This window comes from Microvirga pakistanensis (genome assembly GCF_004458765.1).
Taxonomy (GTDB): Bacteria; Pseudomonadota; Alphaproteobacteria; order Rhizobiales; family Beijerinckiaceae; genus Microvirga; species Microvirga pakistanensis.
In genome coordinates, this window is sequence record NZ_SPJX01000187.1 from 285,156 (window position 1) to 340,663 (window position 55,508).

56 protein-coding genes and 1 tRNA gene (2 of these 57 cut by a window edge) are annotated in these 55,508 nt (G+C 66.7%); 42 read left to right on the plus strand and 15 right to left on the minus strand.

Annotation, left to right across the window (positions count from 1 at the left end; all coding sequences use genetic code 11):
• Nucleotides 1-346, minus strand: partial view of a S1 family peptidase gene (locus tag E4K09_RS13075; RefSeq protein WP_134497639.1) — the start only. The gene continues 452 nt to the left of window position 1, outside the view; 346 of the gene's 798 nt are visible here — the first part of the coding sequence; its start codon is at nucleotides 344-346; its stop codon lies beyond the left edge, outside the window.
• 328 nt (nucleotides 347-674) lie between these two features.
• Entirely contained in the window at nucleotides 675-1,418 is a 744-nt protein-coding gene (locus E4K09_RS13080; RefSeq protein WP_425293842.1) for a S1 family peptidase, read from the minus strand.
• A gap of 18 nt (nucleotides 1,419-1,436) precedes the next feature.
• Here E4K09_RS13080 and E4K09_RS13085 point away from each other — a divergent pair, with 18 nt between their 5' ends.
• The 7 genes from E4K09_RS13085 (at nucleotide 1,437) to E4K09_RS13115 (ending at nucleotide 5,234) form a co-directional block, all read left to right on the plus strand.
• Nucleotides 1,437-1,997, plus strand: coding sequence for a head-tail connector protein (locus E4K09_RS13085; protein ID WP_134497641.1), 561 nt, complete (start codon nucleotides 1,437-1,439; stop codon nucleotides 1,995-1,997).
• 78 nt (nucleotides 1,998-2,075) lie between these two features.
• The gene (locus E4K09_RS13090; RefSeq protein WP_134497643.1) at nucleotides 2,076-2,411 is read left to right on the plus strand and encodes a phage head closure protein; all 336 of its coding nucleotides are present in this window, start codon (nucleotides 2,076-2,078) and stop codon (nucleotides 2,409-2,411) included.
• A complete protein-coding gene (locus tag E4K09_RS13095) occupies nucleotides 2,408-2,818 on the plus strand; it encodes a DUF3168 domain-containing protein (RefSeq protein WP_134497645.1) in 411 nt (136 codons plus the stop codon). The genes E4K09_RS13090 and E4K09_RS13095 overlap by 4 nt, the downstream gene beginning before the upstream one ends.
• Nucleotides 2,819-2,907: 89 nt before the next feature.
• Nucleotides 2,908-3,318: a phage major tail protein, TP901-1 family gene (locus E4K09_RS13100; protein ID WP_134497647.1), complete on the plus strand. Its 411-nt coding sequence runs from the start codon at nucleotides 2,908-2,910 to the stop codon at nucleotides 3,316-3,318.
• A 141-nt stretch (nucleotides 3,319-3,459) separates the two neighbouring features.
• Nucleotides 3,460-3,792, plus strand: coding sequence for a gene transfer agent family protein (locus E4K09_RS13105; RefSeq protein WP_134497649.1), 333 nt, complete (start codon nucleotides 3,460-3,462; stop codon nucleotides 3,790-3,792).
• Between the two features lie 104 nt (nucleotides 3,793-3,896).
• Complete coding sequence (locus E4K09_RS13110) at nucleotides 3,897-4,106, plus strand: phage tail assembly chaperone (protein ID WP_134497651.1); 210 nt, start codon at nucleotides 3,897-3,899, stop codon at nucleotides 4,104-4,106.
• Nucleotides 4,107-4,544: 438 nt separating this feature from the next.
• Nucleotides 4,545-5,234, plus strand: coding sequence for a phage tail tape measure protein (locus E4K09_RS13115; protein WP_134497653.1), 690 nt, complete (start codon nucleotides 4,545-4,547; stop codon nucleotides 5,232-5,234).
• Nucleotides 5,235-5,245: 11 nt separating this feature from the next.
• Here the strand turns inward: E4K09_RS13115 and E4K09_RS13120 are convergent, their stop codons facing one another.
• Nucleotides 5,246-5,491 (minus strand): HP1242/YdcH family protein, encoded by a 246-nt coding sequence (locus tag E4K09_RS13120; RefSeq protein WP_134497655.1) that lies wholly within the window; start codon nucleotides 5,489-5,491, stop codon nucleotides 5,246-5,248.
• 86 nt (nucleotides 5,492-5,577) lie between these two features.
• Between E4K09_RS13120 and E4K09_RS13125 the strand changes: the two genes are divergently transcribed.
• The 17 genes from E4K09_RS13125 to E4K09_RS13205 all read left to right on the plus strand — a co-directional run bounded on the left by E4K09_RS13125 (nucleotide 5,578) and on the right by E4K09_RS13205 (nucleotide 27,356).
• On the plus strand, nucleotides 5,578-6,216 hold the full coding sequence (locus tag E4K09_RS13125; RefSeq protein WP_134497657.1) for a DUF2460 domain-containing protein: 639 nt from the start codon (nucleotides 5,578-5,580) through the stop codon (nucleotides 6,214-6,216).
• 184 nt (nucleotides 6,217-6,400) lie between these two features.
• Complete coding sequence (locus E4K09_RS13130; RefSeq protein ID WP_134497660.1) at nucleotides 6,401-7,291, plus strand: DUF2163 domain-containing protein; 891 nt, start codon at nucleotides 6,401-6,403, stop codon at nucleotides 7,289-7,291.
• Entirely contained in the window at nucleotides 7,288-7,719 is a 432-nt protein-coding gene (locus tag E4K09_RS13135) for an NlpC/P60 family protein (protein ID WP_134497662.1), read from the plus strand. The genes E4K09_RS13130 and E4K09_RS13135 overlap by 4 nt, the downstream gene beginning before the upstream one ends.
• 2 nt (nucleotides 7,720-7,721) lie before the next feature.
• On the plus strand, nucleotides 7,722-11,582 hold the full coding sequence (locus E4K09_RS13140) for a baseplate multidomain protein megatron (protein WP_134497664.1): 3,861 nt from the start codon (nucleotides 7,722-7,724) through the stop codon (nucleotides 11,580-11,582).
• A 207-nt stretch (nucleotides 11,583-11,789) separates the two neighbouring features.
• Nucleotides 11,790-13,328 carry a DUF2793 domain-containing protein gene (locus E4K09_RS13145; protein ID WP_134497666.1) on the plus strand — a complete coding sequence of 513 codons (1,539 nt, stop codon included), beginning with the start codon at nucleotides 11,790-11,792 and terminating at the stop codon, nucleotides 13,326-13,328.
• A 3-nt stretch (nucleotides 13,329-13,331) separates the two neighbouring features.
• Nucleotides 13,332-14,096, plus strand: coding sequence for a glycoside hydrolase family 108 protein (locus E4K09_RS13150; RefSeq protein WP_134497668.1), 765 nt, complete (start codon nucleotides 13,332-13,334; stop codon nucleotides 14,094-14,096).
• A gap of 139 nt (nucleotides 14,097-14,235) precedes the next feature.
• Nucleotides 14,236-14,550 carry a PepSY domain-containing protein gene (locus E4K09_RS13155; RefSeq protein ID WP_134497670.1) on the plus strand — a complete coding sequence of 105 codons (315 nt, stop codon included), beginning with the start codon at nucleotides 14,236-14,238 and terminating at the stop codon, nucleotides 14,548-14,550.
• Nucleotides 14,551-14,566: 16 nt separating this feature from the next.
• Nucleotides 14,567-15,244, plus strand: a complete 678-nt coding sequence (locus tag E4K09_RS13160) for a response regulator transcription factor (protein WP_134497672.1) — start codon at nucleotides 14,567-14,569, stop codon at nucleotides 15,242-15,244.
• Complete coding sequence (locus E4K09_RS13165) at nucleotides 15,241-16,638, plus strand: ATP-binding protein (protein ID WP_244610480.1); 1,398 nt, start codon at nucleotides 15,241-15,243, stop codon at nucleotides 16,636-16,638. Before E4K09_RS13160 ends, E4K09_RS13165 begins: the two co-directional genes overlap by 4 nt.
• 71 nt (nucleotides 16,639-16,709) lie before the next feature.
• Nucleotides 16,710-17,813, plus strand: coding sequence for a c-type cytochrome biogenesis protein CcmI (gene ccmI, locus E4K09_RS13170; RefSeq protein ID WP_134497674.1), 1,104 nt, complete (start codon nucleotides 16,710-16,712; stop codon nucleotides 17,811-17,813).
• Nucleotides 17,810-18,268, plus strand: a complete 459-nt coding sequence (ccmE, locus tag E4K09_RS13175; protein ID WP_134497676.1) for a cytochrome c maturation protein CcmE — start codon at nucleotides 17,810-17,812, stop codon at nucleotides 18,266-18,268. Before ccmI ends, ccmE begins: the two co-directional genes overlap by 4 nt.
• 14 nt (nucleotides 18,269-18,282) lie before the next feature.
• Nucleotides 18,283-20,265: a heme lyase CcmF/NrfE family subunit gene (locus E4K09_RS13180; protein ID WP_134497678.1), complete on the plus strand. Its 1,983-nt coding sequence runs from the start codon at nucleotides 18,283-18,285 to the stop codon at nucleotides 20,263-20,265.
• Nucleotides 20,266-20,268: 3 nt separating this feature from the next.
• Nucleotides 20,269-20,730: a cytochrome c-type biogenesis protein gene (locus E4K09_RS13185; protein WP_134497680.1), complete on the plus strand. Its 462-nt coding sequence runs from the start codon at nucleotides 20,269-20,271 to the stop codon at nucleotides 20,728-20,730.
• A 104-nt stretch (nucleotides 20,731-20,834) separates the two neighbouring features.
• The gene (locus E4K09_RS13190; RefSeq protein WP_134497682.1) at nucleotides 20,835-22,037 is read left to right on the plus strand and encodes a S1C family serine protease; all 1,203 of its coding nucleotides are present in this window, start codon (nucleotides 20,835-20,837) and stop codon (nucleotides 22,035-22,037) included.
• 138 nt (nucleotides 22,038-22,175) lie between these two features.
• Nucleotides 22,176-22,874, plus strand: a complete 699-nt coding sequence (locus E4K09_RS13195; protein ID WP_134497684.1) for a winged helix-turn-helix domain-containing protein — start codon at nucleotides 22,176-22,178, stop codon at nucleotides 22,872-22,874.
• Nucleotides 22,875-22,884: 10 nt separating this feature from the next.
• The gene (locus tag E4K09_RS13200; RefSeq protein WP_193557280.1) at nucleotides 22,885-24,315 is read left to right on the plus strand and encodes a HAMP domain-containing sensor histidine kinase; all 1,431 of its coding nucleotides are present in this window, start codon (nucleotides 22,885-22,887) and stop codon (nucleotides 24,313-24,315) included.
• An 89-nt stretch (nucleotides 24,316-24,404) separates the two neighbouring features.
• Nucleotides 24,405-27,356: a bifunctional [glutamine synthetase] adenylyltransferase/[glutamine synthetase]-adenylyl-L-tyrosine phosphorylase gene (locus E4K09_RS13205; protein ID WP_134497688.1), complete on the plus strand. Its 2,952-nt coding sequence runs from the start codon at nucleotides 24,405-24,407 to the stop codon at nucleotides 27,354-27,356.
• A gap of 123 nt (nucleotides 27,357-27,479) precedes the next feature.
• On the opposite strand, the gene E4K09_RS13210 is transcribed toward E4K09_RS13205, so the two are convergent.
• Together E4K09_RS13210 and pepN are read right to left on the minus strand one after the other, a co-directional pair.
• Nucleotides 27,480-29,807 (minus strand): PAS domain-containing sensor histidine kinase, encoded by a 2,328-nt coding sequence (locus E4K09_RS13210; RefSeq protein WP_134497690.1) that lies wholly within the window; start codon nucleotides 29,805-29,807, stop codon nucleotides 27,480-27,482.
• A 197-nt stretch (nucleotides 29,808-30,004) separates the two neighbouring features.
• Nucleotides 30,005-32,656: an aminopeptidase N gene (gene pepN, locus E4K09_RS13215; RefSeq protein ID WP_134497692.1), complete on the minus strand. Its 2,652-nt coding sequence runs from the start codon at nucleotides 32,654-32,656 to the stop codon at nucleotides 30,005-30,007.
• 202 nt (nucleotides 32,657-32,858) lie between these two features.
• Between pepN and E4K09_RS13220 the strand changes: the two genes are divergently transcribed.
• From E4K09_RS13220 to ybaK, 7 genes are all read left to right on the plus strand, one after another.
• On the plus strand, nucleotides 32,859-33,299 hold the full coding sequence (locus E4K09_RS13220) for a VOC family protein (RefSeq protein ID WP_134497694.1): 441 nt from the start codon (nucleotides 32,859-32,861) through the stop codon (nucleotides 33,297-33,299).
• A gap of 109 nt (nucleotides 33,300-33,408) precedes the next feature.
• Entirely contained in the window at nucleotides 33,409-34,887 is a 1,479-nt protein-coding gene (gene xdhA / locus E4K09_RS13225) for a xanthine dehydrogenase small subunit (protein WP_134497696.1), read from the plus strand.
• 4 nt (nucleotides 34,888-34,891) lie between these two features.
• A complete protein-coding gene (gene xdhB, locus E4K09_RS13230; RefSeq protein WP_134497698.1) occupies nucleotides 34,892-37,219 on the plus strand; it encodes a xanthine dehydrogenase molybdopterin binding subunit in 2,328 nt (775 codons plus the stop codon).
• Complete coding sequence (gene xdhC / locus E4K09_RS13235; protein WP_134497700.1) at nucleotides 37,216-38,187, plus strand: xanthine dehydrogenase accessory protein XdhC; 972 nt, start codon at nucleotides 37,216-37,218, stop codon at nucleotides 38,185-38,187. Before xdhB ends, xdhC begins: the two co-directional genes overlap by 4 nt.
• Nucleotides 38,184-38,669, plus strand: coding sequence for a nucleoside deaminase (locus tag E4K09_RS13240; RefSeq protein WP_342211348.1), 486 nt, complete (start codon nucleotides 38,184-38,186; stop codon nucleotides 38,667-38,669). Before xdhC ends, E4K09_RS13240 begins: the two co-directional genes overlap by 4 nt.
• 60 nt (nucleotides 38,670-38,729) lie before the next feature.
• Entirely contained in the window at nucleotides 38,730-39,353 is a 624-nt protein-coding gene (locus tag E4K09_RS13245; protein ID WP_134497702.1) for an urease accessory protein UreE, read from the plus strand.
• Between the two features lie 25 nt (nucleotides 39,354-39,378).
• Entirely contained in the window at nucleotides 39,379-39,849 is a 471-nt protein-coding gene (gene ybaK, locus E4K09_RS13250; protein WP_134497704.1) for a Cys-tRNA(Pro) deacylase, read from the plus strand.
• Nucleotides 39,850-39,899: 50 nt separating this feature from the next.
• Here the strand turns inward: ybaK and E4K09_RS13255 are convergent, their stop codons facing one another.
• Nucleotides 39,900-40,202 (minus strand): hypothetical protein, encoded by a 303-nt coding sequence (locus tag E4K09_RS13255; protein WP_134497706.1) that lies wholly within the window; start codon nucleotides 40,200-40,202, stop codon nucleotides 39,900-39,902.
• Nucleotides 40,203-40,442: 240 nt separating this feature from the next.
• Here E4K09_RS13255 and dusA point away from each other — a divergent pair, with 240 nt between their 5' ends.
• Nucleotides 40,443-41,435 carry a tRNA dihydrouridine(20/20a) synthase DusA gene (gene dusA, locus E4K09_RS13260; protein WP_134497708.1) on the plus strand — a complete coding sequence of 331 codons (993 nt, stop codon included), beginning with the start codon at nucleotides 40,443-40,445 and terminating at the stop codon, nucleotides 41,433-41,435.
• A 137-nt stretch (nucleotides 41,436-41,572) separates the two neighbouring features.
• Nucleotides 41,573-41,905 carry an ADYC domain-containing protein gene (locus tag E4K09_RS13265; RefSeq protein WP_134497710.1) on the plus strand — a complete coding sequence of 111 codons (333 nt, stop codon included), beginning with the start codon at nucleotides 41,573-41,575 and terminating at the stop codon, nucleotides 41,903-41,905.
• 3 nt (nucleotides 41,906-41,908) lie between these two features.
• On the opposite strand, the gene E4K09_RS13270 is transcribed toward E4K09_RS13265, so the two are convergent.
• Genes E4K09_RS13270 through E4K09_RS13280 form a run of 3 tightly spaced genes read right to left on the minus strand, consistent with a single transcriptional unit; the run spans nucleotide 41,909 to nucleotide 43,672 of the window.
• Nucleotides 41,909-42,622 (minus strand): retropepsin-like aspartic protease family protein, encoded by a 714-nt coding sequence (locus E4K09_RS13270; RefSeq protein WP_134497712.1) that lies wholly within the window; start codon nucleotides 42,620-42,622, stop codon nucleotides 41,909-41,911.
• Nucleotides 42,622-42,819, minus strand: a complete 198-nt coding sequence (locus E4K09_RS13275; protein ID WP_134497714.1) for a DUF1289 domain-containing protein — start codon at nucleotides 42,817-42,819, stop codon at nucleotides 42,622-42,624. The genes E4K09_RS13270 and E4K09_RS13275 overlap by 1 nt, the downstream gene beginning before the upstream one ends.
• Nucleotides 42,820-42,835: 16 nt before the next feature.
• On the minus strand, nucleotides 42,836-43,672 hold the full coding sequence (locus E4K09_RS13280) for an adenosylcobinamide-GDP ribazoletransferase (RefSeq protein WP_134497716.1): 837 nt from the start codon (nucleotides 43,670-43,672) through the stop codon (nucleotides 42,836-42,838).
• Between the two features lie 134 nt (nucleotides 43,673-43,806).
• Between E4K09_RS13280 and cobT the strand changes: the two genes are divergently transcribed.
• Nucleotides 43,807-44,832 (plus strand): nicotinate-nucleotide--dimethylbenzimidazole phosphoribosyltransferase, encoded by a 1,026-nt coding sequence (cobT, locus tag E4K09_RS13285; RefSeq protein ID WP_134497718.1) that lies wholly within the window; start codon nucleotides 43,807-43,809, stop codon nucleotides 44,830-44,832.
• On the plus strand, nucleotides 44,829-45,338 hold the full coding sequence (locus E4K09_RS13290; RefSeq protein ID WP_134497720.1) for a thermonuclease family protein: 510 nt from the start codon (nucleotides 44,829-44,831) through the stop codon (nucleotides 45,336-45,338). Before cobT ends, E4K09_RS13290 begins: the two co-directional genes overlap by 4 nt.
• Here E4K09_RS13290 and E4K09_RS29045 read toward each other — a convergent pair.
• A complete protein-coding gene (locus E4K09_RS29045) occupies nucleotides 45,335-45,502 on the minus strand; it encodes a hypothetical protein (RefSeq protein WP_166802297.1) in 168 nt (55 codons plus the stop codon). The two genes, E4K09_RS13290 and E4K09_RS29045, sit on opposite strands and share 4 nt — an antisense overlap.
• Before the next feature lie 170 nt (nucleotides 45,503-45,672).
• Between E4K09_RS29045 and E4K09_RS13295 the strand changes: the two genes are divergently transcribed.
• The 4 genes from E4K09_RS13295 (at nucleotide 45,673) to E4K09_RS13310 (ending at nucleotide 49,927) form a co-directional block, all read left to right on the plus strand.
• Entirely contained in the window at nucleotides 45,673-46,317 is a 645-nt protein-coding gene (locus E4K09_RS13295; protein WP_134497722.1) for a uracil-DNA glycosylase family protein, read from the plus strand.
• 5 nt (nucleotides 46,318-46,322) lie between these two features.
• Nucleotides 46,323-47,114, plus strand: coding sequence for an enoyl-CoA hydratase-related protein (locus tag E4K09_RS13300; RefSeq protein WP_134497724.1), 792 nt, complete (start codon nucleotides 46,323-46,325; stop codon nucleotides 47,112-47,114).
• An 11-nt stretch (nucleotides 47,115-47,125) separates the two neighbouring features.
• Nucleotides 47,126-47,332: a hypothetical protein gene (locus E4K09_RS13305; protein ID WP_134497726.1), complete on the plus strand. Its 207-nt coding sequence runs from the start codon at nucleotides 47,126-47,128 to the stop codon at nucleotides 47,330-47,332.
• 99 nt (nucleotides 47,333-47,431) lie between these two features.
• On the plus strand, nucleotides 47,432-49,927 hold the full coding sequence (locus tag E4K09_RS13310; protein WP_134497728.1) for a caspase family protein: 2,496 nt from the start codon (nucleotides 47,432-47,434) through the stop codon (nucleotides 49,925-49,927).
• Nucleotides 49,928-50,052: 125 nt separating this feature from the next.
• Here E4K09_RS13310 and E4K09_RS13315 read toward each other — a convergent pair whose 3' ends face one another.
• From E4K09_RS13315 to moaA, 3 genes are all read right to left on the minus strand, one after another.
• Nucleotides 50,053-50,934 (minus strand): NAD(P)-dependent oxidoreductase, encoded by an 882-nt coding sequence (locus E4K09_RS13315; RefSeq protein ID WP_280177458.1) that lies wholly within the window; start codon nucleotides 50,932-50,934, stop codon nucleotides 50,053-50,055.
• Nucleotides 50,935-50,980: 46 nt separating this feature from the next.
• Nucleotides 50,981-51,784: an ABC transporter substrate-binding protein gene (locus E4K09_RS13320; protein ID WP_166802298.1), complete on the minus strand. Its 804-nt coding sequence runs from the start codon at nucleotides 51,782-51,784 to the stop codon at nucleotides 50,981-50,983.
• A gap of 100 nt (nucleotides 51,785-51,884) precedes the next feature.
• Nucleotides 51,885-52,922, minus strand: a complete 1,038-nt coding sequence (gene moaA, locus E4K09_RS13325) for a GTP 3',8-cyclase MoaA (protein WP_134497734.1) — start codon at nucleotides 52,920-52,922, stop codon at nucleotides 51,885-51,887.
• Nucleotides 52,923-53,021: 99 nt separating this feature from the next.
• On the opposite strand from moaA, the gene E4K09_RS13330 reads away from it, so the two are divergent.
• Entirely contained in the window at nucleotides 53,022-53,390 is a 369-nt protein-coding gene (locus E4K09_RS13330) for a gamma-butyrobetaine hydroxylase family protein (RefSeq protein ID WP_193557281.1), read from the plus strand.
• Between the two features lie 98 nt (nucleotides 53,391-53,488).
• On the opposite strand, the gene E4K09_RS13335 is transcribed toward E4K09_RS13330, so the two are convergent.
• Complete coding sequence (locus E4K09_RS13335; protein ID WP_134497736.1) at nucleotides 53,489-54,076, minus strand: L,D-transpeptidase; 588 nt, start codon at nucleotides 54,074-54,076, stop codon at nucleotides 53,489-53,491.
• A 245-nt stretch (nucleotides 54,077-54,321) separates the two neighbouring features.
• Between E4K09_RS13335 and E4K09_RS13340 the strand changes: the two genes are divergently transcribed.
• Nucleotides 54,322-54,396: transfer RNA gene (locus E4K09_RS13340), tRNA-Val, on the plus strand.
• Nucleotides 54,397-54,467: 71 nt separating this feature from the next.
• Here the strand turns inward: E4K09_RS13340 and E4K09_RS13345 are convergent.
• Nucleotides 54,468-55,169: an HAD family hydrolase gene (locus E4K09_RS13345; RefSeq protein ID WP_134497738.1), complete on the minus strand. Its 702-nt coding sequence runs from the start codon at nucleotides 55,167-55,169 to the stop codon at nucleotides 54,468-54,470.
• Between the two features lie 93 nt (nucleotides 55,170-55,262).
• On the opposite strand from E4K09_RS13345, the gene E4K09_RS13350 reads away from it, so the two are divergent.
• Nucleotides 55,263-55,508 carry the 5' portion of a hypothetical protein gene (locus E4K09_RS13350; RefSeq protein ID WP_134497740.1) on the plus strand. Its footprint extends 210 nt past the window's final position, so only the first 246 of its 456 coding nucleotides appear in the window; its start codon is at nucleotides 55,263-55,265; its stop codon lies off the right edge, out of view.

Genomic DNA, 55,508 nt, shown 5'->3' on the forward strand with positions numbered 1-55,508 from the left:
GGCGCAGCATCGCCAGGTCCACGCCGGGCTGGGTGCGCGGGGTCGTTCCGAGCACGAAGCTGGGATGCATGATCAGGGCCACGACCCTGATGCGCTGCGGCTTGAACGCCCGATTGACGGCGACGACGCGGTACGAGGCCGCATCCGTGACGCAATGGGCGGCCGTGAGGACGAGATCGGGCCCGACAAGCGCGCCGGAGCAGAGTTCGCCTACGGAGTTCTCGATGAAAACCACCGAGCGCCGCAGGCCGTTCGGATCCCGCGATGCCGAGCCGAGCAGGACGGCCTGCGCGGAACTCGTGAGGAACGTGAAGGCGATCAGAAACAGGAATGAGAGCGCGCGCATCGGGAACAGGGGAGGGAGGAATCGACAGGAAGGGAAGGCCCGTTCAGGTAAGATAGTTCCGCCCCGCTTGAAATTTCCACTCCTCTTCCGGGTCATGGCGGGGAGCAGGTTATGGCCCCGCCGTCATGCCCGGACTTGTGCCGGCCAAGACGGTGCCGTGTCGTCCTCAGGCCACGTGCAGTCGCCAAGTGCAGTCACCAAGTGCAGTCACTTGTCATCCCCGGCGAGCGAAGCGAGGGAAGGGGATTCATTCTTTAGGCACTGAGCTGTGGATTCCCTTCCCCTACGAGGGCTTCGCCCTCTCCGGCCGGGAATGACAAGTGATCCGCTAGTCCTCGGTCCACGATGCGGCGCGGTTCCAGCCCTGCAGGGTGCGGTCGATCCAGTCCTTCTGCGGGCCCAGGAGAATCCCTTGGGTGATACCGCCACAGCTCGTTTTGCCCGCGGGAGACGACCACGACGTGATCGCCGCGACCGTTGCGCCCGAGGCCATCGGACCGCCGGAATCGCCCTGGCAGGCGCCCATGGCGCCGGTTCCCTTCGACCAGAGCAGGATCCGGCTGGGCCCGTAGGGCTCCGTCACTGTCAGGGGCGCCGTGCGGAAGGTCCCCGTCGTCCTGGCGTCGCCTTCCCGCGCGAGCCCGTAACCGCCGACGGTGACCGTCTCGTCCTTGGCGGGCTTGGCGGCCGTCAGCGTCGCCGGCTCGAACCGCTCGGGCAGGGGTTCAGGAATGCGCACGAGCGCCAGGTCGATGGAGCGCTGCCGGGTCTCGACGGCCTTCGCGTTGTAGCCCGGATGCACGGCCTTGGCGGCGGGGGTGATCAGCACCGGCTCGCCCGCCCCGTCGCGAAAATGAACCCGGTGCTCGTCCGCGCCCGTCACGCAATGGGCGGCGGTGAGCACCACGTCCGGAGCCACCACGACGGCGCTGCAGACGCCCCCGTTCGAACTCAACACCATCACGCTCCGGCGCGCGAGGGGGCCCTGGTCCTCCGCGCCGCCGACGATGGCTTTCGCCCCGGTCGCCGCGAGCGGCAGGGCGATGGCGAGCGTGATCAGACATTTCATCATGGAAGGATTCCCGTTGCGATGATTCCGATATTCGTTGACGGCCCCGCCGTCGAGCCCGTCACCCTGCCCGAGATGAAGGCGTATCTGCGCCTCGACGACGAGGGGCAGGACGATCTCGTCGCGGGCCTGATCAGGGCCGCAAGGCTCATGGTGGAATCCGTCTCCCGGCGTCTCCTGATCGAGCAGGGCTGGCACATCGTCATGGACCGCTGGCCGCTCGGCGGCAAGGTCCTGCTGCCGCTTTCGCCGGTGCTGGCGGTGGACAGCGTCAAGGTGTTCGATGCGGCGGGCGCGGCGACGGAGGTCGCGCTCGATTCCGTTGAGCTGGATGCCGCGAGCGATCCGCCCCGCCTGGTGGTGTCCGGTGCGCCGGAGCCCGGCAAGGCCAGGCACGGAATCCGGATCGCGCTGCGCGCGGGCTTCGGCGCTTCCCCCGACACGGTTCCCGAGAGCCTGAAGCTCGCGATCAAGATTCTCGTCGCCCATTGGTTCGAGAACCGCGGCGACGTGGTGGGCTCTCAGGTTCTGCCGCCCGACGCCATGGCGCTCGTGGCGCCGTTCCAGCGACCGCGTCTCTGACGTCCACTGCCGTCATGCCCGGCCATGACGGGAAGCGACGGTCATGACGCGCAATCGATTTTCTCGAAGTCATCTCCCATGAAAACCAAATCCTTATCCATCGGCGCGCGTGCGCGCCGGTTCGTTCTCGAAGTGCCGCTGGAGAGCCCCGACGGGTTCGGGGGCGTCATCCGGTCCTACAGGCCGGGACCGCAGGTCTGGGGCGCGATGGAAATGCTCTCCGGCTCGGAGCGTGTTCGCGCCGACCGGCCGGAGCAGAGCCTGACCCACCGGATCACCCTGCGCTACCGCGAGGGCGTGACCGGCGCCATGCGCCTGAGCGCGGGCCTTCGCCGCTTCGCCATTCGGGTGGCCACCGATCCGGACGGCTCGCGGCGCGATCTCGTCTGCCTCGTCGAGGAGATCAAGGCATGACGAGTCCGATCCTGGCGCTGCGCCGCGCCATTCTGGAGACGGCTTCAACGGATGCGGAGCTGATCTCCCTCATGGGCGGAATGGTGCGCTTTCACGACGAACCGCCCCGGAATGCGGAGCCCGTCTATGCCCTGTTCGGCGACGTCACGGCCCGGGACTGGTCCACCGACACCGATCGCGGCCACGAGCAGGATCTCGCCATCGTGGTCTGGTCGGAGCGCGGCGGTGCCCGCACCGGACTTGCCGTGGCGGAGCGTCTGTCCGCCATCCTCGACGATGCGCCGCTCGACCTCGACGGCCACAGGCTCGTCGGCGTGCGGGTGACGGAGATCGCCTCCGTCCGGGACAAGGACACCCGGCTCGCCCGCGTCACCCTCCATCTTCGCGCCGTCACCGAACGGGCGTGAGACGAACTCTCCGCAGTCATTCCCGCCCTCGCGGGGAAGACAAGCAATTGTCCCACCTCAACCTCTTCATCTTTTGAAAGGATGTTTTCATGCCTGCTCAGAAGGGCAAGGATCTGCTCATCAAGATCAGCGATGGGGGAACCGGGTTCGTGACCGTGGCGGGGCTGCGCACCCGCCAGATGTCGTTCAACGCGGAGACCGTCGATGTCACCCATGCGGAATCCGCCGGGCGCTGGCGCGAGCTGCTCGCCGGGGTCGGCGTGCGCCGCGCCGGCATCACCGGTTCCGGCGTGTTCAAGGACGAGGCGTCGGACGCCCGCATGCGGCAGGTGTTCTTCGACGGCGACATCCTCGCCTATCAGATCATCGTTCCCGATTTCGGGCGCATCGAGGGCCCGTTCCAGATCACCAGCCTCGAGTATCGCGGCGACCACGCGGGCGAGGTCACGTTCGAGATGGCCCTCGAATCCGCCGGCGCATTGACCTTCGTGGCACTGTGACGGTGTCGTCATCGACGCATTCCCTTGTCATCCCCGGCAAGCCGAAGGCGAGGGAAGAGGGTCCACTCCCGTTTACGGGACTATGGATTCCCCTCCGCTGACGCTCCGGCCGGGAGCGGCAAAACAATCGGAGACATCATCATGGCGAACAAGAGACGCGGCGAAGTCGCGCTGCATTTGGGCGACAGGCGCTACACCCTGTGCCTCACCCTCGGCGCGCTCGCCGAGCTGGAGGACGTCTTCGGCGTCGCGGATCTCATGGCGCTCGCCGAGCGCTTCGGCACGGGGCGTCTGTCGAGCCGGGACCTCCTCACGCTGCTCGCCGTCGCCCTGCGCGGCGGCGGCCACGACCTGAGCGATCAGGACGTGGCGAACCTGCCGCTCCTCGACGGCATCGAGCCGGTAGCCTCGGCCATCGCCGATCTTCTCGTCGCCACGTTCGGCGCGGAGACATCGTCGTCAAACCCTCCGTAGCGCATCGTGCGGACCTCGACGATGCGCTGATCAAACAAGAGAGCGTCGGCTTCAATCCAAAAGCGGAATCCACGTTCGGAGCCGATGCCGGCGCCGCAGGGCGCATGAGCGGGAAGCAGGCCTTCCCGTGGGAGGACGCGATGATGCTGGCTTTCAGCGTTCTGCGATGGAGCCCCGACCAGTTCTGGCGCGCGACTCCGCGCGAATTGCTCGCGGCCTGGGAGGGTTTGAGCGGCGGGCGGCACACCGAGCCTGCGGTCAGCGAAGATCTGAGGCGGATGATGGAGGCGTTTCCGGATCGAGGCGGACTATGACAGAGCGGCTTGGTGATGTTCAGGAATAACCCTCAAGGGTAAAGGGATTGGCGAAATACGGCCCCGTGCCGCTTCGCGCACTCAATCTCCAGATCTTCCTTCCGTTCGTCTCTTGCGCGAGAGGCCGGTTGTCCTGCGACAGTCCTGGCAGCTTCTTCCTTGCAGATTGCGTTAATCTGATCCCACTGCTCATCTGGCATTGTGACTCGACCGACGAAGGTCGCTCCCTTCAACTGCGCACACATGTTGAAGAGCTGCCGCTGTGTGTATTCGACTGCGGTCCTTGGATTGGCAGCGGCCGTAGCCTTTTCCGCTTCATACCAGCACTCGTCCCGAATGCGACTCCACTGCGCGCTGCTTATTCCGGGAGTCTTGAAGATACTTCTCGTCGGAGGAGTGCTTACACATGCGACAAGAACAAAAACCGGAAGAATCGATATGGCAAATTTGGTTGGAGATAAGCCTTTGGAGGACTCAAAATCTAACGACGACAGGAAGCGCCAGCTTGATACTCTCATCGGCCTCTCCGACAAATTCGGGGACTCTTTGTCCAATGCTTTCGCGAAGAACATCGCCGAGGGCAAGAAATTTGATAACGTTCTTAAGAAAGTTGGCGAGTCTCTTGTGGAAACAGGGTTGCGCCTTGCCCTGGCACCCCTTCAGTTGGCCCTGAGCCAGAGCGTCAAGTCGCTCACGACCGGCGCCATGGGAGGCTCGCTTCCGCTCGGCGGCGGCGACCTGCTGGGCGGCTTCCTCAAGGGGATCGGCTCGATCTTCGGCTCCCTGTTCGGAGCGGGAGGCGGCGCTGCCGCCGCGCCCTTCGCCAGGGGCGGCGTGGTCTCGCGCGGCATGGTGATGCCGTTCGCGCAAGGCGGCGTTGTCGGCGCGCCCACCTATTTTCCGCTCGGGCGCGGTCTCGGGCTCATGGGAGAGCGGGGCGCGGAGGCCGTGATGCCGCTGGCGCGCGGGCCCGACGGCCGGCTCGGCGTGCGCTCCGGAGGAGCGGGGCGCTCCACCTCGATCACCGTCAATATCGCGACGCCCGATGCCGAGAGCTTCCGCCGCTCGGAGGCTCAGGTGTCAGCCGCGCTGGCGCGGGCCGTCGCCCGGGGCCAGCGCGGGATGTAGCCACCGGCGGCTCAGGCGTTCCCGTTGTCGAGCATCGCCATGATCTCGTCCTTGATGTGCAGGCGGCGACGCTTGAGCTCCTCCTCGACCTCCTCGGGCTTCGGCTCCACCCGGGTCTCGATGCGATGGATGGTGCGGTTCAGCTCGTTGTACTCGTCGTAGAGCCGCGCGAAGTGATTGTTGCTCGTCTTCAGCTGGTGAATCCGATCGACCTTGTCCGGGAAATCGTCCGCGAGGTCGTTGGGGGCATTGCTCATCGCCTGGCGTCTCCTTGGCTGGCTGTCGTGGTCCGACGACAACGCCACCCGCTCTTTTTTCGTTTCACGCTCACGAAGGATGGATCATGGCGTCCGATTTCCATGAGGTGCGCTTCCCCCTCGACGTCGGTCTGGGAAGCCGGGGAGGGCCCGTGCGCCGGACCGACGTGGTCACGCTCGCCTCCGGCCGCGAGCACCGCAACAGCCGCTGGGCCTCGTCGCGACGCCGCTACGATGCGGGACTCGGCGTGAGAACCGTCGATGCCCTCCATGCGGTGATCGCCTTCTTCGAGGAGCGGCGCGGCAGGCTCCACGGCTTCCGCTTCCGCGACCGGGTCGATTGGCGCTCCGGTCCTCCCTCGGCGGAGCCGACGCCCCTCGACCAGCGGATCGGCACGGGCGACGGAACGGCGACAGCCTTTCAGCTCGTCAAAACCTACGGCGCGTCCTTCGCGCCTTATGCGAGAACCATCGCCAAGCCGGTCGGCGGGTCGGTGCGGGTCGCCCTCGACGGCGTCGAGCAGGACGTGGGCTCCGCCTTCACCTGCGATCCGGCAACCGGGCTCGTGACGTTCACCACGCCGCCTGCGGCCGGAGCCGTCGTCACTGCGGGCTACAGCTTCGACGTGCCGGTCCGCTTCGACACGGACGAGCTCGACATCGATCTCTCCGCTTTCGAAGCGGGAGCCATTCCGCAGATCCCGCTGATCGAGATCGTTCCTTAGATCGCCACTCAGTGTCATCCCGCCCTGCCGGGAGTGACGACCATTCCTCCGGCATGGCCGCACGTGGTGCGGCTATCCACGCCTTTGAAACCGCGGCGCCATGAAGGCGTGCATGGCCGGGTCAAGCCCGGCCATGACGATGCTTCCTCATGAGCAGGCCCGGAATGACACAAGAGAACCAACCATGCGCACCATTCCCTCCGGCCTCGCCGCCCATCTGGCGGAGGGGGCGACGAGCCTTTGCCATTGCTGGAAGCTGATCCGCCGCGACGGCAGGAGCTTCGGCTTCACCGATCACGACCGCGATCTCGCCTTCGGCGGAACCGTCTTCGCCGCGCGGTCCGGCCTGGAGGCGGCGGAGGCCGCCGCCGAGCTCGGCTTCGCGGTCGGCGGGGGCGAGGTCGCGGGCGCGCTCATGTCCGCGGGGATCACGGAAGACGACATCTCCTCGGGCCTTTACGACGACGCGAGCGTGGAAACCTGGCTCGTGAACTGGAGCGATGTCGAGGAGCGCCTGCTCCTCGACATCGGCTCCATCGGCGAAATCCGCCGCGCCGACGGCAGCTTCGTCGCCGAGGTGCGGGGGCTCATGCACCGTTACGACGAGGAGCGCGGACGGCTGTTCCGCGCCACCTGCTCGGCGGATCTGGGCGATGCCCGGTGCGGCGTGAACCTCGCGTCGTCGTCCTATTCCGATACGGGCACCGTTACGCGCACCGACGGTTTCCTCGGCATCGTCGCGTCCGGCATCGGCTTTGCGGACGGGTGGTGCACGGGAGGCAAGCTCACTTGGACGGGCGGCGACAATGCGGGCATCTCCGTCGAGATCAAGGTCCATCGCGCCATCAACGGAACCGACGAGTTCGATCTCTGGCAGCGCGCGCCGCAGGCCATCCAGGCGGGCGACACGTTCCGCGTCACGGCGGGCTGCGACAAGACCCAGGCCATGTGCCGCCGGAGGTTCGACAACGTGGTGAACTTCCGCGGCTTTCCGCACATGCCCGGCAACGATTTCATCATCCGCATGCCGCAGCAGGGCGAACCCGGCCTCGACGGCGGGAGCCTGTTCAAGTGAGCGCCCAACTCTCGTCGCGCGTCGTTGCCGAAGCGCGCTCGTGGATCGGCACGCCCTACCGTCACCAAGCATCCCTCAAGGGCGTCGGCTGCGATTGCCTCGGCCTCCTGCGCGGCGTCTGGCGCAACGTGATGGGCGCCGAGCCGGAGCTGCCGCCGCCTTACTCGCCCGATTGGGCGGAAGCGGGCGCCGACACGCTCCTCGCGGCGGCGCGACGGCACCTCGTCGAAATACCGCTTGCGACGTTCGTGCCGGGCGACGTGCTTCTCTTTCGCTGGCGCGACGGGCTGCCGGCCAAGCACTGCGCCGTCGCGACCTCGGCCGACACCATGATTCATGCCCATGACGGGGCATCGGTGGCGGAGGTTGCCTTCGCGCCGTGGTGGCGGCGTCATCTCGCCCATGCCTTTCGCTTTCCGGAATCCTGATCATGGCGACACTCGTTCTACAAACCGTCGGCTCGGTCGTCGGCGGCATGGTGGCCGGACCGCTCGGCGCGATGGCGGGCCGCGCGCTCGGCGGCCTTGCGGGCGCCGCCATCGACAACGCGCTCTTCGGCGGCGACAACACCAAGTATGTCGAAGGGCCGCGTCTGAAGGAGATCGACGGCCTCACCTCGACGGAGGGCGCGGCCATCCCGCGGATCTACGGCCGGGCGCGGATCGGCGGCCAGCTCATCTGGGCGACGCGCCTCGAGGAGGTGGTCAACACCACGACCGAGCGGTCCGGCGCCCAGGGCGGCAAGGGCATGAGCGGCCCGAAGACGGTGACCACGACCTATTCGTATTACGCCAATCTCGCGGTCGGACTCTGCGAGGGACCCATCGCGTTCGTGCGTCGCGTGTGGGCGGACGGGCGCGAGATCGACCTCACCGGGATCACCGTGCGGGTGCATCGCGGATCGGAGACGCAAAACCCCGATCCGCTGATCGTCGCGAAGGAAGGCGCGAGCGTCGCGCCGGCCTATCGGGGCCTCGCCTATGTGGTCTTCGAGCGCCTGCCGCTGGAGGATTTCGGAAACCGCGTGCCGCAATTCTCCTTCGAGGTGGTGCGGCCGGTCGACGGCCTCAACAGGATGATCCGCGCCGTCTGCCTGATCCCGGGCGCGAGCGAGTTCGGCTACGACACGCTCCCCGTCACGCAGGTGCTCGACCTCGGCAGGACGCGCCCTGAGAACCGCCACCAGATGCGGCGCGGGACCGATGTTCTCGCATCCCTCGATGCCCTGGAGGCGCTGTGTCCGAATCTCAGGCGCGTCTCCCTGGTGGTCAGCTGGTTCGGCACGGATCTCAGGGCGGGCTCCTGCCGGATCGAGCCGCGCGTGGACGTCAGAACCAAGACGACCGCCGGCGCTGCCTGGTCGGTCGGGAACGTGACGCGCGAGACGGCCCGGGCCGTCTCGCAGGTCGACGGCGCGCCGGCCTATGGCGGAACGCCGGCGGATGCTTCCGTCATGCGGCTGATCCAAAACTTGAAGGACCGGGGCCTGGAGGTGGTGCTCTATCCGTTCATCATGATGGACATCGCCGGGGGGAATACGCTGCCCGACCCCTATGGCGGCACGGGCCAGCCCGCCCATCCCTGGAGAGGGCGCATCACGTGCAACCCCGCGCCAGGGCGGCCCGGCTCCGTCGACGGCACGAGCGCGGCCGCGACGCAAGTCACCCAATGGTTCACCGGCGCGGACGGGTATGACGCGTTCATCCTGCACCATGCGCGATTGGCCCGGGACGCCGGAGGGGTCGACGGCTTCATCCTCGGCAGCGAGTTCGTGGGGCTCACGCGGGTGCGCTCGGCGCCGGGACGCTACCCGGCGGTCGATCGCTTCAGGTCCCTCGCCGGGCAGGTCCGCGCCATCGTCGGATCCGGCACGAAGCTCGTCTACGCGGCGGATTGGACGGAATACGGGACCCATGTCCTCGACGGCGGATCGGAGGTGCGCTTTCCCCTCGATCCGCTCTTCGCCGATCCGGACATCGACGCGGTCGGGATCGACTATTATCCGCCCATCTCCGATTGGCGCGACAGCCCCGATCATGCGGACCTCGCCGAGGCCCGCAGCATCCACGATGTCGATTATCTGCGCAGGCGTCTCGGCAGCGGCGAGGCCTTCGATTGGTACTATGCCGATGCATCCGACCGGGCGGCGCAGAGACGCACGCCGATCACCGACGGTGCCTACGACAAGCCCTGGATGTTTAGGCCCAAGGATCTCGTGTCCTGGTGGTCGAACCCGCATGTGGAAAGAGCCAACGGGCGTGAGGTCTCGCAGACCGAATGGGTGCCTAGGTCGAAACCGATCTGGCTGACGGAGATCGGGATTCCCGCCGTCGACAAGGGACCGAACGGGCCCAACGTCTTCCCCGATCCGAAATCGTCCGAATCCGCCTATCCTCCGTTTTCGTGTCGTGTGCGCGACGATCTCGTCCAGGCGCGCGCCCTGGAGGCGATCCTCTCGCGTTTCGATCCGGCCCAGCGCGGCTTCTCGTCGGCCTACAATCCGGTCTCTCCCGTTTACGGCGGGCGCATGGTCGATCAGGCGAACATCTTCGTCTGGGCGTGGGACGCGCGGCCTTTCCCGGCCTTTCCCGATTACGACAGAGTCTGGAGCGACGGCCGAAACTGGGAGACCGGCCACTGGATCACCGGGCGGATCGAAGGCGCGCCGCTCGACCGCCTGATCGCGTCCGTTCTCAAGGATTTCGGATTCGCCGATCCCGGCGCGAACCCGGTCGACGGCTTCGTCGACGGCTATGTGGTCGATCGTCCCATGTCGGTCAGGGGAGCGCTCGAGCCGCTCATGCACCTGTTCGGAATCGACGCCGTCGCCAGCGGCGGCAGGATCGCCTGGAGAGGGCGCGGCGGGCGCTCCGTCGTCGCGCTGACGAAGGACGAACTCGTGATGCGGGAGGGCGAGCCCTCCCTCAAGCTCACGCGCTCCCAGGAAACGGAGCTGCCGCAGCAGGTGGAGATCGGGTACACGGAAAGCGATCTGGATTATCGCCGCGCGGCGGTGGCCTCGCGCCGCCTCTCCGGATCGAGCCGACGTGAGACGCGCACCGATTGCGCCGCCGTCACGAGGCGCGCGGAAGCGCAGCGCCTCGCCGATGCCTGGCTGCAGGATTTGTGGGCGGGCCTGGAGGGAGCGGAGTTCGATCTCTCGCCGCGCCGCGTCGATCTCGAGCCCGGCGACGTGATCTCGCTTCCGACGGACGCAGGCCCGAAGCTGCATCGGGTCGTGCGGATCTCCGATGGAGAGACGCGCAAGGTGACCACGCGGGCCGTGGAGCCCGCCGTGTTCGAGCGGCCGGGCTCCGCGATCGAGCGGCCGCCGCGCCGTCCCCCGCCCATTCCCGGCAAGCCGCAGGTCGTCGTTCTCGATTTGCCGGCCGCTCTCGGCGATCCTGCGCCGCTGCAATACGTGGCGGTCGCCGCCGATCCCTGGCCCGGCGCGGTGACGATCTGGCGCTCGGGCAACGGCGCGAGTTTCGCTCCGCATCGGATCGTCACCCTTCCGGCCGTGATCGGGCGGACGAGGACTGCGCTGCCCGCGGGGCCGCTGTGGCGATGGGACCCGAGGGCCGTTCTCGAGGTCGAGATATCGTCCGGGGCGATCAGCTCCCTCGACGACGAGGCGGCGCTTGCCGGCGGCAACCTGTTCGCCGTCACGGGAACGGACGGGCGGTGGGAGTTGGTCTCGGCGGCCCGCGCGGAGATGATCGGCGAACGGACTTTTCGTCTCTCGCGCTTCCTGCGCGGGCTTGCGGGAACCGAGCCGGAGGCGGGCCGTGCCGTGCCGGAGGGGGCCCTTATCGTGCGTCTCGACGAAGCGATCGCCCCGCTGGCCACCGATCTGTCCGAGCTGGGGCAAAGCTGGCGCTACAGGATCGGCCCGTCCGGACGCGATCATGCCGATCCGGCGATGGTCGAGGTTACGGCGATTGTCGGGCGCGAAGCCCTGAAGCCTCGCAGCCCGGTCCATGTGTCCGTGCATCGCGAAGCGGATGGATTGCGCATCGCCTGGATCCGCCGCACCCGGCGCGACGGGGACGGATGGGAGGCGCTCGACGTTCCGCTCTCCGAGGATGTCGAGCGTTACGAAATCGACATCCTGAACGCGGGACATGTCGTCCGCACGCTCACGAGCCCGCAACCCTCCGTGCTCTATCCGACCGCGCAGGAGAGGGCCGATTTCGGCGCGGCTCAAACGACGCTCAGCCTTCGCATCGCGCAGCTCAGCGCGGTGGCGGGCCGAGGCTTCGACAGAAGCGTCACGCTGCCGGTTCTCTAGGGATCCCGAAAACCATTCTGGGCCCGGTTCCGTCATGCCCGGCGCTTCAAGCAGGGCATCCACGTCCTTGGCCGGTGCGATCCTCAAGACGTGGATGGCCGCAGCAAGTGCGACCATGACGATATGGGGCTGTTCTCGCGCTCTCGATGAGCCGGCCTCGCAGACATCCCAAGACGAATTTCACCCGTTCATTTCACGGCAAAATCGATGACCTCAACGCCCCATCTGGCCCTGCCGCTGCTCGCCGCGGCGCAGGCGCAAAAACACGTCACGCACAACGAAGCCCTGGCGTGCCTGGACGCCCTCGTCCACCTGGCTCTCAAGGAACGCGGGCGCACGGCTCCGCCCGCGGCGCCTGCCGAGGGAGACCGCTATCTCGTCGGGCCCGCCGCAACCGGCGCTTTCGCCGGGCATGAGGGCGAGATCGCTCTCTTCGACCTCGGAGCATGGCGCTTCCTCTCCCCGCGTCCCGGCTGGCGGGCCTACGTGGAGGCGGAGGATGCCGTCGTCGTGTTCGGCGGCGGAGAGTGGCACGACCTCGGCCGCTACTGCCGGATCCTCGACCAACTGGACCGCCTCGGCGTGGGAACGACGCCCGACGGCCTGAACCGCTTCGCGGCGAAGCTCAACGCGGCCCTGTTCGCCGCCCTGGGCACAGAGGAGGGCGGAACAGGTGATCTGCGCTTCGTGCTCAACAAGGCCGGGACGTCCAACGTGCTCTCGCAGCTCTATCAGCGCGGCTTCAGCGGGCGGGCGGAGACGGGCCTCATCGGCAGCGACGATTTCGGCATCCGCGTCTCGCCCGACGGGACGGACTGGATCGACGCGCTGCTCCTTGACCGCGCGACGGGCGTCGGCACGTTTCCGCAGGGGCTGTCGAACCTGCCGCGGGCGAACCTGCTCATCAATGGCTTCTTCCGCGTGAACCAGCGGGGATTCTCCGGTGGATCTCTGGCGGAAGGAGCCTATGGCTACGACCGCTGGAAGGCCGGCCCGGGCGGCTGCACGCTCGCGCGCACGGCGGACGGAACGATCACGTTGACGGGAGCCCTCGATCAGGTCGTCGACGTGGCGCATGCCTCCGCACTCGCGGGAGCCGCCCACCTCGCCGGTGCGGACCTGACTCTTTCGGTGGAGGATCCATCCGGTCCGCTCCCGGTGCTGATCGGCTCGAAGGCGGCGACGATCCCGGGCGGATCCGGCCGTCGCGCCGTGTCTGTCACCCTCGACGGGAGCGAGACGGGACACGTCACCGTGAGGCTCAATCCCCCGACCGCGTGCTCCTTCAGGAACGTGAAGCTGGAGATCGGATCCTACGCGACGCCCTGGGCGGGAGAGCCGCTCGACAGGGAGGAGTTTCACTGCCGGCGCTATTACCAGCCTCTGCCTGTCAGCGGGACGTCCTACATGCTCGTGGGGGCGCTCGGACAAAGGGTTTCGGCCAACTTCATCGACATTCCGGTGACCCTGCCGACGCGCATGCGCGCCAATCCGGTTCTGGTCACGAGCGGCGGCGCCTGGGCCGGCGGAGTTCCGGTCGCGAACCAGATGGCTTTCTTCAGCAACAACAATGCGGCCTGGGTCACGACATCGGGAACGGTGAACGTGACCACGGTCGTGCCGGCCAGCCCCTCCGCCGTGACGCTGAGGCTGCAATCCACGGCGTCGTTTTCCGGGACGGCCGGCTCCGTCGGCCATCTGCATCTCGGCAATGCCGCCGTTCTGGCCTTGCAGGCGGAGCTCTGAGCCGTGCCTGCGGCGAACGCTCCCGCGTCCTTCGCAAAAGCCCTCGCGTTCGTCCTGCGGCACGAGGGCGGCTTTTCCGATCACCCGCGGGATCCGGGCGGAGCCACCAATTACGGGATCACCCGGGAGACGCTGTCCCGCGCCAGGGGCCAGCCCGTGTCCGTCGACGATGTCCGCCACCTCGACATCGACGAGGCGTCCGCGATCTATCGCCGGTTCTACTGGGACGCCGTTCGCGCCGACGAGCTCCCGCCGGGGCTCGACCTCGCGCTCTTCGATCTCGCGGTCAATTCGGGTCCTGGCCGCGCGGTCAGGCTGCTCCAGCAGGTTCTCGGCATCGAGGCGGACGGGCTGATCGGCCCGATCACGCTCGAAGCTGTCCGCAACACGGATCCCGTCGAGGCCATCCGTCGCCTGACGCGCGCGCGCCTCGACTTTCTCTCCCGCCTCGTCACCTGGCCCGTCTTCGGGCGCGGGTGGCGCAGGCGGGTTCTCGACGCCGAGCAGGAAGCCCTCCGGCTGGCGTCCTCATGTCTCTCTCCACAAGGAATGTCCGATATGCTCGATACCAAAACCATTCTCGCGAGCCGCACGATCTGGGCCAATCTGATCGGCCTTGCGGCGTTGATCCTCGGCCTGTTCGGGTTCGATGCGTCCGAACTCAACGGCAATCCCTTTCAGGAAGCCTTCGTGCAGTTCGTCGCGTCGGCGAGCTTCGTCGCCTCGACGGTCTTCCGGATTCTGGCCACCAGGAGGATTGCGGGTTAGGGCAATTTTTCGGCGAAGTGGACACGGTTCGCCGTCAAAATGCGGCACGACAAAGAAGAGAGCTGTTTCCATGCAGGTGGAAACGGCTCTAGATTGGGCATTCAGGCTTCGTTCAGTGCTTCAAAGGCATAAGCCGCCCATGCGTCTGGTTTGGCTCGTCGTCGCGATGTGGGGAATGGTGGGGGCTGCGTCCGCGCAGAGCGCGACCGCGGCCCTCAAGAACTGCCTCCCGCCCCGGGAAATGCAGGAGGCCGTGGCCTCCAAAGGCGTCGTCGCGCCAGCCTCCGCCGTCATGACGGCCCGCCGCCAGGTCCCCAACGCGGACGTGGTGCGGGCCAGCCTTTGCCGCAGCAGCGATACCCTGGTTTACGTGATCATGGCCTTGCAAAAGGACGGCCGCATCGTTCAAGTGACGATCGACGGCCCGTCCGGGCGGGTCAAATCGGTCCATTGAAAAGAAAGCTCGAAACGTGCGCCTTCTCGTTGTCGAGGACGACAATACCCTCAATAAGCAGATCGTGACCGCCCTGGAGCAGGCAGGCTATGCCGTCGATACGGCTTTCGACGGCGAGGAGGGCCAGTTCCTGGGGGACACCGAGCCCTACGACGCCATCATCCTCGATCTCGGCCTGCCGAAGGTGGACGGCGTTTCGGTCCTGACCGCCTGGCGGCGGGAGGGCCGGAAGACCCCCGTCATTATCCTGACCGCCCGCGACCGCTGGAGCGACAAGGTTCAGGGTTTCGATGCCGGGGCCGACGACTACGTGACCAAGCCCTTCCACATGGAGGAGCTGCTGGCGCGGGTGCGCGCCCTCCTGCGCCGCGCCACCGGGCATGCGACGAGCGAGATCGCCTGCGGGCCGGTGAAGCTCGACACCCGCTCGGGCCGGGTGGCGGTGGACGGCAATCCGGTGAAGCTGACCTCGCACGAGTACCGGCTCCTGTCCTATCTCATGCACCATACCGGCCGCATCGTCTCGCGCGGAGAGCTGACGGAGCATCTCTACGATCAGGATTTCGACCGCGACTCGAACACCATCGAGGTCTTCATCGGCCGCCTGCGCAAGAAGCTCGGCGTGGACATCATCCAGACCGTTCGCGGCCTGGGCTATCTCCTCGACGCGAGCCAGGCCCAGACGAAGTCGTGAGCGGCTTTCGCCCGGTCCTGGCGCGCCTCTCGGGCCGGCCCATCGCCGTCAGGCTTGCGGTCTCGTCCGTCTTCTGGAGCTTCGCGATCCTGCTCGTCGCGGGGCTCATCCTGCAGACGCTCTACCGCGACAACACGGAGCGGGCCTTCGACCAGCGCCTTCTGGTCTACGCCAACACCCTGGCGTCCAATCTGGTGGCGCCGGGCGATCCGGACCGGGACCTCGGTCCCATCGGGGATCCGCGCTTCGAGCTCCCCCTGTCAGGCTGGTACTGGCAGGTGGCCCGGCCCAATGCGAAGCCGGGCGAGGTCCGCTCCTCGAAGTCGCTCTTCGGTGGACAGATCCCGAGCCTCACCGTGGGCGCCGACAACCGGTTCGGCCAGATCCGCCGCGGCTACGGCAAGGCGCCCGACGAGCGCAACCTTCGCCTCATCGAGCGCGACATCGATCTGGGCGAGGACGGCCGTTACATCATCCGGGTCGCGGGCCCGGCGGATGAAATCGACCTGGCCGTCCGCGACTTTCTCTTTGCCCTGACCATGACCTTCGCGCTGCTCGGGCTGGCTCTCGGCTTTTCCACCCTTCTGCAGATCCGGTTCGGCCTGCGGCCGCTGGCCAAACTCCGCAGCGCCCTTGGGGCCATCCGCCGCGGCGAGGCGGAGAGGATCGCAGGCGAGTATCCCCGGGACATCTCGCCGCTCGCGAGCGAGCTGAACCTCCTGCTGGACACGAACCGGGAGATCCTGGAGCGGGCGCGCACCCAGGTCGGCAATCTGGCGCATGCCCTCAAGACGCCGCTGAGCATCATCATGAACGAGGCGGAGAACGCACCCGAGGAGGTTGCGGCCCGGGTGCGGGAGCAGGCGGTCCTGATGCGCGACCAGGTGAACTACTACCTGGACCGCGCCCGCGCGGCGGCGCTGGCCGGAACGCTCGGCACGCTCACGGATGTGGAGCCGGTGATCGCGGGCCTCGCCCGCACCTTCGCCAAGATCTACCGCGACAAGGCCCTGGCCTTCGAGCTCGCGATCCCGCCCGACCTGCGGTTCAGGGGCGAGAAGCAGGATCTCGAGGAGATGGCCGGCAACCTCATCGACAACGCTGCCAAATGGGCCTCCCGGAAGGTCGAGATTTCCATCGAGGTCATCCGCGAGGACGACGATCGCCCGCGCTTCCGTCTCCTCATCGACGACGACGGCCCAGGCCTTCCCGAGGCCGCGAGGGCCGAGGTTCTCAAGCGCGGCCGCCGCCTCGACGAAACGAAGCCCGGCTCGGGGCTGGGGCTCTCCATCGTCAGCGATCTCGCCGCCCTCTACCGGGGCTCGCTCAACCTCGAAGCCGCGCCTCTCGGAGGGCTTCGAGCGGTGCTCGAGCTCCCGGGGGATAGAGGCTGACCCTCTGTATTTTTACGCGTGACACCGTGCCACCGTCGTGCTTGACGGGGACTCGGAGTAATTGGGGTGTCATGGTGATCTGGATCATACTCCTGCTGATGACGGCGGCAGCCGTGATGGCGGTCCTTTGGCCGCTGTCGCGCCACCGCGCGATCACGGCGGAGCAGCTGGACCCGGATACGCAGTTCTATCGCGAGCAGATCGCCGAGATCGAGCGGGACCGCGAGCGCGGCGTGCTCCAGGCCAGCGAGGCCGAGGCCGCCAGAACCGAGGCCGCACGCCGTCTTCTTCGCGCCACCGGCATGACGGCGAATGCCTTCACGAACTTGGGCGAACCGGCCCTGCGCCGCCGCCGGGCCGCCTCCACGCTCGCCCTGTCGGCGATCCCGATCATCGCGCTCGCGCTCTACGGCGCCTACGGTTCGCCGCATCTCCTGACGCATCCCCCGAAGGAGCAGGCCCAGGCTCAGGGCGAAAGGCTCGACCTCTTGGCGGCGGTCTCGCAGATCGAGACCCATCTCGCCCAGAACCCGCAGGACGGCCGCGGCTGGGAAGTGGTGGCTCCGGTCTATCTCCGCATGGGCCGGGTCGAGGATGCGGTGAAGGCCTACGAGGCGGCCGTCCGCTCTCTCGGCCCCAGCGCGGACCGGCTGTCGAACTGGGCTGAAGTCATGGTGCTCGCCAAGGACGGTCTCGTGTCCTCGGAGGCCCAGAAGATTTTCGAGCAGGCGGTGAAGCTGGACAAAAGCTCCCCGAAGGCGCGCTATTATCTGGCCGTTGCGGCCGAGCAGGACGGACAGATGGACAAGGCCAAGCAGGCCTATTCCGAGCTTCTCGCCGAGTCGCCGGAGGGTGCGCCTTGGGCCAATGTGGTGAGGCAGCGCCTGGCCGGGCTCGGCGTCGAGCCACCCGTTGCCGAGCAGGACAATGCTCCCCAGATAGGAGCGGGCGACATAGCCCGCATGGTGTCGGGGCTGGCGGAGCGCCTTGAGACCCAGGGCGGCTCTCCCGACGAATGGGCGCGTCTGATCCGTTCCTATGCGGTTCTCGGGCAGCGCGACAAGGCCAAGGCCACGGCCGAACGCGCCCGGCAGGCGCTGGCGCAGGACGAGGCCGGGCTGAAGACCGTCGACGCGATGGCGCGCGAGCTGAAACTGACTGACGCGGAACCATGACCAGAAAGCAAAGACGTCTGACCCTGATCGGCTTCGCGGGCGGCATCCTGGCGATCGCCCTCGGTCTTGTGCTCTACGCCATGAACGACACCATCGTGTTCTTCAACTCGCCGGCGGACATCCAGGCCAAGAACGTGCAGCCGGGCACGCGCCTGCGCCTCGGCGGCCTGGTGAAGGAAGGCTCCGTCCAGCGCGGCGGCGACCAGAGGATCACCTTCGAGGTGATGGATGCGCAGAGCGCGATCCAGGTGCACTACAAGGGTCTGCTGCCCGACCTGTTCCGCGAGGGGCAGGGCATCGTGGCGGAGGGCGTGCTGGAGAGCGCGACCGTGTTCCGGGCCGATTCCGTCCTCGCCAAGCACGACGAGAACTACATGCCGCGCGAGGTCGCCGATACCCTGAAGAAGCAGGGGCACTGGCAGGGTGAGGCCAACGCCGCGCCGAAGACGCAGTAAAGAGGGAGAACCCGGTGTTCGTCGAGGCTGGACATTTCGCGCTTGCGCTGGCGCTCGGGTTATCCCTGATCCAGACGATCGTGCCGTTCTGGGGAGCGCGCACGAACGATCCGGTTCTGATGTCGGTGGGGCGCACCACGGGGCTCGCCGTCTTCGGCTGCATCGCGTTCGCGTTCCTGGCGCTGACGGTCGCCTACGTGACCTCCGACTTCTCGGTCGTGAACGTGGTCGAGAACTCGCATTCGGCAAAGCCGCTCATCTACAAGCTCTCGGGGGTGTGGGGTAACCACGAGGGCTCCATGCTGCTGTGGATCCTGATCCTCGCCCTGTTCGGGGCCGTGGTGGCCCTCGCCAGGAACAGCATCCCGCTGAAGTTGCAGGCCAACACGCTCGCCGTTCAGGGCGCGATCACCATCGCGTTCCTGCTCTTCATCCTGCTCACGTCCAATCCCTTCACGCGTATCATCCCGGCTCCCGCCGAGGGGCAGGACCTCAACCCGCTGCTTCAGGATCCCGGCCTCGCGATCCATCCGCCGCTTCTCTACATCGGCTATGTCGGCTTCTCGATCTCGTTCGCCTTCGCCATCGCGGCGCTGATCGACGGGCGGATCGATGCCGTGTGGGCGCGCATCGTCCGCCCCTGGACCCTCGGCGCCTGGGCCTTCCTGACGCTCGGCATCGCCATGGGGTCGTACTGGGCCTATTACGAGCTCGGCTGGGGCGGCTGGTGGTTCTGGGATCCGGTGGAGAACGCCTCGCTCATGCCGTGGCTCGCGGGCACGGCGCTTCTGCATTCCACGGTCGTCATGGAGAAGCGCGACGCGCTCAAGGTCTGGACGATCCTTCTGGCCATCCTCACCTTCTCCCTGTCCCTGCTCGGCACCTTCCTGGTGCGCTCGGGCGTGCTGACCTCCGTGCATTCCTTCGCGGTCGATCCGGAGCGCGGCACCTTCATCCTCGGCATCCTCATCCTGTTCATCGGCGGGTCGCTGGCGCTCTTCGCCTGGCGCGCGCCGCTGCTCAAGCAGGGCGGTCTGTTCGCTCCCGTCTCACGCGAGGGCGCGCTCGTGGTGAACAACCTGTTCCTGGCGACCGCCTGCGCAACGGTTCTGATCGGCACGCTCTACCCGCTGGCGCTGGAGGTCGTGACCGGCGAGAAGATTTCCGTGGGCGCGCCGTTCTTCAATTTCACCTTCCTGCCGCTGATCGTTCCGCTGCTGCTGCTGCTGCCCCTCGGGCAGACGCTCGCCTGGAAACGCGGCAACTTCCTCGGCACCGCGCAGCGCCTCTATGCGGTGCTCGGCCTCTCGCTCCTCGCCACGATGGCGATGTTCGCCATCGCGCATGGCGGACCCGTCGCGGCGCCCCTCGGGATCGGCCTCGGCGTCTATCTGGTGCTGGGCTCGCTCAACGAGATCGTGACGCGCTCCTGGTCCAGGGGAGCGCCCCTGGCCGTAGCCTGGCGCAAGGCCGCCGGCCTGCCGCGCTCCACCTGGGGCGCGGTGCTGGCCCATGCGGGCGTGGGCCTGACGGTCATCGGCATCGCGGCCACGGCCTGGGGCGTCGAAGGCTTGGCAACGGTCAAGATCGGCGACCGGATCAAGGCGGGCGACTACGAAGCCCGGCTCGAGCGCGTCGTGCCCCGCATCGAGGCGAACTACCGGGAGGACGTGGCGGTCTTCACGATCTTCCGGCAGGGCCATGAGCTCGGCTCCCTCGAGAGCATGAAGCGCCTCTACGTGACCCGCGGCATGCCGACGACGGAAGCCGGCATCATGACCGTCGGCCTCGGCCAGGTTTATGTGAGCCTGGGCGAGGTGCAGGCGGACGGCTCGGTGGGGGTGCGGATCTACTACAAGCCCCTGGTGCTGCTGATCTGGATCGGGGCGCTGGTGATGGCCCTGGGCGGCGGCGTGTCCCTGACGGACCGGCGGCTGCGGATCGGCGCTCCGGCGCGGGCCAAGATGGCCCCGGGCGCGCCCGTTCCTGCGGAGTGAGCAATGCGGTTTGTTCTTGCCCTGTTGACGGCCCTGGTGTTCAGCCTGTCGGCTCTGGCCGTGCAGCCTGACGAGGTGCTGAAGGATCCCGCCCTGGAGAAGCGCGCGCGAGAGATCTCCTCGGGCCTGCGCTGCCTGGTCTGCCAGAACCAATCCATCGACGATTCCGACGCGCAGCTCGCCAAGGACCTGCGGCTGCTCGTCCGCGAGCGTCTCGTGGCCGGCGACAGCGACCAGCAGATCCACGACTTCCTGGTGCAGCGCTATGGCGAATTCGTTCTGCTCAAGCCCACCTTCAGCGCCCACACCCTGCTGCTGTGGCTCACGCCTGTCCTGGTCCTCGTCCTGGGCGGCATCGGGGCCTACGCGGCCCTCCGGCAGCGTCCGCAGGCGCAGGCGCGCCTGGACGAGGAGGAGCAGAAGGCCCTGGAGGCGCTGCTCAAACGGGACAGACCGACCTCCTGATCAAACCTTACCAACATTTCATCTTGCCGTGAGAGTGCAGTAAGGCGCGAAACCCCATCTTCCTCCCAATACGAACCGTCAAAGGTTCTTTCAGGAGAGAAGAGATGTCGGACAAGGTTTCTACTCCCATCCGCAATCGGACCGCGAAATGGCTCGGCGCTGCGGCCGTCGCGGCCCTGATGGCGGGCGGCGCCGTCCAAAGCGGGCTCGTCGTTCCCGGTCCTGCCCATGCCGAGCTGCGCTCCATGTCGCAGCCGATCCAGAACGTGCCGTCCTTCGCGGACGTGATCGAGCGGGTGAAGCCCGCCGTCGTGGCCGTGAAGGTCAAGGTGCAGAACGTGGCCGATCGCGACGACGACGATGGCCCGCAATTCTCCATGCCGGATCTGCCTCCCGGCCACCCGATGGAGCGCTTCTTCCGTCAGTTCCGCGACGGCGAGCGCGGCGATCGTGGCCCCCGTTCGCAGCGTCCGCGCCAGTTCGGCCAGGCCCTGGGATCCGGGTTCTTCGTGTCGGCCGACGGCTATGTGGTGACCAACAACCACGTGGTCGACAATGCGTCCGAGGTGCAGGTGACCATGGACGACGGCAAGGTTCTCGACGCCAAGGTGATCGGAACCGATCCCAAGACCGACCTCGCCCTGCTGAAGGTCGAAGGCAGCGACTTCCCCTATGTCCGTCTGGCCTCCCAGAAGGCTCGCATCGGCGACTGGGTGGTTGCCATCGGCAATCCCTTCGGACTCGGCGGCACCGTGACGGCCGGTATCGTGTCGGCTCAGCACCGTGACATCGGGGCCGGTCCTTACGACGACTTCATCCAGATCGACGCTTCGGTGAACAAGGGCAACTCTGGTGGCCCGACCTTCAACCTCTCCGGCGAGGTCGTGGGCGTGAACACGGCGATCTTCTCGCCCTCCGGCGGCAATGTCGGCATCGCGTTCGCCATTCCGGCGAGCACGGTGGAGCAGATCGTCGCCTCGCTCAAGGAGAACGGCAGCGTGACCCGCGGTTTCATCGGCGTGCAGATGCAGCCGGTGACCAAGGAGATCGCGGAGGCGATCGGCCTCAAGGAGGCGAAGGGCGCCCTCGTGGCCGAGACGATCAAGGACGGTCCCGCCGCGAAGGCCGGCGTGCGCACGGGCGACACCATCATCGCGGTGGACGGCCAGCCCATCAACGAGGCCAAGGACCTGTCCCGCAAGGTCGCCCAGGTCGCGCCGGGCAAGACCCTGTCCCTGACGCTCTGGCGCGAGGGCAAGGAACGGACGGTGACCCTCGAGGTCGCCAGCCAGCCGAAGGGCGTCTGATCCTTCGGTGACGAACAAGACACCAGGATCTTAAATGTTGATTGCCCCCGACACCTGGTGTCTTCTGCCCGCGGCGGATCGGCCTTCCCCCCTCCAGGGCCGGTCCGCCGTCGGGCTTCAATTGCGTACAGGTAGGCCATGCGGATTCTCATCATCGAGGACGACAAAGAGGCAGCCGCCTACCTGGTGAAGGCGTTTCGCGAGACCGGCCATGTGGCGGACCATGCCGCCGACGGGCTGGACGGTTACGCCATGGCCGAGGCGGGGGATTACGATGTGCTCGTGGTCGACCGCATGCTGCCGAAGCTCGACGGCCTCTCCCTCATCCGCTCCCTGCGCGAGCAGAAGGTCGAGACGCCGGTTCTCATTCTCTCCGCCCTTGGCCAGGTCGATGACCGCGTGAAGGGCCTGCGCGCGGGCGGCGACGACTATCTCCCGAAGCCCTATGCCTTCTCCGAGCTTCTGGCCCGCGTCGAGGTTCTCTCGCGGCGCCGCGCCTCCGCGCCCAGCAGCGAGCCCACCGTCTATCGTGTCGCCGATCTCGAACTCGACCGCCTGTCCCACCGCGTGACGCGCTCGGGCCACGAGATCGTGCTGCAGCCGCGCGAGTACAGGCTGCTCGAATACCTGATGAAGAACGCCAACCAGGTCGTCACGCGCACGATGCTGCTGGAGCACGTGTGGGATTACCACTTCGATCCCCAGACCAACGTGATCGACGTTCACGTCTCGCGCCTGCGCTCCAAGATCGACAAGGGCTTCGACAAGCCGCTCATCCATACTATCCGCGGTGCCGGCTACATGGTGCGCGTGGGCTCGGTGGAGGATGAGGAATGAGCGTTTCCGCATGACCGGCCTCGGCAAGCTCTTCCGGACCACCGCGTTCAAACTGTCCTTCGCGTATCTCGTCGTCTTCACGCTCTTCGCCTTCGTGACGCTGGGCTATGTCGCCTGGAGCGCCGAGAAGGTGCTGACCGACCAGTTCGTCTCGACGATCGAGACCGAGATCGACGGATTGGCGCAGCAATACAGGAACGGAGGGCTCCGGCGTCTGGTGAACGTGGTCGACCGGCGCTCCCGCACGCCGGGCGCTTCGCTCTATCTCGTCACCACCGAACTCGGGGAGCGGGTCGCCGGCAATGTCGGGGCCCTGCCTCCGGGCGTGATCGATCGCGTGGGGCAGTTCGAGACCCTCTACAACCGCACGGACGAGACGGACACCAAACCCAACGTTGCGCTCGTGCGCGTCTATCTCCTGCCGGGCGGCTTTCGTCTGCTGGTCGGACGCGACATCGAAGAGCGCATCCGCCTGCGCGACGTCATCCACCGGGCCATCGGCTATTCCCTGCTGTTCATCGGCGTTCTCGGCTGCCTGGGCAGCTGGTTCATCGCGCGGCGCGTGCTCAAGCGCGTCGACGACATGACCGACATCACGCGCGACATCATGGCGGGCGATCTCGGCGGGCGGCTGAAGATCGCCGGGACGGGCGACGAGCTCGACCGCCTCGCGCAGAACCTCAACGACATGCTCGACCGCATCGGCGAGCTGATGCGCGGCATGCGCGAGGTTTCCGACAACATCGCCCACGACCTGAAGACTCCGCTCACGCGTCTGCGCAACAAGGCCGACGAGGCGCTGCGGACGGCCAGAACCCCCGACGAACTGAAAGCCGCGCTCGAAGCCACCATCGAGGAGAGCGACAACCTCATCCGCATCTTCAACGCGCTTCTCATGATCGCGCGGCTCGAGGCGGGCAACGCCCGCGAGGCTCTCGCCGAGTTCGATGCGGCGGAGGCCGTGCGGGACGTGGCCGAACTCTACGAGGCGGTGGCGGAAGAGGTTGGCGTCACCCTCGACGTTTCCGTCGAGAGCGGCGAGAGTGGGCTGCCGATCCACGGCAGCCGCGAGTTGCTGGGCCAGGCCATGGCCAATCTCCTCGACAATGCCCTCAAATACGGCGCCGCTCCCGATGGCAGCACGCAGACGATCACCGTGTCGGCCCAGCGCGTCGGCCAGGAGGCGAGGATCGTCGTGGCGGATCGCGGTCCAGGAATCCCGGAGGAGGAGCGCAGCCATGTGCTGGAACGCTTCGTGCGGCTGGAAACAGCCCGCTCGCGCCCGGGGTTCGGTCTCGGGCTCAGCCTTGCCGCGGCCGTGGCGCGGCTTCACGAGGGGCGGCTTGTGCTGGAAGACAACGCGCCCGGACTGCGCGTCGTGCTGATCCTGCCGTTGAAGGAGGCGCCCGTCCCGCAGGCGGTCCTGCCGTCCGCCGCCTGATCCCGGTGGGGGAGCCGGCTCACTTTTCGGTTGCCTCTGGCGCGGCGGCATGAACACTCAGCTCATCACACGACCTGGATGGATTGACTGTGCCGGACCAAAACCGCTCCCTGATCGACCGCCTGACGCAGGCCCCGCCCGTTTCCGATCTCAAGAAGGCCGAGGCCGGGCTGGCGGATCTCATGGAGCGCGTCCGCGAGGTTCCGGAGGCGGCCGCGCTTCTGCCCCGCCTCGAGGCAGGTCTCTTCCGCGATCTTCTCGTGGCTCTTGCCGATTACTCGCCTTTTCTCTGGCAACTCGTTCTGTCCGATCCGGCCCGCACGGCGAGGCTGGCGCTGGAGGCGCCGGAGGCCGTTCATGCTTCCATCGTGGACGATCAGGGCACCCTGTTCCGCCGCGTGCGCGCGGGCGAGATGACCCGAGACGAGGCGGTGCGGGCCTTCCGGCGCAACCGCAGCGCCCATGCGCTTCTCGTGGCCCTTGCCGACATCGGGGGGCTCTGGCGCACGGAGGAGGTTACGCAGGCTCTGTCCGCCTTCGCGGATGCCTCCGTGTCCGGCGGCTTGAATCTGATCCTCACGGAAACCGCGGATCTCGGCCGCATCACGCTCCAGAACCCGGATGCGCCCGGCGAGGGCTCGGGCGTCACCGTGCTGGCGCTGGGCAAGCACGGGGCAGGGGAGCTCAACTATTCGAGCGACATCGACCTCGTCATCTTCTTCGATCCGCAGACGCAGGCGGTGAAGGAAGGGGCCGAGGCGACGACCATCTACACCCGCATCGCCCAGCAACTGGCCCGGCTGCTGCAGGAGCGGACGCCCGACGGGTATGTCCACCGCGTCGATTATCGCCTGCGGCCCGATCCCGGTTCGACGCCCACGGCCATGTCCCTGGCGTCGGCCTATGTCTATTACGAGACGCTCGGGCAGAACTGGGAGCGCGCGGCCTTCATCAAGGCCCGGCCCGTCGCGGGCGATCTCACGCTGGGCGAGACCTTCCTCGCCGAGCTGCGGCCCTTCATCTGGCGCAAGTATTTCGATTTCGCCTCCATCGCCGACGTTCATGCCATGAAGCGGCAGATCCATGCGGTGCGCGGGCACGATGAGATCGCGGTGGCGGGGCACGACATCAAGCTCGGACGCGGCGGCATTCGCGAGATCGAGTTCTTCGTGCAGACGCAGCAGCTCGTGTTCGGCGGCAGACGGCCCGCGCTCCGGGGACGGCGCACCCTCGAGATGCTGGTCGAGCTGCACAACGAAGGCTGGATCACCGCGCAGGCGCGCGATGAGCTGTCCCATGCCTATCGCTTCCTCCGGACCATCGAGCACCGGCTGCAGATGGTCGCCGATGAGCAGACCCAGCGGCTTCCTTCCGACGAGGATGAGCTCAAGCGCTTCGCCGGGTTCTGCGGCTATTCCAACCTCGAGGCATTCTCGAAGGCCCTGACGGATCAGGCCAGGATCGTGCAGGGCCATTACGCCCTGCTCTTCGAGGAGGGGCCGGAGCTCGCCTCCGACGTGGGGAGCCTGGTTTTCACCGGCGTCAGCGACGATCCGGAAACCCTCGCAACCTTGCGGCGCATGGGCTTCCGCGAGCCGGAGAAAACGGCCGAGACCGTTCGGGGATGGCATTTCGGGCGCCGCGCCGCCATCACGAGCGCGCGAGCGCGCGAGGTGCTGACCGAGCTCACGCCGGCGCTGCTGTCGGCCCTGGGGGGCACGGCGGATCCCGATGCCGCATTGGCGGCTCTCGACGCCGCGTTCGGGCGCATGCCGGCCGCCGTCGAACTCCTCACCATCCTGCAATCCCACGACAAGCTGCGCCTTCGCTTCGCGGATCTCCTCGGCACGGCTCCTCGGCTTGCCAACACGGTGGCGCAATCCCCGCATGTGCTCGACGTGCTCATCGACCCTGCCTTCGGCATTCCGCTGGTGGATGAATCGGCGATCGAGGAACAGCTGCTGCAGATCATCGGCAATCCCGAGAACTACGAGGACTTCCTCGACCGCGCCCGCGACGCGGCCCGGCAGATGCGTTTCATCACGGGCGCGCGGCTTCTCTCCGGCATCATTTCCCCGGCGCAGGCGGGTGAGGCCTACGCCGCCATCGCGGCGGCCACCATCCGCGCGTCGGTCGAGCGCGTTCGCCGGGAGTTCGAGGCCGAGCATGGCGTGGTACCCGGCGCCAAGATGGCAGTGCTCGGACTGGGCCGCCTCGGCACGAAGGAGCTGACGGCCGGTTCGGATCTCGACTTGGTCCTCATCTACGATTTCGACGAGGAGCGGCGCGAGAGCACGGGGCCGCGCTCTCTCGACGCCGTCGTCTATCACACGCGCCTCACCCAGCGCCTTGTCGCCGCGCTGACCGTGCCGACCCGGCGCGGGCTTCTGTACGAGGTGGACCTTCGTCTGAGACCCCAGGGCGGCAAGGGACCGGTGGCTTCGCAGTTCAAAGGCTTTCTCGCCTACCAGCAGACCGAAGCCGAGCTCTGGGAGCACATGGCTCTCACCCGCGCGCGCATCCTGTTCGCCGATCCGGGTTTCGCCGAGCCGCTCGGCGAGGCGATCAACCGCATCGTCGGCGCCGCGCGCGACCCGGAACATGTGGTGTCCGAGGTCCGATCGATGCGGGACCTGATCGCTCGCGAGAAGGGCGACGACGATCCATGGGATCTCAAGCTCGCGAGAGGTGGGCTGACGGATCTCGACTTCATCGCGCAGGCGCTCGTTCTGGCGCATGCGAGCCGGCATGCCGCGCTCCTTGGATGTCCGACCGAAGCGACGTTCCAGGAGGCCTGTAAGGCAGGCCTGATGTCGGATGAGGACGCAACGGACCTGATCGAGGCTCACCGGCAGTTCAACGCCATCTTCCAGTGGCAGCGGCTGACGATCGAAGGCGCTTTCGATCCCGACCGGGTGCCGCCCGCCATCTTCAAGCGCCTCGCGACGATTGCGGGGCTGCCCGATGCCAAGGTCCTGCTGACGCATCTGAACGCGACGCGTGAGCATGTTCGGGAGATCTACGACCGCGTGCTGAGCTGACCGCTTGCCATCTGCTGCTCTCGGCCTCCTGTCATGGCCGTGCTTGTCGCGGCCATCCGCGTCTTAGGCTCCCTCGCGTGGAAGGCGCGGATCCCCGGCACAGGCCGGGGATGACGAGGACCTTTAGGCAGCCGCGTCCGCAAGAGCGATATGGGCGTTCGTGGCTTCCGTCAGCGGCAGGTGGACGAGCACGATGGTGCCGACGCCTTCCTGGCTCTTAATGCGGAGGCTGCCGCCATGAAGCTCGGCGAGCGAGCGGGCGATGGCGAGGCCGAGGCCCGATCCCTTGTAGCTCTTCGAGAACTCGGTCTCGACCTGCTCGAAAGGCTGCCCGAGCTTGTGCAGGGCGTGGTCCGGAATGCCGATTCCGTTGTCCTCGACGTAGATGTTGACCGCGCCGCCCGCGAGACGGGTACGCACCGTGATGCAGCCGCCCTCGCTCGTGAATTTGGTCGCATTCTGAAGCAGGTTCACGAGGATCTGGTGGAGCGCGCGCTCATCGGCGGGCACCACGATGTCATCGGGCGTCACGTCGACGGTGACGGAGAGGTTCTTGGCCTTGGTCTGCTCGCTGACGAGCTTCAGCGCACGCTGGATCGACGAGTGGATCTCCAGAGGCTGCTTCTTGAGCGTCGTGCGGCCTGCCTCGATGCGCGACATGTCGAGAATGTCGTTGATGACCGACAGGAGGTATTCGCCGCTCGAGCGGATATCGGCGCAATATTCCTCGTACTTTTCCGAACCGAGCGATCCGAAGATGCCGCTCTGCATGACCTCGGCAAAGCCGATGATGGCGTTGAGGGGCGTGCGCAGCTCGTGGCTCATGTTGGCCAGGAATTCCGATTTGGCGCGGTTGGCGCTCTCGGCCTGGGCCTTCTGGTCGAGGTAGCGCTCGGCGAGATCGGCGAGCTGCTGCGTCTGCGCTTCGAGCTTTTGGCGCGACTGCTTGAGGTCGAGAACCGTGGCGATGAGTTCCTTCTCGGACTCGACCAGGCGGTGCTCATGACGCTTGAGAGCCGTGATGTCCGTACCCACCGACACGTAGCCGCCGTCTTTGGTGCGGCGCTCGTTGATCTGCAACCAGCGGCCGTCCTGCAGGCGCGCCTCGAAGGTGCGCGCGCCCACGTCCTGCTGCTCGCGGCGCAGGAATTGGTGCTGCACCTCCGGCGGGCGTCCGAGCGCCATCACTTCCGCGTAGGACTTGCCCTGCAGATTGGCGTCGGCCGGCAGCTCGTGAAGTTTCTGGAACTTCGAATTGCAGAGCACGAGATGGTTGTTGGCATCCCACAGCACGAAGGCTTCGGAGATCGCCTCGATGGCGTCGTGCAGGCGCGCATCCGCACGAGCGGTCTTTTCCTCCAGGCCCCGCTGCTCGGTGACGTCGACCGCGATGCCGACGAGATGGCTCGCGGCATCGTCCGGGTCGTTCATCAGCTCCGCACGGGCGCGCAGCCAAACCCAGTCTCCCGTGATGCTGCGGATACGGAATTCGTAATCGACGAGAGAGGTGGTGGCGGAAGCCAGCTGCTCGGCGAGCGTATACAGATCCTGATCCTCGGGGTGGATCATGGCGTTGACTTCCCCGAAGGAGAGGAATTCGTCCTGCCGTTCGTAGCCGAGCAACTCGTACATGGAATCCGACCAGTAGATGCGCCCGCGCCCGATGTCCCAGTCCCACAGGCCGCAGCGCCCCCGGTTCAGCGCCGAGTCGATCCTGTCGCGCACCTTCTCGCACACCTCGTCGGCCGCGCGGGCGCGGTTGGCCTGCATCATGTAGGCGACGCCGATCCCGACGAGCACCATGATCGTCGCACCGAGAAGAGAGACGTGTCCGATGGTGCGCGTCCACCAGCCGGAAAGGACGTGGGGCAGGGGCTGAACGATCGCGATCTGATTGGAGGAGGCGGGCAGTGCCCGCACGGTTGCGATGCCCTCATTGCCGTTGGGCATCCTGATCGTCATCACGCCTGCGCGGTCGGCAAACAATGCCAGGGGCTGCGCGTCGCCGAGCACCTCGGCCAATGTCCGCGGGGCGTTGCTGGCCTGCGGATACGTGGCCAGGACCGTTCCCGACTGGTTGACCAGGATAAGGCTGCGCTTGTGGCCGAGGGCGCTCGCCGGCATCTCCTTGGCGAGCTCGCCGAGCTGCGCGGTGGCCTGCGCCCGGTCGCTCGGGATGCGATGGTTGGCGAGCTTCGCTGCCGAGAGCGAAGCGATGATGTCGATGTCCTGAATGGCATCGAGGATGGTGTCGCGTCGCCCGTCCCGGATCTGCATCCAAGCGCTGCCGACCAGGGTCACGAGAAAGAGAATGAGAACGGCCGGAACGGCAAGTCTGAGCAAGGATTCGTACTGCTCGAGCCGACGATAGGCCGGGTTTGCGTCTGATCGCGCTACCCCGAGAATCGTACCCGCGCGTGCGGGTACGCATGCGGTCACCGCCCCCGCCATGCGATGCTCCCTCCGGAACCGTTACTGTCCTCGTTCGGAGGACGTGCCGCATCTCTCCGAATCACCAACAATAGAATCACGGGCAGGTGATTTGTCTAGCTATGGAGCCCGTTTGGTTAATAAAAAATTCTCATTTGCCCATCGATTTGGGGATAGCTTGGGATAACCTGTGGCGGCGCAACGCCGCAGGTTGGCTGTCAGAGAAGCGGGCTTTCTTCAAGCGATCGATTCACGATGTCTCCCACGTCGCGGGAAAGATTCGATTTTTGAGCGATCGACTGCAGCGCCCGACGGGCGTGGCCGCGGCGCATGGGCTCCATCATCCTCCAGGTGCTGAAGGCGGTGAGCAACCTTGATGCAAGCTGGGGATTCAACTCGTCGGCCCGCAGCACGATGGAGGCCAGAAAAGCGTAGCCCGCTCCATCCTCCCGATTGAACTGTACTTGGTTGAGCATCGCGAAGCTTCCGATCAGGGAACGCACGCGGTTCGGGTTGTTCATCGAGAAGGCAGGATGCTCCATCAGGCGCTTCACGCGATCGAGAGTCGTGTCCTCCGGGATCGCGGCCTGCAGGGTGAACCACTTGTCGAGAACGAGCGGTTCGTTGCGGTAACGCTCCTCGAAGCTCGCAATGGCATTCTCGCGCACCGTGCCGGGAATGGTCATGAGCACGTTCAACGACGCCAGCCGATCCGTCATATTGCCGGCCTTCTCGAACTGTTCGCTTGCGAGCTTTTCCCCCGCTTGCGGATCGGCGGCGGTCAGGAGATCGAGCGCGGCATTGCGCAGAGCCCTTCTCCCTGCGCTCGCCGCATCCGGGCTGTAGGATTCCGCCCGTGCAAGGGAACGATGGAAATCCGTCAACGGCTCGAAACAAGCCCTGCCAATATGCTGGCGCATGGTTCTTCGGGCGTGATGGATCGCGGTGGGATCCACATCCTTTCCGATCTCCTGGGCGATGTCGGATTCGCTTGGAAGCGTCAGGACGAGCGCCGCGAAGGCAGGGTCGCGCAGGGCGTCCGATTGTGCAAAGCCCCGGAAGGCGGAGGACAGGGCGCCCATGTCCTCATCGCTTGCCTGGGTGCCTGTCGAGAGGGAGACGAGCATGCGCATCGCGACCGTCTGCGCCGCCTGCCAGCGGTTGAAGGCATCGGTGTCGTGCCGGAGCAGGATGAGGAGTTCCTCGTTCGAAAGGTCGAGGGAGACCTTCACCGGCGCCGAAAAACCGCGGAAGACCGAAGGAACGGGGCGCGATGCTACGCCCGTGAACGCGATGCTGTCCTCTGCCTTGTCGAACACGAACACGCCACGGGAATCAACGCGTTCGCACTCTGCGTCCATCGGCTGCCCGTCCTGAGCCACGAGTCCGAGCGCGACGGGGACCACCATCGGGTCCTTTGTCGGCTGGCCGGGGGTCGGGAGGGTATGCTGCTTGAAGTCGAGCCGGTACGTCTTCGCAGCCTCGTCATACTGGCCGTGCACGCTCACGCACGGCGTGCCGGACTGCCCATACCAGCGGGCGAAGTGCGAGAGGTCACGGCCGGTCACGTCGGCAAAGGCCTTCAGGAAGTCCTCGACCGTGGCGGCGGTGCCGTCGCATCGATCATAATAGAGATCCATGCCGCGCCGGAAATCCTCGTCGCCGATCAGCGTCTTGAGCATGCGGACGATCTCGGCGCCCTTCTCATAGACGGTTGCGGTGTAGAAATTGTTGATCTCACGGTACTGGCTCGGCCGCACCGGATGGGCCAGCGGACCCGCATCCTCCAGGAACTGTCGCGCCCTCAAGGTTTTCACCTCCGCGATGCGGTGCACGGCGCGTGAGCGTTCGTCGGACGAGAACTCCTGATCGCGGAAGACCGTCAGGCCCTCCTTTAGGCAGAGCTGGAACCAGTCGCGGCAGGTCACGCGATTCCCGGACCAGTTGTGGAAATATTCGTGAGCGATGATCGCTTCGATGTTCGCGTAATCCGTGTCGGTCGCGGTCTCGGGGCTCGCCAAGACGTATTTGTCGTTGAAGATGTTGAGGCCCTTGTTCTCCATGGCGCCCATGTTGAAGTCCGATACCGCGACGATGTTGAAGACGTCGAGGTCGTATTCCCGGCCGAAGACCTTCTCGTCCCAGATCATGGACCGCTCCAGAGCGTCGAGCGCGTAGCCGGCGCGGTCTTCCTTGCCGGGCTCCACGTAGACGGCGATCGCCACTGTCCGCCCGCTCATGGTCGTGAACGGTTTGGCGACGCGGCCGAGGCGCCCGCCGACAATCGCGAAGAGATAGGACGGCTTCGGGAAAGGATCATGCCAGACGGCGTAGTGCCGGCTCGTACCCGCGACGGAGCCGCTCTCGACCGGGTTGCCGTTGCCGAGCAGAACCGGGGCCTCGTCAAGTTCGGCCTCGATGCGTGTGGTGTAGACGGCCAGCACGTCGGGGCGGTCGAGGAAATACGTGATGCGCCTGAAGCCTTCGGCTTCGCATTGCGTGCAGTAATTGCCGCTGGACCGGTAGAGCCCCATGAGCCTGGTGTTCGCCGTCGGGTTGATTTCCGTCTCGATGGTAAGCCGGAACGGCCCCTGCGGAGGCTGGGAGATGGTGAGCAATTCAGGGCGCGCCTCGAACTCGCCGGCCTCCAGGATCCGGCCGTCGAGAGCGACCGATTTGAGATTCACCTCGTCGCCGTCGAGCGCCAGAGGAACATCCGAGCGTCCGGCCGGATTGGGCCGCATGGAGAGCGTTGCCGTAACCTTTGTCGCCGCGGGATGGAGCTTGAAATCCAGCTCGACCCGCTCAATGAGAAAATCGCTCGGCCGGTAATCCTCAAGGCGGACGATCTGGGCGGCATCAGTGCGCATCGGCTGCTCTCTGTGAAACTTGATTTCGCTGTGTCTAGGGGTCGAACGGACAGGTGGATCAGGAACGTCTGAAACGACAGGTCTTAAAAGTCACGCCCACTTGGACAATTCCAAGGCTTTTTGCGCGGGTATAAAGCATAGGCCTTGATCTCTGCGTCAAATGCGCCATCACCCTGAGCCAAGCTCATACAGGAGATGGTCTATGGAATACCTCCACACGATGGTCCGGGTCTCGAACCTGGAGCAATCCCTCGATTTCTTCTGCAACAAGTTCGGCCTCGTCGAGGTCCGGCGCATCGAGAACGAGAAGGGCCGTTTCACCCTCGTGTTCCTGGCGGCTCCAGGGGACGTGGAGAAGGCCCAGGAGACGAAAGCCCCGCTTCTGGAGCTGACCTACAACTGGGACGAGCACGAGTATTCCGGCGGCCGCAATTTCGGCCATCTCGCCTATCGGGTCGATGACATCTACGAGACCTGCCGGAAGCTGATGGATGCGGGCGTCACCATCAACCGCCCGCCCCGGGACGGGTACATGGCCTTCATCAAGACCCCCGACAACATCTCCATCGAGCTGCTGCAGCGCGGCGAGCCCAAGCCCGTGCTGGAGCCGTGGGCGTCCATGCCGAACACCGGCACCTGGTAAGCCGAAGGGATCGCGCCTCCTGAGAAGAGCCTCTTGGCGAAATCCCCTTGCTCCGTCATTCTTCCCGCCCCACCATAACAGGCCGGGAAGAACCCGGCGGAGGAAGATCTTGGCACGAGACGCAATCCGCTTCTGGCGGAACGGACAGCCCATCGAGGTGACTGGCTTTCACCCGCGCACCACACTCCTGGACTACTTGAGGCTTCAGGAGCGCCGGGTCGGCACCAAGGAGGGCTGCGCCGAAGGCGATTGCGGAGCCTGCACCGTTGCCCTGGGCCGTGTGCGGGACGGGCGCGTCCGCTACGAGCCCGTGAATGCCTGCATCCTGCTGCTCGGCCAGGTCGATGGCGCCGAAGTCGTCACCGTCGAGGATCTGGCGGCAGGAGGCGAACTGCACCCGGTGCAATCGGCCATGGTGGCGCATCACGGGTCCCAGTGCGGCTTCTGCACGCCGGGAATCGTCATGAGCCTGTTCACCCTCTATCATGAGGCCCGGCCTTTGAGCCGCGAACGCGTCAACGATGCCCTGGCGGGAAATCTCTGCCGCTGCACGGGGTACCGACCGATCGTCGATGCGGCCCTCGACGCATGTTCAGGCGCAGCCCAGGACGCGTTCGCGCAGGCCGGTGAAGCGACCGCACGCGCCCTGGCCGAGCTGGCCGACGGCGAGGATGTCATGATCGGCAACGAGGCCCGGTTCTTCGCCGCGCCCGCGAGCGAGGCTTCTCTTGCGGCCCTCTATGAGCGCCATCCCGGCGCGACTCTGGTCGCAGGCTGCACCGATGTGGGCCTCTGGATCACGAAGGGCATGGCGGAGCTCGAGAAGATCATCTGGCTCGGCCGCGTCGCGGGGCTCGACCGGATCGAGGATGCAAACGACGCGCTGACCATCGGCGCGACCGTCACCCACGCGGACGCGTACATGAGACTTGCTGCCATCGATCCCGATCTCGGCGAGCTGATGCGCCGCTTCGGTTCCGCCCAGGTGCGGGCCTCCGGAACCGTGGGCGGGAACATCGCGAACGGATCGCCCATCGGCGATCTCGCCCCGGCGCTCATCGTGCTGGGTTCCACGCTGGAGCTGCGCCAGGGCGAGAGAACGCGCGTTCTGCCGCTGGAAGAGTTCTTCATCGCTTACCGTAAGCAGGATCGCCTGCCGGGCGAGTTCGTGCGCAGTGTCACGGTGCCGAGGCTCAAGGGCAATGTGGCCTTCCGCGCCTACAAGGTCTCCAAGCGCTTCGACGAGGATATCTCCGCCGTCATGGGCGCATTCAAGCTCACGCTGGAGGGGCGCAGGATCGCCGAGGCTCGCGTCGCATTCGGCGGCATGGCGGGCATCCCGAAACGCGCCCCGGCGACGGAGGCCGCGTTGGTCGGACTCTCCCTCGACGATCCATCGGCCTGGGATCGGGCGACGGCGGCGATCGCGCGCGACTACCAGCCCCTCGACGACCTTCGCGCCTCTGCGGCCTACCGCACGACGGTCGCCCGCAATCTGGTGTTCAAGGCGCTGAGCGAGACGGCCTCGGGCGAGACCGGCGCGACGCGGGTCATCGGCCGGCGCGAGGCCCTCGAGGCGGCGGAGTAAGGCCATGAACGCACCCACAAAGCCCATCGATACCGAGACGCTCCGCCACGTCCGCCAACCTCTGCCGCACGATTCCGGTCCCAAGCATGTCCAGGGCGTCGCGCAGTACATCGACGATATCCGCGAGCCGGAGGGTACGCTGCACATCGCTATCGGGCAGGCGCCGAAAGCGCGCGGACGCCTGATCTCCCTCGATGTTTCCGCCGTGCGCAGCATGCCCGGCGTGGTGGCCGTTCTCACCGTCGCCGACATCCCCGGCAAGAACGACGTTTCCCCGGCCTTCGGCGACGATCCCCTGTTCGTCGACAGCGAGATCAGTTTTCTCGGGCAGGCTGTGTTCGCAGTCGTCGCAACGAGCCGCGACATCGCACGACGTGCGGTGAAAAACGCCGTGATGGAGATCGAATCCGAGACGCCGAGCATCACCGTGGAGGATGCGCTGGCGCGTGGCGAGACCGTGCTGCCGGATTATGCCTATGGGCGCGGCGACGTGGAGGCCGCGGTGGCCGGTGCGCCTCGCCGGCTCGAAGGCAGGTTCCGCGTCGGCGGGCAGGAGCACTTCTATCTCGAAGGTCAGGTGGCCTTCGCGATCCCCGGCGAGGACGGCGACATTCACGTCTATTCCTCGACCCAGCATCCCTCGGAAGTGCAGCATGTGGTCGCCCGTGTGCTCGACATTCCCGATTCCTACGTGACCTGCGAAACCCGCCGCATGGGTGGCGGCTTCGGCGGCAAGGAGAGCCAGGCGACCCAATGGGCCGTGACGGCATCGCTCGCCGCGCGCGTGACGGGGCGTCCCTGCAAGATCCGTCTCGACCGTGACGACGATTTCATTCTCACCGGCAAGCGGCACGACTTCCGCTGCGACTGGCGCGTCGGCTTCGACCACGACGGGCGCATTCAGGGTTATGGCGTCGATCTCCTGGCCCGCTGCGGCTATTCGGCGGATTTGTCCGCCGGCGTAGTGGACCGTGCCATGTTCCACGCGGACAACGCTTATTGGATGCCGACCGTCCACATCGCCTCCAAGCGGCTGAAGACCAATACGGTCTCCAACACCGCCTTCCGCGGCTTCGGAGGCCCACAGGGTATGCTCGCCATCGAGCATGTGATGGACCAGATCGCCTGGGCGACGGGGCGCGATCCGCTCGATGTGCGCTACGTTAATTTCTATCGTCCTGGGGAGAACGTCACTCCCTACGGGATGGAGGTGGAAGAGACCGATACGCTCCATAACCTCGTGCGGATTCTCGAGGAGACATCGGACTATCGTGCGCGGCGGGAGGAAATCGCAGGTTTCAACGCGGCCTCGCCGATCATGAAGCGCGGAATCGCCCTGACGCCGGTCAAATTCGGCATCAGCTTCACGCTCACCCACATGAACCAGGCGGGCGCCTTGGTGCATGTCTATCAGGACGGTTCCGTGCACCTGAACCATGGCGGCACGGAGATGGGGCAGGGGCTCTACGTCAAGGTGGCGCAGGTCGTGGCCGAGGAGTTCGGCATCGCCATGGAGCGCGTGCGCATCACCGCGACGACGACCGCGAAGGTACCCAACACCTCCCCGACGGCCGCCTCGTCCGGCTCCGATCTCAACGGCATGGCGGCGAAGATCGCAGCGGGCGCGATCAAGAGGCGCATGACTGCGCACGCCGCCGAGATCTATGGCGTGCCGGAGGATCAGATCGCATTCCGCGACGACCGCGTGTTCATCGGCAACGAGAGCATACCCTTCGACGAACTGGCGAAGAAATGCATCCTTGCCCGCGTGCAGCTCTCGGAAGCTGGGCATTACAAAACGCCGAAGATCACCTGGGACCGTGCCAAGGGAACGGGTCGCCCGTTCTTCTACTTCGCCTATGGCGCGGCCTGCTCGGAGGTGATCGTCGATACGCTCACCGGAGAGAACAGGGTTCTGCGCACGGACATCCTTCACGATGTCGGCCGCTCCATCAATCCGGCCATCGATATCGGCCAGATCGAGGGCGGCTTCGTGCAGGGCATGGGCTGGCTCACCACGGAGGAGCTGGTGTTCAGCAAGGAGGGACACCTGCTCACGCATGCGCCGTCCACCTACAAGATCCCGGTCGCCTCCGACGTGCCGGCCGACTTGCGCGTGGCGCTCTATCCCAACGCCAACCGCGAAGACACGATCTACCGCTCGAAGGCCGTGGGCGAGCCGCCGATCATGCTCGCGAACAGCGTCTTCTGCGCGCTGGCCGACGCGATTCATGCGCTCGACCCGTCGAAGCCTGTTCCGCTGGACGCACCCGCGACGCCCGAGGCGGTGCTGCGCGCCTGCGAGTTCCTGCGAGGGAGGCCGATGGGGTGAGGGTCTGGCGACAGCTCGCCGCGTTCGTCGAGCAGCACGGGGCTGCCGCCCTGATCGGCGTGCATGACGTGAAGGGCTCCGCGCCCCGCGAGAAAGATGCCCGCATGGTCGTGCGGCCCGACGGAGCATTTCATGGCACCATCGGGGGCGGCCAGCTCGAATTCCTCATGCTCGATATCGCGCGCGAGATGCTGCAGCAGGGGCGCGGGCCCGCGCGGATCGTCGATCAGGCCCTCGGCCCCGATCTCGGCCAGTGCTGCGGCGGCCGGGTAAAGATCCTCATCGAGACCTTCGACGGGCGCGATCTCGACGATATCGCGTCTCTTGCGGCGGCCGAGGACAAGGGCCGCCGGTTCGATGTCGAATGCCGCATGGAGGAGGGACGGGTCCGGCGCGAACTGGCATCGGAGGCCGATGTCGGTCCCGGCTCCGAATGGCGCGAGACCCATGGCGAGGAGCGCACGCCCGTTCTCCTTTTCGGCGCAGGTCACGTGGGCCGCGCCCTCGTCCTGGCGCTGGCGCCGCTGCCGTTCGCCGTGCGCTGGCTCGACGATCGGGAGGACGCGTTTCCATCCCATGTTCCGGCGAACGCAGCGGCGGTGCGCATGCGAAGCCCCGAGGCCGAGATCGCGGAGGCGAAGCCGGAATCCCTCATCCTCGTGATGACGCACGATCATCCCCTCGATATGGCGATCACGGCGGCGGCGCTCTCGCGCGGATTTCCCTATGTGGGTCTCATCGGCAGCGCCACGAAGCGGGCGCGGTTCGAGAAGCGCTTCCGGGAGCTCGGGCTTCCTCGGGAGCGGATCGGCGCCCTGGTCTGTCCCATCGGGATCGCTGGCATCAAGGACAAGGATCCGGCCGTCATCGCGGCGTCGGTGGTCGTCCAGCTTCTCCAGGTGCGGGAACGGCCGCTCGACCGAAATCTCTCGCCTCCCGCCGTGGCAGGCGGTACAGAACTCCCATGACCGACATGAACACTCAAGACCGGCGCTATCTGGCGCGCGCCATCGAACTGTCCCGCGAACACATGGAGGAGGGGGCCGGCGGCCCGTTCGGTGCCGTGATCGTGCGCGACGGCACGGTGCTGGCGGAAGGCTGGAATCAGGTGACCTCCGCCAACGATCCGACGGCCCATGCCGAGGTGACGGCGATCCGTCGTGCCTGCCAGGAAATCGGCGATTTCTCACTGGAGGGGGCTACGCTCTACACGAGCTGCGAGCCGTGCCCCATGTGCCTGGCTTCCGCCTATTGGGCGCGGGTGTCCCGCATCGTCTTCGCCAATACCCGGCAGGACGCGGCCGAGATCGGCTTCGACGACAGCCTGATCTACGACGAGATCCCAAAACCCATCTCCGAGCGCATCATCCCCATGGATCACCTGCCGAGCCTGGAAGCCAAGGCCGTCTTCGACGCCTGGGCGGACAAGCCGGACAAGATCGCGTATTAACTTGGCCGAGCGCGCGTCCTATCTAGAATCTGACCTCAGCACCTCACCCGAGACAAAGCCATGCCCCGCGTCACCACCATCGTCCGCAAGCCCGCCGTGAAGGCCGACCGTGTCGTCGACACGGTGATCCTCGACCACGAGGCGAGAAACCGCCGGCAGGCCATGCTGACGGGCGAGGGCGGCACGGAGATCCTCGTCGATCTCGACATGGAGACCACCATCAATGACGGCGACGCCCTGCGCCTGGAGGATGGCAGCCTCGTCCAGGTGAAGGCGAAGGCCGAGGGCCTGCTGGAGGTGAAAGCGGAGAATCCGCTGCGCCTCATGCGCCTCGCCTGGCATCTGGGTTCGAACCACGGTCTTGCCGAGATCACGAACGACGCCCTCTACATCGAGAACGATCCGGCGCTTGCGGAGCTGGCGCGCGGCCAGGGCTGCACCGTCACTCCGGTGGAGCGCCCGTTTAGGCCGGAGCGCAGCACCCATGTCTGCGACCATGACCACCATCACCACGGTCACGGGCACCACCATCACGGGCACGATCACCATCATCATGACCACGACCATGCGCACGATCACAAGCATGGTCATGACCATCATCATGATCACGATCATCACCATGACCATGGTCCCGGCTGCGGTTGCGGCCATCATCACGGGCATGACCACAAGCACGATCACTGATCTGAGGGCCTCCTGAAGCCGTCCCATGTCCAAGACGACCCGCGCCACGCAGGCCCTTCAACAGGCCGGCGTCTCCTTCACGGTCCACACTTACGAGTATGATCCGAACGCGGAGCGCATCGGCCTCCAGGCTGCCGAGGCCATGGGGGCGGATCCCGGCTGCGTGCTCAAGACCCTGATGGTTCTGGTGGATGGAAAGCCCGCCTGCGTGGTCGTTCCCTCGGACCGGGAAGTGAATCTGAAGAAGCTCGCGGCGGCGCTCGGCGGCAAGGCCGCCCAGATGATGAAGCCGGCCGACGCGGAGCGCGTCACCGGCTACCACGTGGGCGGCATCAGCCCTTTCGGCCAGAAGAAGCGCGTGCCCACCCTCATGGAGCAATCCGCCTTCGCGCACATGGAAGTCTTCATGAACGGAGGGCAGCGCGGCCTTCAGGTGAAGCTGAAGCCGGGCGACGCCGCCTCGGCGCTGGACGCCAAGGTGGCGGAGCTGATCTGACGTCCGGAAGTGCGGAGGGAGCACCGGGCGTCCCTCCGCGAAGGGGTGATTTACTGACCGCTCGTCGACCCGCCGTTCGCCGGCAGTTTCTTCTGCTGGCCCGGGGCGTAGCTGGACGCGCCGGAGCCGGTCGTCGAGCCGGTCGTATCCGACTTCATCTGCTGACCGGGAGCATAGCCCGAAGCGCCCGGGCTTGTGGTGGAGCCGGTCGTGTCCGACTTCATCTTCTGGCCTGGCGCGAACTGCGAGGCGCTGTTGGAATTCGTGTTTCCGTGAGAAGTTTGCGCATACGTAGCCGCAGGAATCGCCATCATCATGGCGGCGGCGCAAGTAATACCAAGCACTTTCTTCATCATTACGCTCCTTATGGGATGCGGTTCTTGGACTTGAAGAACGTATGCTGCCGCAGACAGTTCCAAGCGTCGCCAGAGTCAAATCTATACGATCTTGCTTTGCGATTCGACTGCGGAATGTTATGAACGCACGATGAACATTTGTTGTCGGTGTGACATTGTCGATCACTTATTTTCCTTGTGATTGTCGTCCCCATATTGGAGAAGTCCCCCAAAGCCGAACCTGATCACAGCCGAACGATGACCCAGAAATTCTTCACCGTTGCCCCCATGATGGATTGGACCGACCGGCATTGCCGCGCGTTCCATCGCGTCATGTCGCGCCGGGCGCGGCTCTACACGGAGATGGTCACCACGGGCGCTGTGATCTTCGGCCCGCGCGAGCGGCTCTTGGGCTTCAGCGAGGTGGAGCATCCGGTGGCGGTGCAGCTCGGTGGCTCGAACCCGGCGGAGCTCGCCGAGGCCGCGAAGATCTGCGCCGATTTCGGCTATGACGAGATCAACCTCAATGTGGGCTGCCCCTCCGACCGGGTGCAGAACGGGCGGTTCGGCGCCTGCCTGATGCAGGAGCCGGTGCTCGTCGGCGATTGCGTGTCGGCCATGAAGGCCGCGGTCTCCCTGCCGGTGACCGTGAAGTGCCGCATCGGCGTCGACGATCAGGACACGGAGGAGGCTCTCGACCGCCTGACCGCATGCGTGGTCGCGGCCGGCTGCGACGAGCTGACGGTCCATGCCCGCAAGGCGTGGCTCAAGGGGCTGTCGCCCAAGGAAAACCGGGACATTCCGCCCCTCGATTACAACCGGGTCTACCGCCTCAAGGCAGCGCGCCCCGATCTGCCGGTGGCGATCAATGGCGGCATCAAGAGCTGGGCCGAGATCCATGGCCATCTCGCGCATGTGGACGGGGTCATGCTGGGCCGCATCGCCTACCACGAGCCCGAGATCCTGCTCGGCGTGGACCGGGAGCTCTACGGAGAGGAGCCGCCGGTGGCCGACGGCTTCGCGGCTGTCGAGGCTTACGAGCCTTATATCGCGGCGCAGCTGGAGAAGGGCGAGCGCCTGAGCAGCATCACCCGCCACATGCTCGGCCTGTTCACGGGCCGTCCGGGTGCCCGGGCCTATCGCCGCCATCTCGCGACCGAGGCCGTGAAGCCCGGCGCGAACCTGCAGACCCTGCGGGATGCAGTCGCGCACGTGTCCCGTGCGGCCGCCCTGCCCGCAGCGGCAGAGTAAGGGTAGCCTCAATTCCCTAGGGTGCCGTGAAGGGCGCCCGGTTGGGCAGGCGAGCTGATCAACGCGGCACCTTAATATAGCAAAACGAAGGTTGTTTGCAGTTGTAGATTGCGGATACAACCGAAAGTAGAAGCGTCTTGGAAGATTTCGCACTGCGCGTCGATTACGGAGGCGACGACCGGCCGAGCACGCGCAACGGAACGCTCGTCAATCTCTACGATCGGTTCGGCATTCAGGAGCCCGGTGCCGCCGCCGGCATGACATTCGAGGCGGCTTGGGGACCGGATGGGGCCGTCTGCGTCGCTCATCCGCGCATTCCCGGCAACGTCACCCTGGAACAGCTGGCCGAGCGCTATCCCCGGCTGAAGGATCGCCTCGGCCCGCAAGCCTGCACCGAGGAAGCCATACGGGCGGATCCGCGCGCCCTGATCTTCAATCAGTCGGTTGTAACGGAACAGATCCCTCAGTGACGCTCAGTCCGAGCTGCTGACGCTGTGCTTGGCTCTCAGAATGAGCCGGTTGCCACGCACCTCGTAGGAATCCAGGCGTTCCAGGAACGTCATGCCGAGAAGGTTGGCGTGCAGCACGCCTTCGCGGGCGATGAGGCCCCGGACATTCCGCTCGGTGATGGGGCCGATCGAGAGGCTCTCGATGACGACGGGAGCGGCGAGGGCCCCGCCATTGGCGGTCGCGACCGGAACGGAATAATGGAGCGTTTCCGGCTTGAAGCCGAGGGTGGTCGCGCTCTCGGCGCGCAGCACCACCATGCTGGCCCCCGTGTCGAAGACGAAGCGCGTGTCGCGGCCGTTCACCTTGCCCTGGAGCAGGAAGCTGCCATCGGTCTTGCGGGCCGCCACCACCCCGCCGTCCGGTGCCGTCACCGTGCGTCCGACCGAGATGTCGCCGATGGCGCGGTCGATGACGGTCTGCAACTCGCCGCGGGAGGCATACATCACCATGAGGGCGATCAGAACGCCGCCGCTCACGGCGGTCGCCTGCACCCCATAGGTCCAATGCTGGCCGAAGCCCTCGATGATGGAGGCGGCGAGGATCAGGGTGACGCCGCCGAAGCCGAGAAGCCCCGCAGCCTCGAGGGGGGAGAGGTCGGCGATATTGTCGTCGGCGAAAAGCGCAACCAGCAGCGCCGCGATCAGAAGCAACCCGCCTGCGCCCCGAATCCCCGGCATCACTCGGCCTTGTCGCGTTCGGACGCGAAAGCCTCGCGCATGCGCTCCGGCAGGGTGGCCATGATCCTCTGGCGCTCCTCCTCCGGCAGGCGGTACCAGCGGGTGATCTCCTCGCGCGTGCGCCCGCAGCCCTCGCAGAGCCCCGTCTCGGGATCGAGGATACAGACACGGATGCAGGGGCTGGAGACGCGGGTCATGTTCCCTCACATGGTGTTACGGCTGGAGCGTGGTCAAGAGGCCGATCATCGCGGCGATCTCGGCCACCTGCTGGGTTGCCCCCGCGACATCGCCCGTCTGCCCGCCGAGATGTGCGGCCGCGAGGCGAACGAAGCCCCAGCCCACGAAGCCCGAGAGAATGATCATCAGGGCGATGCCGGACGGCGGGAAGCGTCCGGCCAGGCCGAGGAAAACGGCGATGAGGGCGGCCAATCCCGCCGCGAGCCAGAAGCTCTCCCGGGACGGCTGCCCCACCGCGTAGGCCGCGCCGTCGACCCGGGCAGGCGGAAGAAAGACGAGCAGCATGAGGCCCGCCGTGCGCGACAGAGAGGCGGCGATCAGCAGGGCCAGGATTCCGGCGGTCCAGCCGGCCACGGCGGTCACATTCGCCAGGGCCGCGATGCGCAGCAGGAGAGCGAGGACAAGCGCGGAGGCCCCGAAGGAGCCGATCCGGCTGTCGCGCATGATCTCGAGCCGGCGCTCCCGGGTCGATCCGCCGAAGCTGTCGGCGGTATCGGCCAGGCCATCCTCGTGAAAGGCTCCGGTGATCACGGTGGCGGTTGCGACCGCCAGGATCGCCGAAAGCCATGGCCCGAGAGCGAGGAGGTGAGCGCCCGCGAGGGCGAGCGCGGGCAGTGCGCCGAGAAGGAGCCCTGCCAGCGGAAGGACCCGCGCGAGGCGAGGAAAGTCCGGCAGCGCATGGGCGTTGTCCTCGAAGGGAAGGACAGGCACCGGGAGGCGCGAATAGAAGCGCAAGGCTTGGGCCAGATCGACGGCAGCGGCCCGCCAGAAGCCGGCCGGCGGATTCCGCGGCATTTCGATCGGCTCGGACATGCTTCACCCCACGTGATGGCGCCGCTTCCGCGGGCCGCATTTTCTTGCGGCGAACCGGTGTAAACGCCGCCGGAAAATGCTTATAGGTCACGCCTCATCAGATTCCGCAATGCCCTGACGGGCCGGAGCTCCTCATGACCGATCCCGCATCCTCGCCCTTCGACGACATCCGCCGCCTGATCACGACCATGCCCGGTCCGGACGAGGCGGCCATCGAAGCCGTGCGGCTGCGGGACCGGCAGCTGACGAAGCCGGCCGGCAGTCTCGGGCGCCTGGAATGGCTGGCTGAGTGGCTCGCCGCCTGGCAGGGCAAGCCCAATCCCACCGTGGACCGTCCGCTGGTCTGCGTGTTCGCCGGAAGCCACGGCGTGACGGCCAAGGGCGTGTCGGCCTTTCCGCCAGAGGTCAACCGCCAGATGCTCGAGAACTTCGCGGCGGGCGGCGCGGCCATCAACCAGATCTGCGCGGCCTACGGCCTCGGCTTCAAGGTGTTCGACCTCGCCCTCGACATGCCGACCGGCGACATCACCGAGACGGACGCCATGGACGAGAAGGCCTGCGTCGCCACCATGGCCTTCGGCATGGAGGCGATCGCCGGCGGCACGGACCTGCTGGCGGTCGGCGAGATGGGCATCGGCAACACCACGGTGGCGGCCGCCATCTATGCGGCCCTCTACGGCGGTCCCGCCGAGCATTGGGTCGGGCGCGGCACAGGTCTCGACGACGAGGGCCTCGCGCGCAAGGCTGCCGCCGTCGAAGCGGCCGTTGCGCGCCATCGCGATCACCTGAAGGACCCGCTCGAGGTGCTGCGCCGGCTCGGCGGGCGCGAAGTCGCCGCGATCGCGGGCGCGATCCTGGCTGCCCGCCTCCAGCGCATTCCCGTGGTTCTCGACGGCTACGTGGCGACCGCCGCCGCAGCCATCCTCCACGCGATCCATCCCTCGACTATCGACCATTGCGTGGCCGGTCACCTGAGCGCCGAGGGAGCCCATCAGGACGTGCTCGCGCGTCTGGGCAAGATTCCTCTGCTGGCGCTCGGCATGCGTCTCGGCGAAGGGTCCGGGGCCGCCTTGGCGATGGGCCTCGTGAAGGCGGCCGCCGCCGTTCACCGCGACATGGCGACCTTCGGCCAGGCGGGAGTCTCCGAGCGCCTGTCGTGAGAAGGCCCAGAGGCCGTTTCCGCGGGGGCGGCATCCAGTCACTCATCGTCGCGTTGGCGCTCGCCGGCGGATCGGTGATCGCCCTCAAGCCGAACGACCGTGCTCTCGAAGGACGCGCCCAGGTCACCGACGGCGACACGATCCGCATCGGCGAGGACAGGATCCGCCTGAAGGGGATCGACGCGCCGGAGATGGAGCAGACCTGCTCGCGCGCCGGCCGGGCCTATCGCTGCGGCGACGTCGCCCGCCGAGCGCTCACCGATCTTGTCTCCGGCGAGACTGTGCGATGCCGCGCCGCCGGTCGCGACCGCTATCAGCGCATTCTGGCCCGATGCACCGTGAAGGGCACGGATATCGGCGCGCGCATGGTGGAGGAGGGCTGGGCGGTCTCCTACGGGCGGGATTACGACCGCGAGGAGACCCGCGCGCGAGACCGTTCGGCCGGCCTCTGGGCCGGCGAGTTCGAGCGTCCGCAGGATTGGCGGCGTTCGCAGGCGGAGGATTAGGAGAGGGCGGTCGCTCCGAGGGAAGCCGAGAAGGTCAGGAGAACCAGGGCCGCGCCACGCTGGACGAGCACCGGCCGAAGGCGTGCCCTCGGACCGGAGAGAGTCGGGCCGAAGCCGACCCAGGCGAGAGCGGCGGGCACGATGGTGGCGGCGAAGAAGCCCATGGCCGGCAGAAAACCGCCGACATCCCGGAAGGCTTCCGCGGGAAAGACCGCAACCGCGAACAGAAGCGCCTTCGGATCGAGCGTGGGAAACTGCTTACGCCATCTGCGGCACGGTGCGCCTTGATCTTCCTCAACCTCGATCGGCCTGCGGGCATGCCTATCTCAGGCTGATGAATCCTGTCCCCGATTTCGAAGATCTCTCGCGCCGGTTGAGAGCCTGCCGCATCTGCCGGGACGAGCCGCGCTATGGCACGACCTTGCCCCACGAGCCGCGCCCCATCCTCCAGGGCAGCGCCTCGGCCCGCCTTTGCATCGCGAGCCAGGCGCCGGGAACCCGCGCCCATGCCAGCGGCATCCCGTTCAACGATCGTTCGGGCACGCGGCTGCGGGAGTGGCTGGGGCTCGATCGGGCGGCGTTCTACGACGCCTCCAGGGTCGCCATCGTGCCGATGGGCTCCTGCTTCCCGGGGCAGGACACCAAGGGCGGGGATCTGGGTCCGCGCCGGGAATGTGCCGAAACCTGGCGGCAGCCCCTCTTCCAGGCCATGCCCAATCTCGATCTCGTGCTGTTGATCGGTCAGTACGCCCAGGCCTGGCATCTCGGCGACGAGTTCCGGGATGGGTTGACCGGGACTGTCCGGCGATGGCGGGAGATTCTTGCAAGCGCCAAGAAGCCTCGCATCCTGCCCCTGCCGCACCCGTCCTGGCGCAACAACGGCTGGCTCAGGGCCAATTCCTGGTTCGAGGAGGAGCTTTTGCCTGTTCTTCGCTCCGAAATCCGCTCTATGTTCGAGCTCGACCATTCAGGAGCCTGACGAGCATGAGTCCCACGACCCTGCGCTGCACCGTCGAAGGTCCGGTCGCCACCATTGCGCTGGCCCGGCCCGACAAGCTGAACGCGTTGAACGGCACCATGCATGCCGAATTGCGGGAAACCCTCGACTGGTGCGAGCGGGACGAGGCCGTGCGCGTGGTGGTGCTGACCGGGGAGGGCAGGGCCTTTTCCTCGGGCCAGGACCTGACCGAGGACCTGCCGAAGGACGAGCAGGGCCGTGTCGATCTCGGACCGCCGCTCGCCCGCGACTATAATCCCCTTGTGCTCAAGCTCGCCGATTATCCCAAGATCACTATTGCGGCGCTCAACGGCCCGGCGGTCGGTGCCTCCATGAACATCGCGCTTGCCTGCGACATCGTCGTGGCCGCGCGCTCCGCCTACCTGCAGGAGGCCTTCGCCAGGATCGCCCTCGTGCCGGATGCGGGGGGCACCTGGATCCTGCCGCGCCTCGTCGGTCCCAAGCAGGCCCTCGCCCTCATGCTCACGGCCGAGCCGATCCAGGCCGAGGAGGCGCAGCGCATGGGGCTCGTCTTCAAGGTTTTCGACGATGCCTCCTTCACGGTGGATGTGGCCGCCTTCGCGGACGGGATCGCCCGGGGGCCCGGCCTGGCGCAGCGTTTGACCAAGCAGGCGGTGGCGCAAAGTCTCTCGAACGATCTTCGGGCCCAGCTCGACCTCGAAGCCCGGCTCCAGCGGGAGGCGGGCTTCAGCCGCGATTTCGCCGAAGGCGTTGCGGCGTTCCGCGAGAAGCGTGCGGCGCGCTTCGAAGGCCGCTGAGGAGCCGAACTATGCGCCGTCTCCCCTGGATCCTCATCCTCGCGACCCTCGCCATCGTGATCGGGCTCTTCGTGGGCCGCGATCCGGAACATGCCGCGCGCCTGTCCGAGATGTACCGGAACGTGACCCTCACGGGCGATACCCGCGAGATGGTCATCATGCTGCTGGCCCTCGGGGTCGGGGCCTTTATCGTCTATCTGACCATGACGCGCCGGTGAGGGCCCGATGCGCCCGGGTTTGTTCACGAGGCGTTCAAGAGGATCAACCTACCTTCGCTGTGCCATGCCCGCTCACGGGCAAAAGAAGGGTCGCGCATCGTGCACCACCTGAAACGTGCTATCGTTTTCGCCGTCTTCGTCCTGACTGCCGCCGTGGGGTCGGCCGCCTCCGCTTCCGCACAGCAGCGCCTCGCGCTGGTCGTCGGCCAGAGCGCCTATGACGGTCGCCAGCTCGCCACGGCCGCCAACGACGCGGGCCTGATCGCCCAGACGCTCACGAGCGCCGGGTTCGAGGTGGTTCAAGGGCGCGACCTGAACGCCAACGACCTCCGGGGCGTCGTGCGCGACTTCCTGGACAAGGCCCAGGAGCTCGGGAGCGAGGACGCCGTGATGGTCTATCTCTCGGGCTATGGCCTGCAGCTCGAGGGCGAGAACTATCTGCTGCCGGTCGATGCCCGCATCCAGCGGGACGCGGACATTCCGATCGACGGTTTCCGCCTGTCGGATCTGGTCCGTTCCCTCGAGCGTGTTCCGGCCCGGACCCGCATCGTCGTGGCCGACATGGCGCGCGACTTCCCGCTGCCTGGCGGCAGCGATCCGGTCGCCCGCGGCCTTGCCCTCATGGAGCCGCCCGCCGGATTCCTGATCGCCTTCTCGTCGGCGCCGAACATCACCACGGGCGATGCACCGGGGCCTTACGGCCATTACGCCACGGCCCTCGCCGAGACGATCCGGCAGCCGGGCGTACCGGTGGACGAGGCGTTCAACCGTGTCCGCCTGCGCACGCACGAGACCACGCAGGGTCTGCAGACCCCTTGGCACATGGCCAATCTCGGCGACACGCCCTTCGTGTTCTTCGAGCCTGAGGAATCGGCCGCGACGCCGCCCCCGGTCCGCGAGGTGCGCCGCATCGAGGAGGTTCCCGCCGAGGAGGCCTACAGCATCGCCGTGGAGCGCGACACGATCCCGGACTACCAGGCGTTCCTGCGGCGCTATCCCGATCACGCGCACGCCCGCCGTGTCTCGGCGCTGCTCGCCGCCCGCCGCGAGGCCGTCGTTTGGCGCCGCACCGTGACGCGCAACACGAGCGAAGCCTACTGGACCTATCTGCGCCGCTACCCGAACGGACCCCATGCCGGGGATTGCCGCCGCAGGCTCGCGCGCCTGTCCGCGCCGATCGCTCCGCCGCCGGTCTTCGAAGAGGTGGTCTATGAAGACCTGCCGCCGCCGCTTCCCGTGGTGGAGCGGATCGAGGTCGTCGAGGTGGTGACGATCATCCGGGAAGCGCCGCCTCCGCCGCCGCCTCCGGTCTATTTCCGGTCCTACTACGAAGAGGACGTGGAGTTCGTCACGATCGTCCGCGAGCCGCCTCCGCCGCCGATCCTGGTCGGCGTGCTGCCGATCCCGGCTCCGATCCCGGTGCCGCGCTATGCCCGTCCGCCGCGCTCGTTCTACCAGCCGATCGCCCCTGTGACGCCGCGCGGTCCGGTCGCCATTCCGGTAGCGCCGCCGCCCATCGCCGGTCCGCTGTTCGGCCGGCCGGGTGAGCCTCGTCCGCCGCGCGGTTTGCGTCCGCGCCCGGTGGTGCCGCGCCAGCCCGGGCTGATCGCGCAGCCCGAGCCGATCCCGGTCGTGGCGCGCCCGACCGAGCCGCGTCAGCGGCCTGGACGTGACCTTTCTGAGCTCCCGCGCCGGCCCCGCCTGCCGAGCCGTCCAATCCCGATAGCCGCACGGCCTGACGCGGATCGTCCTGTTCCGGCAATCCAGCGCCCGGCGGTTCCGATGCCGGGGGCTTCGGGACGGCCCGATTCCGCTCGCGACGACCGGCAGGAGGATCGGGCGCGGAGGCCTGCGCTTCCGGCAGCGCCGCGCCCCACGGTCAGGGACGATCCCGATGGCGGGCTGCGCGCGCCGCGTCCGAGGATTGAGCCGGACCGTCCCGCCGCCGCGCGTCCGATGCGCCCCGGTCTGGAGCGGGACTTGGAGCGTGAGCGTTCTGCCGCGCCGCGCCTGCGCCCCGATGTCGAGCGAGAGCGGTCTGCCGTGCCGCGCCTGCGCCCGGACGACGGACCGGAACGGCCCGCCATATCGCGTCTCCCGCGCCCCCGGCTGGAGGACGATCGCCGGGATGAGTTCCGCTCGGGTCGGCCCGCCATTCGCGAAGAGGAGCGGGCGCGCGCGCCTCGTCCCGTCGTGCAGCCGAGGCCGGAGCCCAGGATCGAGAGGCCCAGGATCGAGAGGCCCAGGATCGAGAGGCCCGAGCCTCGTTTTGAAAGGCCGGAGCCTCGCTTCGATAGGCCGCGTCCCGCGCAATCCGCAGCCCCGCGTCTGCCCCAGATGCGTCCCGAGTTCGACAGGCCCATGTCTCCGCCGCGGGAGATCCGGCGGCCCCAGCCGATGATGGAGCCACGCCCGGCCTCGCAGGAGAGGCGCATGGTCGAGCCACGGCCGTCTCCGGCCGCCAGGCCGCAGGCGGAGTCTGGCTTCCGCCCATCTTCCCGGATGCCGTCGGCCCGCGAAGAGATCCGGAGGCCCTCGGCTCCCGCGCAGGGCAGATCTGCCTGCCAGCCCGGACGGCCTTGCCGGGTGGAATAGGCTTGGAGCATCGAGCGCAGAAGCGGGAAGCCGTTCTGCGTGGAAGGATGCTCAAAAGCAAAAGCGCCGGAGACCCTCGGGTCTCCGGCGCTTTTCATGTGCGTGGGTGAAAAAGGCGGTCCGGCTTACTTCTCCAGCCGCGCGATCAGGCTCGACGTGTCCCAGCGGTTGCCGCCCATCTTCTGCACATCGGCGTAAAACTGATCGACCAGGGCCGTGAGCGGCAGGCTCGCGCCGCTCTTGCGCGCCTCGTTCAGCACGATCGACAGGTCCTTGCGCATCCAGTCCACCGCGAACCCGAAATCGAACTTGCCCTGGTTCATGGTCTTGCCCCGGTTTTCCATCTGCCAGGAGCCGGCCGCCCCCTTGGAGATCACGTCCAGCACGGCCTCGATGTCGAGACCGGCCTTCTTTCCGAAATGGATGCCTTCGGCGAGACCCTGCACCACGCCCGCGATGCAGATCTGGTTGATCATCTTGGTGAGCTGGCCCGCGCCGGCCGGACCCATGAGGCGGGAGGCGCGCGCGAAGCTCATGATCACGGGCTCGGCTCTCGCATAGGCATCCGCCTCGCCCCCGCACATGACCGTGAGAACGCCGTTCTCGGCTCCCGCCTGACCGCCGGAGACCGGCGCATCGATGAAGGCGAAGCCCTTGCTCCTTGCGGCGGCGTCAAGTTCGCGGGCGACCTCGGCCGAGGCGGTGGTGTGATCGACGAAGATCGTGCCCTGGCCCATGCCCAGGAAGGCGCCGTCGTCGCCCGTGGTGATCTGGCGCAGGTCGTCGTCGTTGCCCACGCAGGCGAACACGATCTCCTGGCCCTCGGCGGCCTCGCGCGGGGTCCTGGCGGCGCGGCCGCCGTTCTCGGACACCCACTTGTCGGCCTTCGCCGCCGTGCGGTTGTACACGGTCACCGCGTGGCCCTTGTCCTTGAGATGCCGCGCCATGGGATAGCCCATGACCCCCAAACCCAGAAATGCGACCTTCATCCTCTGCTCCCGTTTCATCCGTCGCTCCGGTTCTAGAAACGGACCGGGCAAGGGTCAAATGGTCCTACTTGATATCGAAGGAAAAATACTTGGCCCGAATCCCGTCATAGGTGCCGTCGGCCTTGACCTGCGCGATGGCGCTGTTGAAGCGGACGCGCAGATCGTCGTCCTGCTTGCGAAGGCCGATGCCGTAGACCTCCCGGCGATAGGGCGGATCGGCAGGCGCGTCGCCCAGCACGTGACAGCACTCGCCCTCGCGGCTCTGCAGGAACTTGGAGAGCAGAAGCTCATCCCCGAAGACTGCGTCGAGCCGTCCCACGAGCAGGTCGAGATTGGCTTCGTCGGCCTTGGCATAGAGAACGATCTCGGAATCCTTGTAGAAGGTCTTGAGGTAGATTTCGTGGTCGCTGCGCTCGGTGGTGCCGATTCTCTTGCCGGCGAGCGCCTGCGGCGTGACCTCGCCGGGCGTCGCCTCCTTGGAGCCGACGAAGACCGCGGGAATGCGGTAATAGGGGTCGCTGAAGGCGATCCTCTTCTGGCGCTTCTCCGTGATTTCGAGCGAGGACATGACCGCGTCGTATTCACGGTTGACCAGGCCCTTGATGATGCCGTCCCACTCATGCTGGACGATCTCGCACCGCGCCTGCATCACCTCGCACAGGCGCTTCAGAAGATCGACCTCGAAACCCTGGAGCTCGTTCGTGTTGGGGTCGATGAAATTGAAGGGCGGATAGGCGCCCTCCACCGCGATGCGGATCACGGGCCTCGGTGCAGGCGTCGTTTCCTCGGCCGAAGCCACGGAGCCGACGAGCCCCGCCAGGAGAGTTCCCAGTATCGCCAGTTTCCGCCCCCGGGCAAACGCGTTCACGGTTCTTCCGCCTGTTCTTCCGGTATCGATATCACGTGAAACACTGACGCCGTCAATCGGCCGAAAGGCTCACGATGTCTGCCGTCTCGTCGCGAAACGTCTACCCGCCCGTCATGCTCATGTGGCGGCTCACGGCGGGGCGGGCGTGGTCACGGTCGATGATGAAATCGTGCCCCTTGGGCTTGCGGGCGATGGCATCCCCGATGGCCTTCAAGAGCAGCTCGTCGTCCTCGGACGCGCGAACCGGTGCGCGAAGATCCGCCGCATCCTCCTGGCCGAGGCACATGAACAATTGTCCGGTGCAGGTCAGCCGCACGCGGTTGCAGCTCTCGCAGAAATTGTGCGTCAGCGGCGTGATGAAACCGAGCCTGCCGCCCGTCTCCGCCACCTTGACATAACGGGCCGGACCGCCGGTCCGGTCGGGAAGATCGTGCAGCGTATAGCGCGCCTCGAGGCGCTGGCGCACCTCCGAGAGCGGCAGGTACTGGTCGACGCGCTGGCCGTCGACCTCGCCGAGAGGCATCACCTCGATCAGCGTCAGGTCCATGCCGCGTCCATGGGCCCAGTGCATGAGATGCTCGATCTCGTCCTCGTTGACGCCCTTGAGCGCGACCGCGTTGATCTTGACCTTGAGGCCGGCCGCCTGGGCCGTGTCCAATCCCTTGAGCACCTTGGAGAGATCGCCCCAGCGGGTGATCTGATGGAACTTGTCCGGATCGAGCGTGTCGATGGAGACGTTCACGCGCTTCACGCCGCAGGACGCCAACTCGTGGGCGAAGCGCGCGAGCTGCGAGCCGTTGGTGGTGACGGTGAGCTCGTCGAGGGCCCCGGATTCGAGGTGGCGCGAGAGGGAGCGGAACAGGCTCATGATGTCCCGCCGCACCAGGGGCTCGCCGCCGGTGATGCGCAGCTTCCGGACGCCCTGCGCGACGAAGGCCGTGCAGATGCGGTCGAGCTCCTCCAGGCTCAGGAGATCGCGCTTGGGCAGGAACGCCATGTCCTCGGACATGCAATAGACGCAGCGGAAATCGCAGCGGTCGGTCACCGAGACCCGCAGGTACGTGACGGCGCGCCCGAAGGGATCCAGCAGGGAAGGGCCGGAGGAGAGGGACGGAAATTGGATCGGTGCACCCTGCATCGGGGGCTTGTCCTCGGTCATGACGTGTGACGGCTTGCATTCATTGTAGAATTCAAGCAGCTCTCGTCAAAGCACAAAGCAGGCAGGAGGTCCAATTCCATGATAAAAGAGCGCTGGCCCACGGAGCTCCGCCTCGCCAAGGACAAGCGCAGCCTGCGCATCGCCTTCGACGACGGAGCGTCCTTCGACCTGTCCGCCGAATACCTGCGCGTCACGAGCCCGTCCGCCGAGGTTCAGGGCCACAGCCCGGCCGAGCGCAAGACGGTGCCGGGCAAGCGGAACGTGGAGATCATCGGCGTGGAGCCGGTCGGCAATTATGCCGTCAAGCTCGTCTTCGACGACATGCACGATACCGGCATCTACGGCTGGGACTATCTCTACGAGCTCGGGGCGGGCTACGCGCAGAAGTGGCAGGCCTATCTGGACGAACTCGCCGCAAAGGGGCTGTCGCGCGATCGCGTGCGGTGAGGGTTGAAGCGCCGGAGCCGGCAACGACCCGCTGAGGGCTCCCCGCCGTCATGGCCGGGCTCGCCCCGGCCATTCCGATAAAGAAGATCGCGCCGCCTTCAGCGCTGAACGACCACCCGCGCGCCGACCCGGGCGCGGTTGTAGAGGTCGATCACGTCCTCGTTCGTCATGCGGATGCAGCCGGAGGACACGGCCTCGCCGATGGTCTCGGGCTCGTTCGAGCCGTGAATGCGATAGATCGTGCTGCCGATATACATGGCACGCGCGCCGAGCGGATTGTCGGGTCCGCCCCTCATGTAGCGCGGCAGGTCGGGACGGCGCTTGAGCATCGCCGCCGGCGGACGCCAGTCGGGCCATTCGCGTTTCATGGTGATGGAATGCGCGCCTGCCCAGGTGAAGCCGGGACGGCCCACGCCGACGCCGTAGCGGATGGCCTGGCCGTTGCCGAGCACGAAGTAGAGACGGCGCTCGCTCGTGGAGACCACGATGGTACCGGGGGCATAGCGGCTGTCGAACGAGACCACCTGGCGCGGCACCGGAGACGCCTGCGCCTTCGCGGTTGCGTCTTCTGCGCCGTAAAGAGGCTGGCGGGTGAGCGGATCGATCGCGGTCAGGGCCGCAGCCGGAGTCGCGAGAGCGACGATGGCGCAGGCAAGACCGTAGAGGGGGGCACGTGTGCGTCCCATATTTGCCTCGAAGTGAACACGATTGGCGGTGGAAGTGTGACGGCTCAACGCGTTGTCCGCGTTTGGGATTCACTGTTTAACAGGGCTCTGCTATAAAATTCCAGCCCAAATTCGCCGCTTTTTCGCCATGTCGTAACCGAGGCGTTAAAGCCGGGATGCCACAATCCGCGACGAAAATTCTTGCGCTGGTTCTCAATGCAATGGCTTGACGCAGGGCCGTCGACGCCATTAGAACGCGCTGGTCAGGGCGCGTAGCTCAGCGGGAGAGCATTCGCTTCACACGCGAAGGGTCACAGGTTCAATCCCTGTCGCGCCCACCATTTCCTTCCTGACGAACTATCATCGCACGAACGCGGGCCTGGATGGGCCGGCGGCTGGGATCTCTCGTGCGTCAGGCCGGCACCGGTTTCATCAGCATCTCCACGGCGGCGAAGAGCTCGTCGAAATGACCGATCACGACGTCGGGATTGAGGTCCTTCACCGGCACGTCCGTATAGCCGAACGGGACGGCGACCACCGGGATGCCGGCATTCTGCGCCGTGACGATATCGGTGCGTGAATCGCCCACCATGATGGCCCGCGACGGATCGCCGCCGGCCCGCTCGATGGTCAGGGTCAGATGCCGCGGGTCCGGCTTGAAGTAGGGAAAAGTGTCCCGCCCGCAATTGGCCGCGAAGCGGTGGCCGATCCCGAGCTCCTCCAGCAGCTTCACCGCGTGCTCTTCCACCTTGTTGGTGCAGACCGCCAGGATGAAGCCCGCCGCCTCCAGGCGGTCGAGAGCCGCCTCGACACCGGGAAACAGCGCGGTCCTGACGCAGATATTCTCCCCGTAATGCACCATGAACTGCCGATAAAGCTCATCGAGGTGGGTAGGGGTCGGTTCCTTGCCGGCGGCCTCGAACCCGCGCTCGATCAGGGCCCGGGCGCCCGCGCCGATCATGTCGCGCGCCTGGGCGACCGGGAGAGGCGAGAGGCCCTCCTGCTGGAGAATGACGTTGAGGGTCCCCACGAGGTCGCCGGCCGTGTCGGCCAGGGTGCCGTCCAGATCGAACACGGCGATGGGCGGGGCGATTTGCCGGGTATGAATGGTCATGAGGCTCGGTTACCTGCTGGAGGCAAGGGAATCAATCGGCGGGAATGATATGGTGCCCCCGGTTGATTCGTTCTTACCGTAATGGAGTGATGAATGCGGCTTTTTGGTTGCGCGACGTTTCTGTCGACGGCCCTGGCGCTGGCAGGCCTGCCGGGCTCCGCCCTGGCGGCCTCTTACGATTTCGTGCCCGCGCCGCAGACCGACCTGAACCGGATCTACCGGATCGATCGCGTCACGGGCGAGGTCAGCTCGTGCCAGTACGGCTTGCAGGAAGGCACCATCGGCGTGACCCTGTGCTTCAGCCCGGGCGAAGGCGCCGGCGCCCAGCAGCCGGGAGAA

Excerpts from the sequence above, each read along its gene's own strand:
- E4K09_RS13080 (WP_425293842.1), bottom strand. The coding sequence starts at position 1,418 with ATGATGAAATGTCTGATCACGCTCGCCATCGCCCTGCCGCTCGCGGCG.
- E4K09_RS13085 (WP_134497641.1), top strand. The coding sequence starts at position 1,437 with ATGATTCCGATATTCGTTGACGGCCCCGCCGTCGAGCCCGTCACCCTG.
- E4K09_RS13090 (WP_134497643.1), top strand. The coding sequence starts at position 2,076 with ATGAAAACCAAATCCTTATCCATCGGCGCGCGTGCGCGCCGGTTCGTT.
- E4K09_RS13095 (WP_134497645.1), top strand. The coding sequence starts at position 2,408 with ATGACGAGTCCGATCCTGGCGCTGCGCCGCGCCATTCTGGAGACGGCT.
- E4K09_RS13100 (WP_134497647.1), top strand. The coding sequence starts at position 2,908 with ATGCCTGCTCAGAAGGGCAAGGATCTGCTCATCAAGATCAGCGATGGG.
- E4K09_RS13105 (WP_134497649.1), top strand. The coding sequence starts at position 3,460 with ATGGCGAACAAGAGACGCGGCGAAGTCGCGCTGCATTTGGGCGACAGG.
- E4K09_RS13110 (WP_134497651.1), top strand. The coding sequence starts at position 3,897 with ATGAGCGGGAAGCAGGCCTTCCCGTGGGAGGACGCGATGATGCTGGCT.
- E4K09_RS13115 (WP_134497653.1), top strand. The coding sequence starts at position 4,545 with ATGGCAAATTTGGTTGGAGATAAGCCTTTGGAGGACTCAAAATCTAAC.
- E4K09_RS13120 (WP_134497655.1), bottom strand. The coding sequence starts at position 5,491 with ATGAGCAATGCCCCCAACGACCTCGCGGACGATTTCCCGGACAAGGTC.
- E4K09_RS13125 (WP_134497657.1), top strand. The coding sequence starts at position 5,578 with ATGGCGTCCGATTTCCATGAGGTGCGCTTCCCCCTCGACGTCGGTCTG.
- E4K09_RS13130 (WP_134497660.1), top strand. The coding sequence starts at position 6,401 with ATGCGCACCATTCCCTCCGGCCTCGCCGCCCATCTGGCGGAGGGGGCG.
- E4K09_RS13140 (WP_134497664.1), top strand. The coding sequence starts at position 7,722 with ATGGCGACACTCGTTCTACAAACCGTCGGCTCGGTCGTCGGCGGCATG.
- E4K09_RS13145 (WP_134497666.1), top strand. The coding sequence starts at position 11,790 with ATGACCTCAACGCCCCATCTGGCCCTGCCGCTGCTCGCCGCGGCGCAG.
- E4K09_RS13155 (WP_134497670.1), top strand. The coding sequence starts at position 14,236 with ATGCGTCTGGTTTGGCTCGTCGTCGCGATGTGGGGAATGGTGGGGGCT.
- ccmI (WP_134497674.1), top strand. The coding sequence starts at position 16,710 with ATGGTGATCTGGATCATACTCCTGCTGATGACGGCGGCAGCCGTGATG.
- ccmE (WP_134497676.1), top strand. The coding sequence starts at position 17,810 with ATGACCAGAAAGCAAAGACGTCTGACCCTGATCGGCTTCGCGGGCGGC.
- E4K09_RS13185 (WP_134497680.1), top strand. The coding sequence starts at position 20,269 with ATGCGGTTTGTTCTTGCCCTGTTGACGGCCCTGGTGTTCAGCCTGTCG.
- E4K09_RS13190 (WP_134497682.1), top strand. The coding sequence starts at position 20,835 with ATGTCGGACAAGGTTTCTACTCCCATCCGCAATCGGACCGCGAAATGG.
- E4K09_RS13195 (WP_134497684.1), top strand. The coding sequence starts at position 22,176 with ATGCGGATTCTCATCATCGAGGACGACAAAGAGGCAGCCGCCTACCTG.
- E4K09_RS13200 (WP_193557280.1), top strand. The coding sequence starts at position 22,885 with ATGACCGGCCTCGGCAAGCTCTTCCGGACCACCGCGTTCAAACTGTCC.
- E4K09_RS13210 (WP_134497690.1), bottom strand. The coding sequence starts at position 29,807 with ATGGCGGGGGCGGTGACCGCATGCGTACCCGCACGCGCGGGTACGATT.
- pepN (WP_134497692.1), bottom strand. The coding sequence starts at position 32,656 with ATGCGCACTGATGCCGCCCAGATCGTCCGCCTTGAGGATTACCGGCCG.
- E4K09_RS13220 (WP_134497694.1), top strand. The coding sequence starts at position 32,859 with ATGGAATACCTCCACACGATGGTCCGGGTCTCGAACCTGGAGCAATCC.
- xdhB (WP_134497698.1), top strand. The coding sequence starts at position 34,892 with ATGAACGCACCCACAAAGCCCATCGATACCGAGACGCTCCGCCACGTC.
- E4K09_RS13240 (WP_342211348.1), top strand. The coding sequence starts at position 38,184 with ATGACCGACATGAACACTCAAGACCGGCGCTATCTGGCGCGCGCCATC.
- E4K09_RS13245 (WP_134497702.1), top strand. The coding sequence starts at position 38,730 with ATGCCCCGCGTCACCACCATCGTCCGCAAGCCCGCCGTGAAGGCCGAC.
- ybaK (WP_134497704.1), top strand. The coding sequence starts at position 39,379 with ATGTCCAAGACGACCCGCGCCACGCAGGCCCTTCAACAGGCCGGCGTC.
- E4K09_RS13255 (WP_134497706.1), bottom strand. The coding sequence starts at position 40,202 with ATGAAGAAAGTGCTTGGTATTACTTGCGCCGCCGCCATGATGATGGCG.
- dusA (WP_134497708.1), top strand. The coding sequence starts at position 40,443 with ATGACCCAGAAATTCTTCACCGTTGCCCCCATGATGGATTGGACCGAC.
- E4K09_RS13270 (WP_134497712.1), bottom strand. The coding sequence starts at position 42,622 with ATGCCGGGGATTCGGGGCGCAGGCGGGTTGCTTCTGATCGCGGCGCTG.
- E4K09_RS13275 (WP_134497714.1), bottom strand. The coding sequence starts at position 42,819 with ATGACCCGCGTCTCCAGCCCCTGCATCCGTGTCTGTATCCTCGATCCC.
- E4K09_RS13280 (WP_134497716.1), bottom strand. The coding sequence starts at position 43,672 with ATGTCCGAGCCGATCGAAATGCCGCGGAATCCGCCGGCCGGCTTCTGG.
- cobT (WP_134497718.1), top strand. The coding sequence starts at position 43,807 with ATGACCGATCCCGCATCCTCGCCCTTCGACGACATCCGCCGCCTGATC.
- E4K09_RS29045 (WP_166802297.1), bottom strand. The coding sequence starts at position 45,502 with ATGGGCTTCTTCGCCGCCACCATCGTGCCCGCCGCTCTCGCCTGGGTC.
- E4K09_RS13295 (WP_134497722.1), top strand. The coding sequence starts at position 45,673 with ATGAATCCTGTCCCCGATTTCGAAGATCTCTCGCGCCGGTTGAGAGCC.
- E4K09_RS13300 (WP_134497724.1), top strand. The coding sequence starts at position 46,323 with ATGAGTCCCACGACCCTGCGCTGCACCGTCGAAGGTCCGGTCGCCACC.
- E4K09_RS13305 (WP_134497726.1), top strand. The coding sequence starts at position 47,126 with ATGCGCCGTCTCCCCTGGATCCTCATCCTCGCGACCCTCGCCATCGTG.
- E4K09_RS13315 (WP_280177458.1), bottom strand. The coding sequence starts at position 50,934 with ATGAAACGGGAGCAGAGGATGAAGGTCGCATTTCTGGGTTTGGGGGTC.
- moaA (WP_134497734.1), bottom strand. The coding sequence starts at position 52,922 with ATGCAGGGTGCACCGATCCAATTTCCGTCCCTCTCCTCCGGCCCTTCC.
- E4K09_RS13330 (WP_193557281.1), top strand. The coding sequence starts at position 53,022 with ATGATAAAAGAGCGCTGGCCCACGGAGCTCCGCCTCGCCAAGGACAAG.
- E4K09_RS13335 (WP_134497736.1), bottom strand. The coding sequence starts at position 54,076 with ATGGGACGCACACGTGCCCCCCTCTACGGTCTTGCCTGCGCCATCGTC.
- E4K09_RS13345 (WP_134497738.1), bottom strand. The coding sequence starts at position 55,169 with ATGACCATTCATACCCGGCAAATCGCCCCGCCCATCGCCGTGTTCGAT.